General features: G+C 64.4%; 58 protein-coding genes (1 of these 58 cut by a window edge). 40 read left to right on the top strand and 18 right to left on the bottom strand.

Annotated elements, in window-relative coordinates:
* From LY622_RS18290 to hemH, 7 genes are all read left to right on the top strand, one after another.
* Positions 1-308 carry the final stretch of a YybS family protein gene (locus tag LY622_RS18290; protein WP_234282131.1) on the top strand. Its footprint begins 547 nt before the window's first position, so the window shows 308 of its 855 coding nt (coding positions 548-855); the start codon falls outside the window, past its left edge; its stop codon occupies positions 306-308.
* A 15-nt stretch (positions 309-323) separates the two neighbouring features.
* Positions 324-770, top strand: a complete 447-nt coding sequence (gene rplI, locus LY622_RS18285) for a 50S ribosomal protein L9 (protein WP_234282129.1) — start codon at positions 324-326, stop codon at positions 768-770.
* A 298-nt stretch (positions 771-1,068) separates the two neighbouring features.
* Positions 1,069-2,562 (top strand): carbohydrate porin, encoded by a 1,494-nt coding sequence (locus tag LY622_RS18280; RefSeq protein ID WP_234292188.1) that lies wholly within the window; start codon positions 1,069-1,071, stop codon positions 2,560-2,562.
* Between the two features lie 154 nt (positions 2,563-2,716).
* The gene (dnaB, locus tag LY622_RS18275; protein ID WP_234282127.1) at positions 2,717-4,105 is read left to right on the top strand and encodes a replicative DNA helicase; all 1,389 of its coding nucleotides are present in this window, start codon (positions 2,717-2,719) and stop codon (positions 4,103-4,105) included.
* Between the two features lie 75 nt (positions 4,106-4,180).
* A complete protein-coding gene (locus LY622_RS18270) occupies positions 4,181-4,474 on the top strand; it encodes a hypothetical protein (RefSeq protein ID WP_234292187.1) in 294 nt (97 codons plus the stop codon).
* 222 nt (positions 4,475-4,696) lie between these two features.
* Positions 4,697-4,999, top strand: coding sequence for a DUF6482 family protein (locus LY622_RS18265; protein WP_234292186.1), 303 nt, complete (start codon positions 4,697-4,699; stop codon positions 4,997-4,999).
* A gap of 195 nt (positions 5,000-5,194) precedes the next feature.
* Positions 5,195-6,268 carry a ferrochelatase gene (hemH, locus tag LY622_RS18260; protein WP_234292185.1) on the top strand — a complete coding sequence of 358 codons (1,074 nt, stop codon included), beginning with the start codon at positions 5,195-5,197 and terminating at the stop codon, positions 6,266-6,268.
* Between the two features lie 105 nt (positions 6,269-6,373).
* On the opposite strand, the gene LY622_RS18255 is transcribed toward hemH, so the two are convergent.
* Genes LY622_RS18255 through LY622_RS18230 form a run of 6 tightly spaced genes read right to left on the bottom strand, consistent with a single transcriptional unit; the run spans position 6,374 to position 12,268 of the window.
* Positions 6,374-6,808, bottom strand: coding sequence for a Na+/H+ antiporter subunit G (locus LY622_RS18255; RefSeq protein WP_234292184.1), 435 nt, complete (start codon positions 6,806-6,808; stop codon positions 6,374-6,376).
* Positions 6,809-6,818: 10 nt separating this feature from the next.
* On the bottom strand, positions 6,819-7,088 hold the full coding sequence (locus LY622_RS18250; RefSeq protein ID WP_114480071.1) for a K+/H+ antiporter subunit F: 270 nt from the start codon (positions 7,086-7,088) through the stop codon (positions 6,819-6,821).
* Positions 7,082-7,579, bottom strand: a complete 498-nt coding sequence (locus tag LY622_RS18245; protein WP_234282118.1) for a Na+/H+ antiporter subunit E — start codon at positions 7,577-7,579, stop codon at positions 7,082-7,084. The genes LY622_RS18250 and LY622_RS18245 overlap by 7 nt, the downstream gene beginning before the upstream one ends.
* A complete protein-coding gene (locus LY622_RS18240) occupies positions 7,576-9,117 on the bottom strand; it encodes a monovalent cation/H+ antiporter subunit D (RefSeq protein ID WP_234292183.1) in 1,542 nt (513 codons plus the stop codon). Before LY622_RS18240 ends, LY622_RS18245 begins: the two co-directional genes overlap by 4 nt.
* Positions 9,114-9,458 carry a Na+/H+ antiporter subunit C gene (locus LY622_RS18235; RefSeq protein ID WP_043512874.1) on the bottom strand — a complete coding sequence of 115 codons (345 nt, stop codon included), beginning with the start codon at positions 9,456-9,458 and terminating at the stop codon, positions 9,114-9,116. The genes LY622_RS18240 and LY622_RS18235 overlap by 4 nt, the downstream gene beginning before the upstream one ends.
* Positions 9,458-12,268, bottom strand: a complete 2,811-nt coding sequence (locus LY622_RS18230) for a monovalent cation/H+ antiporter subunit A (protein WP_234292182.1) — start codon at positions 12,266-12,268, stop codon at positions 9,458-9,460. The genes LY622_RS18235 and LY622_RS18230 overlap by 1 nt, the downstream gene beginning before the upstream one ends.
* 500 nt (positions 12,269-12,768) lie before the next feature.
* On the opposite strand from LY622_RS18230, the gene LY622_RS18225 reads away from it, so the two are divergent.
* From LY622_RS18225 to LY622_RS18190, 8 genes are all read left to right on the top strand, one after another.
* The gene (locus LY622_RS18225; protein WP_234292453.1) at positions 12,769-15,099 is read left to right on the top strand and encodes a putative monovalent cation/H+ antiporter subunit A; all 2,331 of its coding nucleotides are present in this window, start codon (positions 12,769-12,771) and stop codon (positions 15,097-15,099) included.
* On the top strand, positions 15,092-15,523 hold the full coding sequence (locus LY622_RS18220) for a Na+/H+ antiporter subunit B (RefSeq protein ID WP_114573663.1): 432 nt from the start codon (positions 15,092-15,094) through the stop codon (positions 15,521-15,523). The genes LY622_RS18225 and LY622_RS18220 overlap by 8 nt, the downstream gene beginning before the upstream one ends.
* A 51-nt stretch (positions 15,524-15,574) precedes the next feature.
* Complete coding sequence (locus tag LY622_RS18215) at positions 15,575-15,922, top strand: Na+/H+ antiporter subunit C (RefSeq protein WP_066448887.1); 348 nt, start codon at positions 15,575-15,577, stop codon at positions 15,920-15,922.
* Entirely contained in the window at positions 15,919-17,493 is a 1,575-nt protein-coding gene (locus LY622_RS18210; RefSeq protein ID WP_234292181.1) for a Na+/H+ antiporter subunit D, read from the top strand. The genes LY622_RS18215 and LY622_RS18210 overlap by 4 nt, the downstream gene beginning before the upstream one ends.
* Entirely contained in the window at positions 17,490-17,963 is a 474-nt protein-coding gene (locus LY622_RS18205; protein ID WP_234292180.1) for a Na+/H+ antiporter subunit E, read from the top strand. Before LY622_RS18210 ends, LY622_RS18205 begins: the two co-directional genes overlap by 4 nt.
* A gap of 24 nt (positions 17,964-17,987) precedes the next feature.
* Positions 17,988-18,257: an MrpF/PhaF family protein gene (locus LY622_RS18200; protein WP_234282108.1), complete on the top strand. Its 270-nt coding sequence runs from the start codon at positions 17,988-17,990 to the stop codon at positions 18,255-18,257.
* Positions 18,250-18,654 (top strand): monovalent cation/H(+) antiporter subunit G, encoded by a 405-nt coding sequence (gene mnhG, locus LY622_RS18195; RefSeq protein ID WP_234292179.1) that lies wholly within the window; start codon positions 18,250-18,252, stop codon positions 18,652-18,654. Before LY622_RS18200 ends, mnhG begins: the two co-directional genes overlap by 8 nt.
* A gap of 107 nt (positions 18,655-18,761) precedes the next feature.
* The gene (locus LY622_RS18190; protein ID WP_234292178.1) at positions 18,762-20,069 is read left to right on the top strand and encodes a lytic murein transglycosylase; all 1,308 of its coding nucleotides are present in this window, start codon (positions 18,762-18,764) and stop codon (positions 20,067-20,069) included.
* A 145-nt stretch (positions 20,070-20,214) separates the two neighbouring features.
* On the opposite strand, the gene LY622_RS18185 is transcribed toward LY622_RS18190, so the two are convergent.
* Positions 20,215-20,805, bottom strand: coding sequence for a PRC-barrel domain containing protein (locus LY622_RS18185; protein ID WP_234292177.1), 591 nt, complete (start codon positions 20,803-20,805; stop codon positions 20,215-20,217).
* Between the two features lie 152 nt (positions 20,806-20,957).
* Between LY622_RS18185 and rloA3 the strand changes: the two genes are divergently transcribed.
* The gene (rloA3, locus tag LY622_RS18180) at positions 20,958-21,548 is read left to right on the top strand and encodes a retropepsin-like aspartic peptidase RloA3 (RefSeq protein WP_234292176.1); all 591 of its coding nucleotides are present in this window, start codon (positions 20,958-20,960) and stop codon (positions 21,546-21,548) included.
* Between the two features lie 43 nt (positions 21,549-21,591).
* On the opposite strand, the gene LY622_RS18175 is transcribed toward rloA3, so the two are convergent.
* On the bottom strand, positions 21,592-22,305 hold the full coding sequence (locus LY622_RS18175) for a 16S rRNA (uracil(1498)-N(3))-methyltransferase (protein ID WP_234292175.1): 714 nt from the start codon (positions 22,303-22,305) through the stop codon (positions 21,592-21,594).
* A gap of 96 nt (positions 22,306-22,401) precedes the next feature.
* On the opposite strand from LY622_RS18175, the gene phaR reads away from it, so the two are divergent.
* The 6 genes from phaR to coq7 all read left to right on the top strand — a co-directional run bounded on the left by phaR (position 22,402) and on the right by coq7 (position 26,904).
* The gene (phaR, locus tag LY622_RS18170; RefSeq protein WP_234282096.1) at positions 22,402-22,896 is read left to right on the top strand and encodes a polyhydroxyalkanoate synthesis repressor PhaR; all 495 of its coding nucleotides are present in this window, start codon (positions 22,402-22,404) and stop codon (positions 22,894-22,896) included.
* A 126-nt stretch (positions 22,897-23,022) separates the two neighbouring features.
* Positions 23,023-24,318, top strand: a complete 1,296-nt coding sequence (gene purD, locus LY622_RS18165; protein WP_234292174.1) for a phosphoribosylamine--glycine ligase — start codon at positions 23,023-23,025, stop codon at positions 24,316-24,318.
* 37 nt (positions 24,319-24,355) lie between these two features.
* Positions 24,356-24,799, top strand: coding sequence for an acyl-CoA thioesterase (locus LY622_RS18160; RefSeq protein WP_234292173.1), 444 nt, complete (start codon positions 24,356-24,358; stop codon positions 24,797-24,799).
* Between the two features lie 13 nt (positions 24,800-24,812).
* Complete coding sequence (locus LY622_RS18155; RefSeq protein WP_066448865.1) at positions 24,813-25,685, top strand: phosphoribulokinase; 873 nt, start codon at positions 24,813-24,815, stop codon at positions 25,683-25,685.
* A gap of 59 nt (positions 25,686-25,744) precedes the next feature.
* On the top strand, positions 25,745-26,086 hold the full coding sequence (locus LY622_RS18150; RefSeq protein WP_234292172.1) for a histidine triad nucleotide-binding protein: 342 nt from the start codon (positions 25,745-25,747) through the stop codon (positions 26,084-26,086).
* Between the two features lie 173 nt (positions 26,087-26,259).
* The gene (coq7, locus tag LY622_RS18145) at positions 26,260-26,904 is read left to right on the top strand and encodes a 2-polyprenyl-3-methyl-6-methoxy-1,4-benzoquinone monooxygenase (protein ID WP_066448859.1); all 645 of its coding nucleotides are present in this window, start codon (positions 26,260-26,262) and stop codon (positions 26,902-26,904) included.
* Positions 26,905-26,963: 59 nt separating this feature from the next.
* On the opposite strand, the gene LY622_RS18140 is transcribed toward coq7, so the two are convergent.
* The 3 genes from LY622_RS18140 to LY622_RS18130 form a co-directional block, all read right to left on the bottom strand.
* Entirely contained in the window at positions 26,964-27,383 is a 420-nt protein-coding gene (locus tag LY622_RS18140) for an OsmC family protein (protein ID WP_234282086.1), read from the bottom strand.
* 65 nt (positions 27,384-27,448) lie between these two features.
* Positions 27,449-28,120 (bottom strand): N-acetylmuramate alpha-1-phosphate uridylyltransferase MurU, encoded by a 672-nt coding sequence (gene murU / locus LY622_RS18135; protein WP_234292171.1) that lies wholly within the window; start codon positions 28,118-28,120, stop codon positions 27,449-27,451.
* Entirely contained in the window at positions 28,117-29,166 is a 1,050-nt protein-coding gene (locus LY622_RS18130) for an aminoglycoside phosphotransferase family protein (protein ID WP_234292170.1), read from the bottom strand. The genes murU and LY622_RS18130 overlap by 4 nt, the downstream gene beginning before the upstream one ends.
* 134 nt (positions 29,167-29,300) lie before the next feature.
* Between LY622_RS18130 and LY622_RS18125 the strand changes: the two genes are divergently transcribed.
* Genes LY622_RS18125 through LY622_RS18090 form a run of 8 tightly spaced genes read left to right on the top strand, consistent with a single transcriptional unit; the run spans position 29,301 to position 37,134 of the window.
* Positions 29,301-31,736, top strand: a complete 2,436-nt coding sequence (locus tag LY622_RS18125; RefSeq protein ID WP_234292169.1) for an LPS-assembly protein LptD — start codon at positions 29,301-29,303, stop codon at positions 31,734-31,736.
* A 51-nt stretch (positions 31,737-31,787) separates the two neighbouring features.
* A complete protein-coding gene (locus LY622_RS18120; protein WP_234292168.1) occupies positions 31,788-32,453 on the top strand; it encodes a SurA N-terminal domain-containing protein in 666 nt (221 codons plus the stop codon).
* Positions 32,453-33,514, top strand: a complete 1,062-nt coding sequence (gene pdxA, locus LY622_RS18115) for a 4-hydroxythreonine-4-phosphate dehydrogenase PdxA (protein ID WP_234292167.1) — start codon at positions 32,453-32,455, stop codon at positions 33,512-33,514. The genes LY622_RS18120 and pdxA overlap by 1 nt, the downstream gene beginning before the upstream one ends.
* Positions 33,515-33,539: 25 nt before the next feature.
* A complete protein-coding gene (rsmA, locus tag LY622_RS18110; protein ID WP_234292166.1) occupies positions 33,540-34,352 on the top strand; it encodes a 16S rRNA (adenine(1518)-N(6)/adenine(1519)-N(6))-dimethyltransferase RsmA in 813 nt (270 codons plus the stop codon).
* Positions 34,349-34,747, top strand: a complete 399-nt coding sequence (gene apaG, locus LY622_RS18105) for a Co2+/Mg2+ efflux facilitator ApaG/CorD (protein ID WP_234282073.1) — start codon at positions 34,349-34,351, stop codon at positions 34,745-34,747. The genes rsmA and apaG overlap by 4 nt, the downstream gene beginning before the upstream one ends.
* A 35-nt stretch (positions 34,748-34,782) precedes the next feature.
* On the top strand, positions 34,783-35,610 hold the full coding sequence (locus tag LY622_RS18100; RefSeq protein ID WP_234292165.1) for a symmetrical bis(5'-nucleosyl)-tetraphosphatase: 828 nt from the start codon (positions 34,783-34,785) through the stop codon (positions 35,608-35,610).
* Between the two features lie 27 nt (positions 35,611-35,637).
* Positions 35,638-35,967 carry a thiosulfate sulfurtransferase GlpE gene (gene glpE, locus LY622_RS18095; RefSeq protein ID WP_234292164.1) on the top strand — a complete coding sequence of 110 codons (330 nt, stop codon included), beginning with the start codon at positions 35,638-35,640 and terminating at the stop codon, positions 35,965-35,967.
* A gap of 3 nt (positions 35,968-35,970) precedes the next feature.
* Entirely contained in the window at positions 35,971-37,134 is a 1,164-nt protein-coding gene (locus tag LY622_RS18090) for a tRNA nucleotidyltransferase/poly(A) polymerase-related protein (protein ID WP_234292163.1), read from the top strand.
* Here LY622_RS18090 and folK read toward each other — a convergent pair.
* Complete coding sequence (folK, locus tag LY622_RS18085; protein WP_234292162.1) at positions 37,127-37,636, bottom strand: 2-amino-4-hydroxy-6-hydroxymethyldihydropteridine diphosphokinase; 510 nt, start codon at positions 37,634-37,636, stop codon at positions 37,127-37,129. The genes LY622_RS18090 and folK overlap by 8 nt on opposite strands.
* Complete coding sequence (gene folB, locus LY622_RS18080; protein ID WP_234292161.1) at positions 37,636-38,001, bottom strand: dihydroneopterin aldolase; 366 nt, start codon at positions 37,999-38,001, stop codon at positions 37,636-37,638. Before folB ends, folK begins: the two co-directional genes overlap by 1 nt.
* A gap of 149 nt (positions 38,002-38,150) precedes the next feature.
* Between folB and plsY the strand changes: the two genes are divergently transcribed.
* On the top strand, positions 38,151-38,738 hold the full coding sequence (plsY, locus tag LY622_RS18075; RefSeq protein WP_234292452.1) for a glycerol-3-phosphate 1-O-acyltransferase PlsY: 588 nt from the start codon (positions 38,151-38,153) through the stop codon (positions 38,736-38,738).
* Positions 38,739-38,797: 59 nt separating this feature from the next.
* On the opposite strand, the gene tsaD is transcribed toward plsY, so the two are convergent.
* Complete coding sequence (gene tsaD / locus LY622_RS18070) at positions 38,798-39,835, bottom strand: tRNA (adenosine(37)-N6)-threonylcarbamoyltransferase complex transferase subunit TsaD (protein ID WP_234292160.1); 1,038 nt, start codon at positions 39,833-39,835, stop codon at positions 38,798-38,800.
* 324 nt (positions 39,836-40,159) lie between these two features.
* Between tsaD and rpsU the strand changes: the two genes are divergently transcribed.
* From rpsU to rpoD, 3 genes are all read left to right on the top strand, one after another.
* Complete coding sequence (rpsU, locus tag LY622_RS18065; protein ID WP_010629611.1) at positions 40,160-40,375, top strand: 30S ribosomal protein S21; 216 nt, start codon at positions 40,160-40,162, stop codon at positions 40,373-40,375.
* A 145-nt stretch (positions 40,376-40,520) separates the two neighbouring features.
* A complete protein-coding gene (dnaG, locus tag LY622_RS18060; RefSeq protein WP_234292159.1) occupies positions 40,521-42,344 on the top strand; it encodes a DNA primase in 1,824 nt (607 codons plus the stop codon).
* Positions 42,345-42,631: 287 nt separating this feature from the next.
* Positions 42,632-44,473, top strand: coding sequence for an RNA polymerase sigma factor RpoD (gene rpoD / locus LY622_RS18055; protein ID WP_114480110.1), 1,842 nt, complete (start codon positions 42,632-42,634; stop codon positions 44,471-44,473).
* Between the two features lie 129 nt (positions 44,474-44,602).
* Here rpoD and LY622_RS18050 read toward each other — a convergent pair whose 3' ends face one another.
* Positions 44,603-45,256, bottom strand: a complete 654-nt coding sequence (locus LY622_RS18050; RefSeq protein WP_234292158.1) for a hypothetical protein — start codon at positions 45,254-45,256, stop codon at positions 44,603-44,605.
* An 81-nt stretch (positions 45,257-45,337) separates the two neighbouring features.
* Entirely contained in the window at positions 45,338-46,258 is a 921-nt protein-coding gene (locus LY622_RS18045; RefSeq protein ID WP_234292157.1) for a LysR substrate-binding domain-containing protein, read from the bottom strand.
* 174 nt (positions 46,259-46,432) lie between these two features.
* Here LY622_RS18045 and LY622_RS18040 point away from each other — a divergent pair, with 174 nt between their 5' ends.
* The 6 genes from LY622_RS18040 to LY622_RS18015 all read left to right on the top strand — a co-directional run bounded on the left by LY622_RS18040 (position 46,433) and on the right by LY622_RS18015 (position 52,919).
* Positions 46,433-47,812, top strand: a complete 1,380-nt coding sequence (locus LY622_RS18040; protein WP_234292156.1) for an L-serine ammonia-lyase — start codon at positions 46,433-46,435, stop codon at positions 47,810-47,812.
* Positions 47,813-48,085: 273 nt separating this feature from the next.
* Positions 48,086-48,859, top strand: a complete 774-nt coding sequence (locus LY622_RS18035; RefSeq protein ID WP_234282049.1) for an ABC transporter ATP-binding protein — start codon at positions 48,086-48,088, stop codon at positions 48,857-48,859.
* Positions 48,856-49,608: an ABC transporter ATP-binding protein gene (locus tag LY622_RS18030; protein ID WP_234282047.1), complete on the top strand. Its 753-nt coding sequence runs from the start codon at positions 48,856-48,858 to the stop codon at positions 49,606-49,608. The genes LY622_RS18035 and LY622_RS18030 overlap by 4 nt, the downstream gene beginning before the upstream one ends.
* Before the next feature lie 149 nt (positions 49,609-49,757).
* The gene (locus tag LY622_RS18025; RefSeq protein WP_234292155.1) at positions 49,758-50,981 is read left to right on the top strand and encodes an ABC transporter substrate-binding protein; all 1,224 of its coding nucleotides are present in this window, start codon (positions 49,758-49,760) and stop codon (positions 50,979-50,981) included.
* A gap of 62 nt (positions 50,982-51,043) precedes the next feature.
* Positions 51,044-51,931 carry a branched-chain amino acid ABC transporter permease gene (locus LY622_RS18020; protein WP_234292154.1) on the top strand — a complete coding sequence of 296 codons (888 nt, stop codon included), beginning with the start codon at positions 51,044-51,046 and terminating at the stop codon, positions 51,929-51,931.
* A gap of 4 nt (positions 51,932-51,935) precedes the next feature.
* A complete protein-coding gene (locus tag LY622_RS18015) occupies positions 51,936-52,919 on the top strand; it encodes a branched-chain amino acid ABC transporter permease (protein WP_234282042.1) in 984 nt (327 codons plus the stop codon).
* Positions 52,920-53,002: 83 nt separating this feature from the next.
* On the opposite strand, the gene gfa is transcribed toward LY622_RS18015, so the two are convergent.
* Positions 53,003-53,710 (bottom strand): S-(hydroxymethyl)glutathione synthase, encoded by a 708-nt coding sequence (gene gfa, locus LY622_RS18010; RefSeq protein ID WP_234292153.1) that lies wholly within the window; start codon positions 53,708-53,710, stop codon positions 53,003-53,005.
* Positions 53,711-53,854: 144 nt separating this feature from the next.
* Positions 53,855-54,964 (bottom strand): S-(hydroxymethyl)glutathione dehydrogenase/class III alcohol dehydrogenase (locus tag LY622_RS18005; protein ID WP_234292152.1); only part of this gene is annotated, 1,110 nt, incomplete at its 5' end.

Below are 54,964 nucleotides of genomic sequence, written 5' to 3'. Positions count from 1 at the left end.
GTTTCCGGGAGGAGTTTCACGCCCTGCGGCTCACGCTGCGTGAGCTGGTCGTACTGGTCGTGCTGGGTGTGGTGGGCATGGTGCTGGGCATTCCGTCATTGAGCATGCTGGCCTGGGTGCCGCTGCTGGTGGCCGGTATCGCCCTGGTGCATGGTTTCATCGGTATGAAGGGCATGAACGGGCTGTGGCTGATCGCTTTCTATCTGCTGCTGATCACCACCTGGCCCATGATTCTGATCGTGCTGCTGGTGGCCTTTATCGATGTGTTCGCGGACTTCCGCGGCCGTCTGGCCCCCCGCAGCGACTGACAAGAGGTTGACGAGATGGAAGTCATTCTGCTCGATAATATTGGCAAGCTGGGCGGCCTGGGCGACAAGGTCGCCGTCAAGCCCGGCTATGGCCGCAACTACCTGGTTCCCTACGGCCTGGCCGTGCCGGCAACCAAGGACAATGTGGAAGCCTTCGAAGCGCAGCGCGCCGAGCTCGAGGCCCAGGCCGCCGAGCGCAAGGCCGAAGCCGAAGCCCGTGCCGCCCAGCTCAACGAGATCGAGCTGTCGCTGGTGTCCAAGGCCGGCGAAGAGGGCAAGCTGTTCGGTTCCATCGGTCCGCGTGACCTGGCCGAAGCGCTGGGCCAGGCCGGCATCGACGTCGCCAAGAGCGAAGTTCGCATGCCGGAGGGTCCGATCCGCCAGACCGGCGAGTACGACATCGACCTGCACCTGCATGCCGAAGTCGATGCGACCGTTCGTGTCGTGGTGGTAGCCGAGTAAGGCCCACCTCGTCACGTCGTACGCCAAGGGGCGCGGGGAAAATCTCCCCGCGCCCCTTGTTTTTGGTGACATCGAAGGGTGCGCCCATTTCGACTTTGGTAGCAAGATGGCTTTTTTTCTTTGCGTCGGCACGCTTAAACGATTAAGTTTTTCGCGACATGCCCGACGTAATACAACACGTCGGGCCTGCATGGCGAGGCCGGGTGGTGTTTTTTTGCCCGAAGACTTAAACGATTAAGATTCTTGGGCATGGCCTTGCCTGCTTTCTTGTTAAAACAACCATAAAAGGACTCACTGCATGAAGACTGCCATGCTCAGAACGCCTCTCGCTGCCGCCGTGGCTGTGGCCGGTATCGGTATCAGTGGCCTTGCCACCGCCGATAGCCTGGAACAGCGCCTGCTCGATCTGGAGAATCGCGTCGCGGCAGCGGAGCAGCGCGCCTCCGCCGCCGAACAGCGGGCCGAACTGGCCGAAGCACAGGCCGATGGCCGGCTCTCCACGGAAGAGGTGGAGGAGCGCCTCGCCAAGGTGGAGCGCCAGGCCAGCGGCGAAGAGGGCTTCTCCTTCAACGTCTACGCCCGCTCGGGCCTGCTGCTGGGCGAGGATCGCAAGAGTATCGAGGGTGGGCCCTACGTGACCCCGGCCGGCGGGCTGGGAGGGGCCGTGGGGAGACTGGGCAACGAGCCCGACACCTACGCCGAGGCGATCCTCAACTACCGCATGCAGTTCGACAACGGGGCCAAGGCCCTCTATCGCACGATGTTGGCCAGCGGCACCACGACCAGCAACGACTGGGACGGCGATTCCAACCTCAACGTGCGCCAGGTCTACGCCGAGTTCAGCGACCTGCCGAGCTTCACCGGCGCCTTCGAAAACGCCTCGATCTGGGCCGGCAAGCGCTTCGATCGCGACAACTTCGATATCCACTGGCTCGACAGCGACTTCGTGTTCCTGGCCGGTACCGGTGCCGGTATCTACGACATGCAGCTGGCCGACAACTGGCGCTCCAACGTCTCGCTCTATGGACGCAGCTTCAGCGACTTCCCGGTGCGTCCCGAGTTTCCGGGGGACGATGGCAGCACGGACAGCCTGATCCTGACTTCGAACAACTACTTCGGCAACTGGCAGTGGATGGTCAATGCCCTGTCGGCGGCCGATAACGACGAGCGCGACATCGGTGAAGGGCAGGCCGCCGCCGACAGTGGTTTCCAAACCATGGTGGCCTACCACGGTGACAGCTTCTTCGGCCTGGGCGAGGGCAACTTCAAGGTGGCGCTGCTCCACGGCCAGGGCCTGGGGGCCGAGGTCAAGGGGCTCGGCAGCGACGGCGATCTGACCGATGATGCCCAGGCCACCCGCCTCGGCATCTACGGCACCACCTACGTGGCGCCCAACTGGCGCTTCGCACCGGTGCTGTTCGGCGAGATGAGCAAGGACCGCTACGCCGATGGCGACGACTACAAGTGGCTGACCCTCAATGCGCGCCTGGTCAACGAGATCACCCAGAACTTCGAGATGCAGTACGAGGCCAGCTACCAGTACATGGACCTCGACCCCAATGGTCGCGGTGACCTCAATGCGGTGAGCGGCGACTTCGGCAAGTTCACCATCGCACCGACCTTCAAGCCCCAGGTAGGCGGCTTCTGGCAGCGCCCCGAGATCCGCCTGTTCGCTTCCTACACCGACTGGGATAGTGAACTCAACGATTACGATACGACGTCCGCCTTCGGCAGTGACGGTTTCACCGGCGGGCAGTGGAGCTTCGGCGTGCAGACGGAGGTGTGGTTCTGAGCTAGTCCCGGCAAAGCCGGGGGATAGGCTCGCGTGCTGTTTCGATCCTTGCCGCGACCGGAGACGGTCGCGGTTTTTGTATCGGTGAGAGGTGGGGCAGGCCACGCCCATCGGGTAGAATGGCACGGCCCGTTTCCATGTAGGTGGCCATGCCATGAACGACACCCTCGAGTTGGATCAGGAAACCGCTGCCCTGAAGATGCCGCCTCACTCGCTTGAGGCGGAACAGTCGGTGCTGGGTGGCCTGATGCTCGATAACCAGGCATGGGACACCGTTGCCGAGCGGCTGGTGGCGGATGATTTCTATCGCTACGAGCATCGCCTGATTTTCAATGCGATGACCGGCCTGTCCGAAGCCAGCCAGCCGCTGGATGTGGTAACGCTCTCCGAGGCGCTGGAAGGGCGTGATCAGCTCGGTACCATCGGTGGCCTCGCCTACCTGGCCGAACTGGCGCGCAATACGCCATCGGCCAGCAATATCCGCGCCTATGCGGATATCGTTCGTGAGCGAGCCACCCTGCGCAAGCTGATTCGGGCGGCCAGCCAGATCGCGGATGGCGCCTTCAGTCCCCAGGGGCGGCCGGCCGACGAGCTGCTCGACGAGGCCGAACGCCTGGTCTTCCAGATCAGCGAGGAGCGCCCCAAGTCCGGCGGGCCCATCGGCATGAGCGAGCTGCTGGCCAAGGCGGTGGATCGCATCGACGAGCTGTTCAACATGCAGGGCGAGATGACCGGGCTCTCCACCGGCTTTCGGGATCTCGACGAAATGACCTCCGGCCTGCAGCCATCCGACCTGGTGATCATTGCCGGGCGCCCCTCCATGGGCAAGACCACCTTCGCCATGAACCTGGTCGAGCACGCGGTGATCGCGAGCGACAAGCCGGTCATGGTGTTCTCCATGGAGATGCCCGCCGAATCGCTGATGCTGCGCATGCTCTCGTCGCTGGGGCGCATCGACCAGACCCGGGTACGTACCGGTCAACTGGAAGACGAGGATTGGCCGCGGCTGACTTCGGCGGTGAACCTGCTCAAGGACAAGCAGCTGTTCATCGACGACACGGCAGCGCTGTCACCCAATGAGATGCGCTCGCGGATTCGCCGGCTGGTGCGTGAGCACGGCAACATGGCGCTGGTCATGATCGACTACCTTCAGTTGATGCAGATTCCGGGCTTCTCCGAAAACCGGACCGGCGAGATCTCGGAAATTTCCCGCTCGCTGAAGGGCATGGCGAAAGAGTTTGGCTGCCCGGTGGTGGCGCTGTCGCAGCTCAACCGCTCGCTGGAGCAGCGTCCCAACAAGCGACCGGTGATGTCGGACCTGCGGGAATCCGGTGCCATCGAGCAGGACGCGGACGTCATCGCCTTCGTCTACCGTGACGAGGTCTATAATCCGGATAATCCCGATAATCAGGGGCTCGCCGAACTGATCATCGGCAAGCAGCGTAACGGCCCCATCGGTACGGTGCACATGGCCTTCATCGGGCGCTATACCCGCTTCGAGGACCTGGCGCCGGACACCTATGGTGAGTCGTTCGGAAACTGATCGTCTTCCCGGGCCTTGAGCCTGAGGGTGGGCACCGTATAATGCCGACCCCCCGACAGATCACCAGGAGGCAGCATGGCAAGCGGATTCAGACGCGGCAAACAGCAGCGCCCCCCGAAACTCGAGGCGCGTGGCGAGCTCCAGTCGCTGGAGCGGGAAGGGCCTTTCAAGGAGTGGCTGGGGATGCCTGACCTCTACCGTTTTCACCTGGTCGTGGAGGGTGAGGCGTACAGCTATCAGACCGAGGATCCCGAGCTCGCGGTGGCCGTTGGTGATCGCGTGGTGTTCCGCTACAAGGAGACCAAGGCGGGGAAATGGGTGGACCGCCGCTCGCTGGCCAAGGCCATCGATCCTTCCGACTACCAGTAGCCGTTTCTCCAACCGTCTGCTGAAAAAACTGCCTTATCGCGATTCCGCCGCAATACCCACTGCCTGGGCTCGGATCTCGGAACCCTCCCGCTGTCTGATAGTCATAGTTTCAATATGCTACTGTCATGCAAATGCTATCGGGCACAGTCATGCTGTGCCCGAGTTGCATCCGTTTCGCGCGACTTTTTCGCACTACGTTTTGTCTGTTACATGGAGGGAACCATGGACTTCAACGATCTCAAGGCCTTTGCAGCCAATCACGCTAACTACGAAATTCGCGTCATCACCCATTCCGGCAGCCACTGCTACCAGGTAGAGCTGGAGGATATGGATGGTGCCAGACACATGCTGACACGACGCGGCAAGCCCGTCGTTTTTCGCTCGCTGGAGGATGTCTATCTGGAACTGCAGCGAGCCGGTATCCATCGTGCCTTCCTGGTGCAGCACGTGCCTCAGGATGAGGTCATCGGCCGTGCGGCTCACTACCGGGATCCCCTGACCTCTCGGGTGCCATTGGTCTTCTGAGGCCCTGAAGCTTGCTTGAGAGCCGTGCTTATCCGGCCCGGGTCTTGGCCCCCTCCGGCTAGTCGGTTCTTCTCAAGCTGTACAAAGAAAAAATCAAGTACAGCTTTTGTCCCTTCCTGGGGGCTGGCCTGATAAACTGTCTCCTGTCGTCGATCACCGACCAGTACTCGTCATTGACCAGAAGGAGCAGCGTGCATGACCTCAGCGGTAGTTGAACAGGACCAGCCCGGCAAGGGGCGGCTGACCCATGCAGCAGCGGATCACCCGCCGGTGGCGAAGCGCAAGATCGGTATCCTGTTGGCGAATCTCGGTACGCCAGATGCCACCGACTACTGGTCGATGCGGCGCTATCTCAACGAATTCCTCTCCGACAAGCGGGTGGTGGACTACCCGGACTGGAAATGGCAGCCACTGCTTCAGCTCATCATTCTATCTCGACGTCCTTTCAGCTCCGGCAAGGCTTATCGTGGTATCTGGAATACCGAGAAGAACGAAAGCCCGCTCCTCACCATTACCCGCGATCAGACGCGCAAGCTCGCCGAGGGGCTAGAGGCGCTGTATGGCGATCAGGTGGTGGTCGATTTCTGCATGCGTTACGGCAATCCTTCTACCGACAGCGTGCTGCGGCGGATGCAGGCACAGGGCTGCGACCGCATCCTGTTCTTTCCGCTCTATCCCCAGTACGCCTCTCCGACCACCGCCACGGCCAACGACCAGGCGTTTCGTACGCTGATGAAGCTCAAGTGGCAGCCGGCGTTTCGTACCGTGCCGGCCTATTTCGATGAGCCGGCTTATCTCGACGCCCTGGCAGCCTCGGTGGAGGAGGGCTACGCTGCCGCCGAAACGCCGCCGGAGGTACTGGTGGCTTCCTATCATGGCGTGCCGAAGCGCTATCTGATGGAGGGTGACCCCTACCATTGCCAGTGCCAGAAGACGACGCGACTGCTCAAGGAGCGCCTGGGCTGGCCCGACGATGCCATCGTCACCGCATTCCAGTCGAAGTTTGGTCCGGAGGAGTGGGTGGGGCCGGCCACGGTAGAGCATGTGGCCGAACTGGCCCGCCGCGGCCACAAGCATATCGCAGTGGTATCGCCTGCCTTCTCCGCCGACTGCGTGGAGACCCTCGAGGAGATCGAGGAGGAGATCAAGGAGAGCTTCCTTGCCGCCGGTGGCGAACGGTTCACCTATATACCCTGCCTGAACGACCGCGACGACCATATCGCCGCGCTGCTTGCGGTCATTCGCCGCGAACTGTCTGGCTGGTGCTGAGAGCGCCTTTCTCCTGGCAACTCAGTCAACGAACGACGAAGCGGGCTGCCACGGCAGCCCGCTTCGTTGGTGTCTTGGGTCGTTGGTGTCTTGAGTGGCAGTGACTCAGCGGCGCATGCGCGAGCGCTTGGCCCTGCGATACTTCCACGGGTGCTTGGCTCGCGCCGGGCGCGCCACGCGGCTCTGGCCGACGTCCTCGTCGCGGAATTCAGGAACCGAACCGCGGGTACCGGTGATGAAGCGCAGGTGCATGTGCAGCCCGGTCTTGGCCAGCATGTGACCGGTCACCGGTGCAGTGATGAACAGGAACAGGGTGATCAGCAGCTCCTGGACGTGGAGTTCGCGCTGGGTCACGGTGAAATAGAGCATCGAGGCGATCAGGATGCAGCCGATCCCCAGGGTAGTGCCCTTGGTGGGGCCGTGCAGGCGCATGAAGAAGTCCTTGAACTGCAGCATGCCCAGTGAGCCGGTAAAGGCGAAGATGCCACCGGCCACCAGCAGGAAGGCGATCACGCCTTCGGTAATGACATAGAAGGTCATGGCGTCGTCCTCATTCGATGATATCGCCGCGCAGCAGGTAGCGACAGATGGCCATGGTGCTGACGAAGCCGAGCATGGCGATCAGTATCGCCGCCTCGAAGTAGGTCTTGGTGTTGAGCCAAAGCCCCAGCAGCACGATCAACGCGATGGAGTTCACGTACAGGGTGTCCAGTGCCAGCAGGCGGTCCGGGATGTCCGGGCCGATGGCGAGCCGATAGATATTCATCGCCATGGCCAGCACGATCAGCGTCAGGCTGATCAGCAGGGCGGTATCTAGCATTCGAAGATCTCCTTGAGCGGCCGCTCGTAGCGTTCGCGGATCTCGCGCACCAGTTCCTGCTCCTCGTCCATGTCCAGCACGTGAATCAGCAGGGAGGAGCCGTCCAGGCGGATATTGGTGGATACGGTGCCTGGTGTCATGGTGATCGTATTGGCCAGCAGCGTGATGACCAGCCGATCCTTGACCTCCAGCGGATATTCGACGAAGCCCGGGTGTGGCTCCCGCCGGGGCAACAATATCAGCAGGCTGACATGTGCGTTGGCCTTGACGATATCCCACATGACGTAGGTGACGAACCAGGCCAGCTTGAGCGGGTGCTTCACCCGGGGCAGGGGCTCCCAGAAGCCCTGGGTCAGCAGCGGTATCCCCACGGCCAGGAAGGTACCCAGCAATAGCTGGCCTGGCTCGATGCTGCGCACCATGAGCAGCCAAACCACCAGCAGGACAAGCGAGAGGGTGGGGGTGGGCAGGTAGCGTCCCATTGCTCTCATGGCGCGTCTCCGGTGGTGTCTTGAAACTGCACGATCTCCCGCACCGGGTCGTCACCCAGCAGCTGGCTAATCGGCTCTTGAGGGTTGGCCAATTGCTCGGCAGTTGCCTGAGTGTATGCGCTCACCGGCCCGCCGAAGACGACCAGCAGGGGGGCACTGGCCAGCAGCCATAGCACACCGGCCAGCTGGGCCCGACTCACCTTGCCGGTGGCAACCTCACCCTTGTAGCTGGCCCAGAAGAAGACCGAGCCCGCCCGGGACATGGCGATCAGGGCGCAAAGACCGGCCAGCAGCAGCAGCGGCCATAGCCAGAGTCGTGCGCTGCCATCCGCGGCCTGCATCAGCAGCAGCTTGCCCAGTGCACCGGCAAGCGGTGGCAGCCCGGCAACGGCCACGGCGGCAACCAGGAACAGGCCGCCAAGCAGGTGGCGCTGGTGCAGGCGTCGGGCACGCACCAGGCGGGTGCCTGCCTTGCCACGTTGCTGGCCGATCATTTCGGCGATCAGGAACAGGGCGCCGCAGATCAGGGTGGTATGTGGCAGGTAATAGAGCAGGGCGGTGGTCGCCGCTGGCGTGCCCAGGGCCGCCCCGGCCAGCAGGGTGCCTACCGAGACGAGGATCAGGTAGGCGATCAGGGGGCGCAGGTCGCGGGCGGCGAGGACCCCAATCGCGGCCAGTACGATGGTGGCCAGGCCCGACCACCAAAGCCAGGCGGTAATGCCGCCCGCCGCGGGGCTGTCGATGAAGATCATCGTCTGCACTCGCAGAATGGCGTACAGCCCCACCTTGGTCATGATGGCAAACAGCGCAGCAACCGCCGCTGGTGCCGCCGAGTAGGTGCGCGGCAGCCAGAAATAGAGCGGCAGCAGCGCCGCCTTGAGGCTGAATACCACCACCAGCAGCAGCGCCCCGGCGGTGACCAGGGCTGACTGGTCGCCCGTCATGGTAGCAACGCGGCGCGCCATGTCGGCCATGTTCAGGGTGCCCGTGGCGCCGTAGAGCACCCCCAAGGCAATGAGAAACAGGGCCGAGCCCGCCAGGTTCAGGATGACATAGTGGAGCCCGGCACCGACACGTGCCTTGCCGCCGCCATGCATCAGCAGCGCGTAGGAGGCGAGCAGCAGGATCTCGAAGAAGACGAAGAGGTTGAACAGGTCACCGGTGAGGAAGGCGCCATTGAGGCCCACCAGTTGGAGCTGGAAGAGGCCGTGAAAGTTGCTGCCCTTGGCATCGTCACCGGCGCTGGCGAAAAGAACACAGCCAAGGGCCAGCACGGCGGTGAGCGTCAACATCAGGGCCGAGAGCCGGTCGAGCATCAGCACGATGCCGTAGGGTGCCTGCCAGTTGCCCAGACCGTAGAAGGTCAGCTCGCCGCTGGCGGCTCGGTTCAGCAGCAGCAGGCTGATGAGGACCAGGGCCGCCGTGAGAGACACGCTGATGCGGCGATGGGTGGTGAAGCTAGCCTTGCCCATCAGCAGGAGTGCCAGGGCGCCCACCATCGGCAGCAGGATGGGCAGGATAATGAGATGCTGGTTCATCGGCCCACGTCTCCCTCTTCGCCCTGCTGGCCATCCACATGGTCGCTGCCCAGTTCACTACGGGCGCGAATGGCCAGGATCACCACGAAGGCGGTCATGGCAAAACCGATGACGATGGCGGTCAGCACCAGGGCCTGGGGCAGGGGGTCGGTGGGCGAGATCGACTCGCCGATGACGGCGGCCGCATGGGTGTTGAGGCCGCCGGTGGAAAACAGGAAGAGATTGACGGCGTAGCCGAGCAGGGCCAGGCCGACGATGACCGGAAAGGTCCGGCCGCGCAGCAGCAGGTAAAGGCCGCTGGCGGAGAGTACGCCGACCACCAGCGAGAAGAGGGCTTCCATCAGCGTTCCTCCAGCGTTGGGCGGTTCACGGTGGTGACGCGGCCCAGGTTGACCAGGATCATCAGGGTGGCGCCGACCACTGCCAGGTAGACCCCTAGATCGAAGAGCATGGCCGTGGCCAGTTCGATCTCGCCGATCAGCGGAATATGGAAATGGCCGAACGCCGAGGTCAGGAAGGGGTAGCCGAATAGCCAGCTGCCAAGGCCTGTGGCCGTGGCGATGGCAAGACCGGATACCGCCACTACCGGATAGGAGATCGGCAGGCGCTGCCGGGTCCAGTCATGACCACGGGCCAAGTATTGCAGGATCAGGGCCACGGCAGTGACCAGCCCGGCGATGAAGCCACCGCCGGGCTGGTTGTGACCGCGCAGGAAGATGTACACCGACACCAGCAATGCCAGCGGCAGCAGAATCTGCGCCACCACCGCCAGGATCATCGGATAGCGATGCCTTGACCAGCGTATGCCCTCCAGGTTGCCCGACGGCATGAACAGGCGCATGCGGTTGAGCAGCTTGAAGGTGGCAAGGCCTGCCAGGGTCAATACGGTGATCTCACCCAGGGTATCGAAGCCGCGGAAATCCACCAGGATGACGTTGACCACATTGGTGCCGCCACCGCCTGGCAGGCTTTCACGGAGGAAGTAGTCGGCGATGGTCAGTGTTTCACGGGTCAGCAGGGCGTAGGTGAGCATCGCCACCACCACGCCCAGGGAGGCGGCCAGGATCAGGTCGCGCAGGATTCGCCGTCCCGAGACCAGCAGGGGCGGGCGCTGGGGAAGGAAGAACAGCGCCAGGATCATCAGGATCATCGAGGCGACTTCCACCGACAGCTGGGTGAGCGCCAGGTCCGGGGCCGAAAACCGCACGAAGGTCAGCGAGACGGCGAGGCCAACCACCGAGAGCATGAGCAGCGACACCAGTCGCCAGCGATGGCTCAGGGCACTGCCGATGGCGCCGAAGATCATTAGCCCGGCCCCCAGGATCAACATGCCGTCCAGCGGCTGCAGGCTCCGTTCGCCGGTGAGGGAGCCGAGCTGGGTCAGGCCGATAGCGGTCATGATCAGGGCGGAAAGGATCAGCAGCGCCTGATAGCGCTGAAGTGAGCCGTTTTCCAGGCGCAGGGTCAGCCACAGCGTGATCTTGATTGCCCGCTGCATGGCCGCCTCGAAGACCAGCCCGGCGTCACGGGACGGAAAGAGTGCCGCGATGCCGGCGAAGTAACGCTGATGACGCAGCACCAGTATGCCGCCCGCCACCGCCGCCAGGCTCATCAACAGGGGGGCGTTGATGCCATGCCACAGCGCCAGGGTAAATAGCGGTGTGGTTTCGCCTTGTACCGCCAGGCTTGCTGCATTGACCAGGGGGGCGGCCAGCGTCATCGGGAAGAGACCTACCAGCAGGCTCATGGCTGCCAGGAAGAGCCCCGGGGCCAGCATGCCGCGCGACGGGTCGTGGACCTTCATCGGCGGCTGGGCCTTCTGCTCACGGGTCAGCTTGGGCTCGGCGAAGAAGAGGCTATAGATCAGTCGCAGCGAATAGGCGACCGAGAGCATGGCAGCCACCACCACCAGCATCGGGATGACCACGCTCAGGGCTCCCAGCAGGTTATTGATGAGGCTCTGCTCGAACAGCATCTCCTTGGAGAGAAAGCCGTTGAACGGGGGGAAACCGGCCATGGCGGATCCGGCGAGGATCGTCATGGTGCCGGTGAGTGGCATCATCGACCACAGGGCGCCCAGGCGATCGATATCCCGGGTGCCGGTCTCATGGTCGATGATGCCCACCATCATGAACAGCGCCGCCTTGAAGGTGGCGTGGTTGAGGATGTGAAACACGGCGGCTACGATGGCCAGCGGGCTGCCCAGCCCCAGCAGCAGGGTGATCAGACCCAGGTGGCTGACCGTGGAGAAGGCCAGGATACCCTTGAGGTCGCGCTCGAGCAGGGCGAACCAGGCGGCATAGAGCATGGTGGCGAGGCCCACCAGCGACAGTGCCACGGCCCAGAGTGCCGTATCCCCCAGCGCCGGATTGAGTCGCGCCATCAGGAAGACACCGGCCTTGACCATGGTCGCCGAATGGAGGAAAGCCGACACCGGCGTGGGGGCGGCCATGGCATGGGGCAGCCAGAAGTGAAACGGGAACTGGGCCGACTTGGTGAAGGCACCGAAGAGCACCAGCACCAGGATCAGCGGATAGTTGGCCGAGGCGCGTATCGTGTCGCCGGCGGCCAGCACATCACCCATGGCGAAGCTGCCGACCGCCTGGCCTATCAGCAGGATGCCGGCCAGCAGTGCCAGCCCACCGGCACCGGTGACCGTGAGCGCCATGCGCGCGCCGCGACGGGCGTCGCTGCGATGGCCCCAGAAGCCGATCAGCAGGAATGACGAGATGCTGGTCAGCTCCCAGAACAGCCACAGCAGCAGCAGGTTGTCGGCCATGGCAATCCCCAGCATGGCCGTCATGAACAGCATCATGTAGGAGAGGAAGCGGCCATCGTCCTCGGCGGCACTCAGGTAATGGCCGGCATACAGCAGGATCAGGCTACCGATACCCAGGATCAGCAGGGCGAACAGCAGCGTAAGGCCGTCGATTCGCAGCGCCAGGTCGAGTCCCAGCAGGGGCATCCAGGGTATCTGTAGGCTGACCACGTCGCCGGCGAACACGGCTGGGGCATGCATCAATACCAGGCTCAGCGCCACCAGGGGGGCGATCAAGGTGGCTGCGACGCAAGCCTTGCGGCCATAGCGGGAGGTCATGATCGGCACCAGGGTGCCAATAATGGTGAGAAGAGGAATCCACAGCAATGACATTGGTGGTTCATCCATTCTGGCGGCGGATCGGTGACATTGCGCCACGTTAAGGGAGAGTTAGGCGTGGCGTGAAATGTGCCGGTTACCAAGTGGCTCATCGGAGCGATCGAAGATCGCCTGACTGGCGCGTTGGGAGCGACGAATGAAGAAACGGAGGGAAATCGCTATACTACCAAGCCGTTTCGCCGAGCGGTCTGTGCCAATTGCTGCCAGCTGCGGCGCAGAGTCTAAAGCTTTTGCGGTGCAATATACAGTGTGGGAAGGTCGTATCTGGCTTATCCATTGGGCGTAATACCGTGCTTGGCCGTGGCGGTGGAAACCTATCAGGCGGCGTTCATTTGCACGTTCGATGAGCGCTTGTCAAAGTGGCAGCGGCGCGTGATGCACCTCGCCGTTCGTGACGAATCAGATCGCCTGCCGTCGATCGAGGCAGGCATCGGCAAGGCGGCGAATATGCCGGTACCCCCTGACGGAAGAACGACTATGAAGAGAGCTGCATGATGCAACTAGCCGTGCTATCGGGTTTCTTGCTGGCCGCCTTTGCCCCGCTGCTGCATCGCTGGTTCGGGGCGAATACAAGCTTCGTGCTGGCTGCCTTTCCGGCCGCCCTGGCGCTGGGGTTCCTGAACCTCATGCCCGCGGTGATGAGCGGGGAAACGCTGACTTTTGGCGTGGAGTGGGTGCCTTCGCTGGGCATGAGTCTGACCTTCGTCGTCGATGGGCTCTCGCTGCTGTTTTCCCTGTTGATCACGGTGATCGGCACCTTCGTGCTGATCTATGCCGGCGGTTATCTCAAGGGCCATCCCGACCTGGTGCGTTTCCATATCGCCCTTGTGGCTTTCATGGTGTCGATGCTTGGCCTGGTGCTGGCCGATGGCCTGATCACGCTGTTCGTCTTCTGGGAGCTGACCAGCGTCACCTCCTATCTGCTGATCGGCTTCAATCATGCCGACCTGGAGGCGCGCAAGTCGGCCCGTCAGGGGCTGTTCGTCACCTTCGGCGGTGGGCTGGCGCTGATGGCGGGGCTGGTGATGCTGGGCAATGCCGGCGGCAGCTGGTCCTTCGCCGAGCTGGGCACCATGGGTGACGTGCTGCGTGAGCACGATCTCTATGCGCCGCTGCTGATTTGCCTGCTGCTGGGCGCCTTCACCAAGTCGGCCCAGTTCCCGTTTCACTTCTGGCTGCCCAACGCCATGGCCGCCCCCACGCCGGTGTCGGCCTACCTGCACTCGGCGACCATGGTCAAGGCCGGGATCTACCTCATGGCACGACTGCAGCCGAGCCTTGGCGGCACCGATATGTGGGTCGGTATCCTCTCGGTGGTGGGGGCGATCACCATGTTCACCGGCGCCTTCCTGGCCATTCGCCACACCAATATCAAGAAGCTGCTGGCCTACTCCACGATCATGGCGCTGGGTACCCTGACCATGCTGCTGGGTATCGGCACCGAAGGTGCGCTCATCGCCTTCGTCACCTTCCTGCTGGCCCACTCCCTCTACAAGGGCGCGTTGTTCATGGTGGCGGGTATTCTCGATCACGAGACCGGCACCAAGGACGTGACCGCCATGGGGGGGCTGCGCTCGCTGATGCCGGTGACGGCGCTGGTCGCAATGCTCGCCGCCCTGTCGCTGGCCGGTGCGCCGCCGCTGTTTGGCTTCATCGCCAAGGAGCTGATGTTCGAGTCGGTTCTCGAGGCGGGCGCCTTTCGCGGGCTGATGCTGCTGCTGGCCTTCTCGGCGGCTTTTCTGACCATTGGCGTGGCCGCCATCGTGGCCCTGAGGCCCTTCTTCGGCGAGCGACGCGCCACCCCGCGGGTAGCCCACGAGGCGCCGGCCTCGATGTTGCTCGGCCCTGCCGTGCTGGCAGTGCTCTCACTGCTGCTAGGGCTCGTACCGGTGCTTGCCGGCATGGGGTTGCTGACGGCGGCCGCCTCGGCGGTGATGGGCGAGCCGGTCACCGTCTCGCTGGCGCTGTGGCACGGCATCAATCTGCCCCTGATCATGTCGCTGGTCAGCCTGGCCCTGGGCTACCTGCTGTTTCGGCACTGGGATCGGGTGCGTGCACGTCTGGCGAGGCTCGACCCCCTGATTGCGCGAGGCCCCGAGGCAGGGTATGAAGCCTTCATGCACTGGATCACCGTCGTCTCCGACTGGCAGACCCGTATCCTGCAGAACGGCTATATGCGCAACTACCTGATGGTGATGGTGCTGACCCTGATCGCGTTGATCGGTAACTCCCTGTTGCTTCGTCACTCCCCGGAGATCGCCTTCCATCTCGACGTCCGCTTCCACGAAGTGGTCGTGGTTTCGATGATGGTGATGGGGGCGCTGTTTGCCGCCATCACCCGGTCGCGACTGAGTGCGGTGGTGTCGGTGGGCATCATGGGCTTCTCCATTGCCCTGACCTTCATCCTGTTCAGCGCCCCCGACCTGGGTATCACCCAACTGCTGGTGGAAACGCTGACCGTGATCCTGCTGGTGCTTGTGCTCTTCCGCTTGCCTCGCTTCGCCAGCCTGTCGACCCCCCTGGAACGAGTGCGCGACTTTCTGGTGGCGGGCAGCGTGGGTGTGCTGATCACCCTGCTGGTGCTGACCGCCTGGGGGATCGACCAGTTCGTGCCCATCTCGGGCTACATGATCGAGAACAGCGTGCCGCTGGCCCATGGGCGCAATATCGTCAACGTGATCCTGGTGGACTATCGGGCTCTTGATACCCTGGGCGAGATCTTCGTGCTGGCTCTCGCGGCGATCGGGGTCATTGCCATGCTCAAGCTGCGGGCGGCCGAAAAGCCCAGGCTGGCGTCGAAGGAGAAGGAGTCCGCCGATGGTTAAGTCCGGTACCCTGATACTGCATACGGCGGCCCGGATCCTGATGCCGCTGCAGCTGCTGTTTTCCGTGTTCCTGCTGCTGCGAGGCCACGATGAGCCGGGTGGGGGCTTCATTGCCGGGCTGGTGGCCGCCGGCGCCTTCACGCTCTACCTGTTCGCCTTCGGGGTCAGCGCCACCCGGGAGGTGCTGCGCATGGTCGACCCCCGTGACCTGATCGGCATGGGCCTGTTGCTGGGCATGATCTCGGTGTTTCCCGCCTGGTTCATGGATCAGCCATTCCTGACCGCCCAGTGGTGGGAGATACCCGGTATCGACTTCAAGGCTTCGAGTCCGCTGATTTTCGACGTCGGCGTCTACCTGGCGGTGCTGGGGTCGGTGCTGGCCATGGTCATGACGCTGATGGAGGTGGACAAGGATGAACCCTGATCGTACCGGCGTTGCCGACGTCGCCCCGTCAACTCGCGCTGGAGGTTCGTTATGGAGCCGGTAATGGCCGTGGCCATTGGGCTGCTGTATGCATCGGCGATCTTTCTGATGCTGCGTCGCTCGATCGTCAAGCTGGTAATCGGGCTGATGCTGCTCTCCAATGCCGCCAACCTGTTGATCTTCACCTCGGCGGGCATGACCCGTGGGGCGCCGCCCCTGATTCCCGAGGGGCTGACGGCGCCACTCGGCCCGGTGGCAGACCCCTTGCCCCAGGCGGTGGTGCTCACCGCTATCGTGATCGCCTTCGGCGTGCTGGCCTTTGCCGTGGTATTGATCCGACGTGCCTACGAGATCGTCAAGGCCGATGACCTGGACAAGATGAAGGAAACCGATACGTGAGGCCTGAAGTTGCACTGCCCGTTCTCCTGCCCTTGCTGTCGGGTGCCTTGTCGCTGTTGTTCTGGCGCTCGCGATCCACGCAGCGTTTCATCGCCGTGGCCGGGAATATCGCGCTGCTGGGTGTGGCGCTCTGGCTGCTGGTATCGGTAAGCCTGGACGACTATGTGGTGATCCAGATGGGGGGCTGGGAGGCCCCCATCGGGATCACCCTGGTCGCCGATATGCTCAGCGCGGTGATGATCGTGCTGACCGGCATCATCGGGCTGGCGCTGGCGGTCTATTCGCTGGCCTCCACCGGCCCCGGCCACGAGAAGTTCGGCTACTATCCCCTGATGCACCTGCTGCTGGCCGGCGTTGCCGGAGCCTTTCTCACCGGTGATATCTTCAACCTCTATGTCTGGTTCGAGGTGATGCTGGTGGCCTCCTTTGCGCTGCTGATTCTGGGTGGCGAAAAGGCGCAGATGGAGGGGGCGATCAAGTACGTGACCCTCAACCTGCTGGCGTCGGTGATCTTCCTGACCGCCATCGGGCTGCTCTATGGAATGGTCGGCACGCTCAATATGGCCGATATTGCCCAGCGCCTGGCCGCGGCCGAGAACCAGGGCATGGTCGAGGTGCTGGCGGTCATGTTCATGATCGCCTTCGGCATCAAGGCGGCGGCCTTTCCGCTCTTCTTCTGGCTGCCGGCCTCCTATCACACGCCGCCGGTGGCGGTTTCGGCCCTGTTCGCAGGGCTGCTGACCAAGGTCGGGGTCTACTCCCTGTATCGTGTCTTCACGCTGATGTTCGACCAGACTCTGGGGTATACCCAGGATCTGCTGCTGTGGGGGGCGGCGCTGACCATGGTGACCGGCGTGCTCGGGGCCGCGGCGCAGTTCGAGTTCCGGCGTATCCTCTCCTTTCATATCGTCAGCCAGATCGGCTACATGATCCTCGGGCTTGCGCTGTTCACGCCGCTCGCCATTGCCGGCGGGATTTTCGCGGTGATGCACAACATCGTGGTCAAGACGAACCTGTTCCTGATCAGCGGTATCACCCGGCGGCTCCAGGGTACCTATGAGCTCAAGAAGATGGGAGGGCTCTACCGCGAGCGTCCCTGGCTGGCCGTGGCCTTCTTCCTGTCGGCTTTTTCCCTCGCCGGCATCCCGCCGCTTTCGGGCTTCTTCGCCAAGTTCGTCATCGTGCGCGCCGGTATCGAGGCCGGCGCCTACGTGGTCACCGGCGTCGCCCTGGCGGTCGGCCTGCTGACGCTCTACTCCATGGTCAAGATATGGAACGAGGTGTTCTGGAAGACCCTGCCCGAGGACAACCTGGTGCCGGTGGAGCAGACCGTGGTGGGTGACGACAGCCGCATGGTGCCGGCGAGCCTCTGGCTGATGTACCTGCCGGTGGCGGTGTTGGCACTCTTTGCCCTGTTGATTGGCCTGTTTGCCGAGCCGCTGATGGTCGCCATGAACCACATCGGCGACCAGCTGATGAATCCGCAGGGCTACATCGAGGCGGTGCTGGGAGCCGAGGTGGGCATCGAGGATGTTCTGGTCGAGGGGCCTGACGAGGAGATGACGCCATGACGGGGGCGATATGGAACCTGCTGCTGGCCCTGGCCTGGGTCATTCTCAGCGGCGACTTCTCGGGGCCGAACCTGGTGATCGGCCTGGTGTTCGGCTATATCACCCTGGTGCTGATCGAACCCCAGGTGCCGGCTCTCAAGGGCTATCCGGGCCGCATTCCACGCATCCTGCGTTTCCTCGGATTCTTCATCAAGGAGCTGGTCCAGGCCAACCTGCGTGTCGGTTTCGACATCCTGACGCCACCCTGGCACATGAAGCCGGGCGTGATCGCCATGCCGCTGGAGGCGCGGACCGAGCTGGAGATCACCATGGTCGCCAACCTGATCTCCCTGACCCCGGGCACGCTTAGCCTGGATGTCTCCGACGATCGCAAGGTGCTCTACATTCATGCCATGTTCCTCGACGACGAGGAGGAACTGCGCCGCAACCTCAAGGAAATGGAATGTCGTGCCCTGGAGCTGTTCCGTTGAGTTCGATGATGGTGAGGTGGTGATGTGGATACCGTAATCCTGATCAGCCAGGTGCTCATGAGCTTCGCCCTGATCCTGGCCTTCGTGAGGGTGGTTAGAGGCCCCAGTCTGCCCGACCGGGTAGTGGCGCTGGAGCTGTTCGCCAGCATCGTGGTGGGCATGGTGGGTGTCTATGCCATCAAGATGGATGTTTCCAGCTTTCTGGATGCCGCCATCGTTATCGCGCTGATGGGCTTTCTGGCCGCCATCGGCTTCGCGCGTTTCCTGGAGCGTGGAGGGCCGAGGGATGATTGAGATGATCAAGGGCTTCCTGATTCTCACCGGGGCACTGTTCATGTTGCTGGCGGCGCTGGGTATCCTGCGCCTGCCCGACCTGCTGACACGCATGCATGCCACGACCAAGGCGGCGGCGCTGGGGGTGATCCTGATCATGCTCTCGGTGGCCGTGCATTTCGGCGAGGTGGCGGTGGTGGCCCGTGCCTTCGCCATCATCGTCTTCGTGGTCATGACGGCGCCGGTGGCGGCACACGTGATCGGTCGAGCCGGCTATTTCGTGGGCTCGAAGCTCTGGTCCGGCACCGTGAAGGATGAGCTACGGCCCAACTACGACCCGCTGACACATGAGCTGAAGAGTGGCCTGGAGACCGAGGCCAATGCGGTGCACCAGCCCCGGGAGAGCGATCCTTCCTGACGAGGCGGGGGTTACAGAAATCGACGATCCGATGACCAATGAGGCTGGTTTCGCCTGCGCTTCTGGGCCATTATCGTGGGCATTCAACGCCAAGGAATGCCGATACCATGATGCGCCAGATTTTCCCCGCCACCCTGCTGGTTGCGCTTCTCGCCGGATGCCAGAGCGGTCCGGTTCAGGAGGCGTCAGCCGCCGACCGCTCGCCTGAGGTTGCCAACGGACAGGCTGCCGGCGGACAGGAGGCCGAGACCGCCCGGGAGCCCACGACCAGTGAGCGCTCGGAGCCCGCAGCCACCCCCGCCGACTTCAATGCGTGGCTGGCCCGCTTTCGCCGCGAGGCCCGCGCAGAGGGCATCGGCGAGGCGACCCTGGCCCGGGCGCTGGATGGGGTTCGCTATCGGCCACGGGTCATCGAGCTGGATCGTTCCCAGCCGGAGTTCGTACGCCCCATCTGGCAGTATCTGGACAGCGCCGTTTCATCAACGCGTATCCAGCAGGGGCAAGCCAAGCATGCCGAGCATCGCGATACCGCCCGTCGCATGGAGGAGCGCTATGGCGTGCCGGCGGAGATCATCGTCGCGATCTGGGGAATCGAGAGCAACTACGGCGGTAACTTCGGTGACTTCTCGACCCTGGAGGCACTGGCGACCCTGGCCTTCGAGGGGCGCCGCAGCGCCTTTGCCCGCGGCGAGCTGATGGCTGCGCTGCGTATCATCGAGGCCGGAGACATCCCCCCGGAACGCATGGTCGGCTCCTGGGCCGGGGCCATGGGCCATACCCAGTTCATTCCATCGAGCTTCGAAGCCTATGCCGTGGATGGCGATGGCGACGGGCGCCGCGATATCTGGGGCAGCATTCCCGATGTCATGGCCTCCACCGCCAACTACCTCGCCCGGGCCGGCTGGCAGACTGGCCAGCCCTGGGGGGTGGAGGTCCGGCTGCCGGATGACTTCGACTACGCCCAGACCGAACTGACCACCCGTCGTGCCAGCCGTGAATGGGCTGCCCAGGGGGTGCGCGGCGTCGCTGACGGTTCGCTGCCCGAGTTCGCCGAAGCCTCGGTCATTGCGCCCGCCGGCGCCGACGGGCCGGCCTTTCTGGTGGGCCCCAACTTCCGGGCCATCCTGCGCTACAACAATGCGACCAGCTATGCCCTGGCAGTGGGCACGCTGGCCAACGAGGTTGCCGGTCGTCAAGGTATCCGTTCCAGCTGGCCGCGAGATGAGCAGCCGCTGACACGCAGCCAGGTCCGCGAAATGCAGCAGGCGCTCAATGCCCGTGGCTTCGAAGTCGGCACCCCGGACGGCATCCTGGGGCCCAATACACGTAGCGGCCTGCGCAGCTATCAGCGTTCGATCGGTGTGATCCCGGATGGTTTCGCCACGGTCAGCCTGTTGCAGCGATTACAGCGCTGACAGCGAAAGACCCCGCCGTGAAGGGCGGGGTCCGGCGAGGTCTTCCTGTTACCCTTTCCAGAGATGGCTGCTCATGAATGGTTTTTCATGAATGGTTCCTCACGAATGGATTCGAGAGGGTTCCGCCGATCAGTGTTGGGGCAGGTCAGTCGTTGTTGGTCCAGTTGTTGAGCAGGTCGCTGACCGCTTGGCCGGCTCTGTGGGCGCCTTCCTGGGTGCGCTCCCAGGCGCGTTCGGCACCCTCGCCGATGCGGTCGGCGCCTTCGCGCGTCTGGTGCCAGGCGCTTTCGGCACCCTCGCCGGCGGTATGCCAGGCATCCCGCGCGCGCTGTCGTGCCATGTTCCACCAGTCCTGGTCGTAGCGTGGCATGGCCGTCAGGGCATCTTCGTTGGCGTCCACGAGCACGTCATGGGTGGTTTCGCCATCCTCTTCATGGGTCACCAGCCGGTAGTGGGCATTGGTGACCACGATATGGTCGCCATCCTGTCCCACATCGGCATGGGAGCGTATGACCAGGGCGTGAACCTGCATGTCGTCACCGAGCAGCATATCGACGACATCGCTGGGCTGGCTGTCCGGGGCGGCTTCGAAGTGTACCTCGGCATCGAGAATCGCCCTGGCCGAATAGAGCCCCTGGGGTTCGAACTGGGCGTGTGCCCCGGCAATGGTGAGGCCGGCGATCAGCAGGCCAGCCGAGGTGGCAAGTGTCGTCCTTGCAAAGCGTCTCTGGGTCATACAGTGTCCTCCTGTTCCTTGATGACACCTTCAGTGTAGTAGATATACCTAAAGTTTGTTGTCCGGTAACCGCATGCCGGGGGGGAGCAGCCTGGGCGACTGGCATTCTGGGGAGGCGGCGCCATTCTTGTGGCTTTCGATAGGGAGATATCATGAACGTGGATTTATTGCTGCGCCGGCGGCTGGTCGCTCTGGCGCTCGGGGCATGGCTGCTGGTCGCTATTGCGCCTGCTTCGATGGCTGAACAGGAGGTCTTCGGCTGGGTCGAGAAGGCCACCCTGGAGCCTTGGGGGGTGGAGGTAAAGGCCAAGCTCGATAGCGGTGCGCTAACCTCGTCGCTCGATGCCCGCGATATCGAACGCTTCGAGAAGGAGGGCGAGGAGTGGGTGCGTTTTCGCCTGGAGCTCCTGGACGAGGCAAGCGGCGAGACGTTCTCCGAAACGCTGGAGCGGCCGCTCTATCGCGACATCCGCGTGCGTGGTGCGGGTGGCCGCGACGAGCGCCTGGTGGTGCTGATGAACGTCTGCATGGGCAGCACCATCTATGAGGAGCAGGTCGGTCTGCGCAACCGCGAGGAGATGCACTATCCACTGCTTCTGGGGCGGCGCACCATCGGCCACCTGGGCCTGCTCGACGTGACCCGCACCTTCCTCAACGGGCCCGACTGTGACGAGGACACCGAGGTGATGCGCTACGATAGCGATGACGAAGACGGTGAAGAGGACGGCGACGAGAGGGAGTGACACCCTCCGGCGGCTTCAGGACCATCGGGTTTTTATCGGCCCCTCAGAACAACCGGGCCAGCAGGGCGGTCACTGCGGTCTCTACCCGCAGGATGCGCGGCCCCAGGTGTATCCCCTCGCAGCCGGCCTCGATGAGTCTCTCCACCTCGAAGGGTATGAAGCCACCTTCGGGGCCCACCAGCAGTGCGACGGGCTCTTCGATGCCCCGTGGGCAGGGCTGTGGCATTCCGGGGTGTGCCAGCAGGCCTCGCCGTGTCTCGAGTAGCCCCGGCAGCACGTCCTCGACGAAGGGGCGAAAACCCTTGGCCAGATTCACCCTGGGCATCACGGTATCCCGGGCCTGCTCCAGTCCCAGCACGAGATGGGCGTGAATCTTCTCGGGGGCGAGTTCCGGCGACTGCCAGTAGCTCTTTTCCACCCTTCGCGAATGCAGCAGCGTGATCGTCTTCACCCCGAGAGCCGTGACGTGCTCGAGGCTCCTGGCCAGCATCCGTGGGCGCGGCAGCGCGAGGACGAGGTGTGCCGGTAGCGGCGGCGGCGGCGGGGTGTCCAGTGCGCCGAGGGCGAAGCGCGCCTCGTGCTCGTCGAGCGCCAGCAGCTCGCCGCGGCCGATGCCTCCACCCGCCACGCCCAGTGTCATCGCATCGCCGATGCGGGCGCGGTGCACCTCCTTGAGATGGCGCAGGCGGCGAGGGTCGCGAATGCACGCCAGCTGGTCGTGTTCGATGTCGTCGGGGGCGAGCAGGATCAGGTTCATCGGGTCTCGTTAATTCGGTTCGATTTGCAAGGGCGGTGGCGCGGTGCACAATAGCAGCAAAGGGCAAGCCTGCCTTTCATGACAAGGAGTGCCACCGTGCGCGTGATTCGCAAGTATGCCAACCGTAGGCTCTATGATACCCAACAGAGCCGCTATGTGACGCTAGAGGACCTGCGTCGCCTGATCCTCGACGAGGAGCCTTTCCGGGTCGAGGACGCCAAGAGCGGCGAGGACCTTACCCGCACCATCCTGCTGTCGATCATCATCGAGCAGGAGCAGGCCGACGGGGACTCCGAAGTCTTCTCCAATGACCTGCTGGCCCAGTTCATCCGCGTCTACGACATGGCCCAGCCGCTTCCCCTGGCGCGCTATCTGGAGCAGGGCACGCAGCTGATGCTCGAGCAGCAGAAGCGCATGCAGGACCAGTGGCAACAGGCCATGCGCCATTCGCCCATGGACCTGATGCGCGAGATGGCAGAAGAGAACATGCGTTTCTGGCAGAAGACCATCGGTCAGGGTCAGGCTAATAACGGTGACAAGCACGATGATGACAAGCGCGACGGGAAGGACGACGAGACCAAGGAGTCCTGAGCGGGGCGCGTCGACGGCGGCTTTCTGACATAATGCCGCGACGTTTTTCATGCCCGTTTTTCACGAGGCCCGGCCAGGCGTCGTCCAAGCCCGGTTTCACCCAGTCAGAGATAGGTAGTGTAGCGGATGAAGGTACTGATCATCGGCGGCGGTGGCCGCGAACATGCCCTGGCCTGGAAGGTCGCCCAGTCGCCTCGCGTCGTACGCGTTTTCGTGGCCCCCGGCAATGCCGGTACCGCCCGGGAGGCGGGCGTGGCCAATGTCGCCATCGACGTAGCCGACCTGGATGGGCTGGTGACGTTTGCGAAGGAGGAGGCCATCGACCTGACCATCGTTGGCCCGGAGGCGCCGCTGGTCGCGGGCATCGTCGATCGCTTTCGCGAGGCGGGCCTGGCCATTTTTGGCCCCACCGCCGGGGCGGCCCAGCTCGAAGGATCGAAGTCCTTCACCAAGGACTTCCTGGCGCGTCATGCCATCCCCACCGCTGCCTACCGCACCTTTACCGAGGTCGAGCCGGCACTGGCCTATCTGGCTGAGCAGGGCGCACCCATCGTGATCAAGGCCGACGGCCTGGCGGCCGGCAAGGGTGTCATCGTCGCCATGACCCTGGGCGAGGCCGAGGCGGCCGTGCGTGACATGCTGGAGGCCAACGCCTTCGGCGACGCCGGGGCACGGGTGGTGATCGAAGAGTTTCTCGAGGGCGAGGAAGCGAGCTTCATCGTCATGGTCGATGGCGAGAGCGTACTGCCCATGGCCACCAGCCAGGATCACAAGCGGGCGCTTGACGGCGACGAAGGGCCCAATACCGGCGGCATGGGCGCCTACTCGCCGGCGCCGGTGGTGACCGAGGCGGTCCACGAGCGGATCATGCAGGATGTGATCATGCCTACGGTGCACGGCATGGCGGCGGAGGGGCATCCGTACAGCGGTTTTCTCTATGCCGGGCTGATGATCGACGCCGAGGGCAATCCCCGGGTGATCGAATACAACTGTCGCTTTGGCGACCCGGAAACCCAGCCGATCATGCTGCGCCTGCGGTCCGACCTGGCCGAGCTCTGCCTGGCAGGAGCGAACGGGGAGCTGGCGGGCCATACCTGCGACTGGGATGGACGAGCCTCGGTGGGCGTGGTGCTGGCGGCCGGTGGCTACCCGGGCGACTACCGCAAGGGCGACATCATCGACGGGATCGAAGCGGCGGAGCGTACCGGCTGCAAGGTCTTCCATGCCGGTACGGCCGACAATGACCAAGGGCAGGTGGTCACCGCCGGTGGGCGTGTGCTCTGTGTCACGGCCCTGGGCGAGGGCGTATCCCGGGCGCGAGACCTGGCCTATGAAGGCGTTGACGCCATTCGCTGGAGCGACAGCCACTTCCGCCGCGATATCGCACACCGGGCGATCGCCCGGGAGCGGCAGGACGGCTGATTGCCGCTGGCGTACAGAACACGACCTGGGAGCGAGAATGGAGCGTATCAAGCTGGAATTTCCCGAGCACGCCTGGCGTCATGTGCACACCTTGAGCGTGCGCGTGGGGGACATGAACTACGCCCAGCACCTCGGCCACGATACGTTGATTTCACTGCTGCACGAGGCGCGGGCGGCAGCACTCGCCACGCTGGGTGCCAGCGAGCGGAATGTCGGTGGGTTCCCCGGTGTGGTGGGCGAGCTTGCCGTGCAGTATCAGGCCGAGGCCTACTGGCCGGATGTGCTCGAGGTGACCACCGCGATCCCGGTTCCGGAAGGCAAGGGACTCAAGGTGTTTCATCGCATGGTGCGCCGTAGTGATCGGCGCCAGGTGGCGACGGCCATGTTGACCATGCTGCTGGTCGACCCGTCCCGGGGTGGTAAGGTGGTTTCTCTACCGGAGTCTTTTCTGAGTCAGCTGGGCTCGGGAGAATTCGCTTGAGAGAGGGTAACTGATGTCGCGAGAATACCCCATTATCGCCGTGACCGGCTCCTCCGGGGCCGGCACGACGACGGTGAAGCGAACCTTCGAGCGGATGTTCGCCAGGGAGGACGTGCATGCCGCCATCGTCGATGGCGACGCCTTCCATCGTTACACCCGGGACGAGCTGGCGCGCATCTTCCGCGAGGAGCCCGAGCGCAAGGATGAGCTGTCCCACTTCGCCGTGGAGGCCAACCTGCTGGACCGGCTCGAGACGCTCTTCCTGGAGTATGGCGAGCACGGTACCGGGACCTTCCGGCACTATATCCACGCCGAAGACAAGCAGATGATCGAGGCCGGCTACCGGGTCGGCACCTTCACCGAGTGGCAGCCGCTGCCCTGCGGTACCGACCTGCTCTTCTACGAGGGGCTGCACGGCGGCCTGGTGACCGCCGAGCACGATATCGCCCGGCACGTGGACCTGCTGGTGGGTGTCGCACCGACCATGAACCTGGAGTGGATCCAGAAGATCGATCGCGACATCAAGATGCGTGGCTACTCCCAGGAGGCGGTGATCGATACCATCCTGGGCCGCATGGGCGACTATGTGCGCTACATCCAGCCGCAGTTCTCCCGTACCCACATCAACTTCCAGCGCGTGCCCACGGTGGATACCTCCAACCCCTTCGAGGTGCAGGACATCCCCAACGACGCCGAATCCTTCGTGGTCATTCGTTTTCGCGACCCTTCCACCGTGGATTTTCCGTGGCTGCTGGCGATGATCCAGGACTCCTTCATGAGCCGCCCGCACACCCTGGTGGTGCCCGGCGCCAGGATGTCGCTGGCCATCGAACTGATCCTGGCGCCGCTGGTGCGCCATCTGCTCGCCCAGCGGCGCTTTCGCTGAGCGCAGGGCCACTTTCTCTCTTTCACGACGACATCGCGACGACAGGAGCATGACATCGAATGGACTGCCTGTTCTGCAAGATCATCAAGCGTGAGATTCCCGCGGATATCGTCTTCGAAGACGAGCATGTCCTGGCGTTCAACGACATCAACCCCCAGGCACCGACCCACATCCTGATCATTCCCAAGCAGCACATCGCCACCTTGAACGATATCGAGGAAGCTGACCTGGCCTTGATCGGCCGGCTGCAGTACACCGCGGCACGGCTGGCGAAGGAGCGAGGCTTCGCCGACGATGGCTACCGCGTGGTGATGAACTGCAATGACCAGGGGGGGCAAACGGTCTATCATATTCATATGCACCTGATGGGCGGTCGACGCTTTACTTGGCCGGCTGGCTAGCCGGCGCCCTGCGGTGTAAACCGCGCGCGTCGAGGCGTGCGACGCATCAGGTGCATACCCGCAAACGCCACCCGCCAGGGTGGCGTTTGCGGTATTCGACAAGCGGCACTTCCGGGCGATGGCGGTTCGGTTGGGCCGGTGGTTTGATTCGTCTGTGCTGAAACGAGGGTGCCATGAGCCGCAAGCTGACCCATGCCGATACGCTGATCCACCAGTTCGATACCGTGCTGCGCACCCTGGTGCCCCATGCCGCACGCTCGTCGCGTCCCTCCCCGGTCACCGCGGATATCGACGATGACCCCATGACGCTGGACGAGCGCCGCCACGCCGCTGGGCTGATGCGCGTCAATCATACCGGGGAGGTGTGTGCCCAGGCGCTCTACCAGGGGCAGGGGTGCACCGCCAAGCTGCCCGAGGTGCGTGAGCAGATGGAGCACTCGGCCCAGGAGGAGATCGATCACCTGGCCTGGTGCGACGAGCGGCTGCAGGAGCTGGGTGGCCGTACCAGCCTGCTCAATCCGCTGTTCTATGCCGCTTCCTTCGGGCTAGGCGCCGTGGCCGGCGCGGTGGGCGATCGTGTCAGTCTCGGCTTCGTGGCAGCGACCGAAGAGCAGGTGGGCAAGCATCTGAACGAGCATCTGGAGACCCTGCCGCCGGGCGATCACCGCTCCCGGGCCGTGCTGCGCCAGATGGCCATCGACGAGGCACACCATGCCCAGCTGGCGCTGGAGGCCGGCGGTGCGCGTTTTCCCGCACCGGTGAAGTTCGGCATGTCGTTGATGTCCAAGGTGATGACCAAGAGCGTCTATCGGATCTGAGTGCTGCCACAAGCGGTTGGCCATGTCGCTTGTGGCCATGCATGGTTCGGATGGGATTTTCAGGCATCCACGATGGTGTAGGAGTGGGTGAGCGCGACGCCACCCTTGGCCAGCATGATGGATGCACTGCAGTACTTCTCGGCGGAGAGTTCCACGGCGCGCTTCACCTGGCTCTCCTTCAGGCTGTGGCCTGCCACGGTGAAGTGAATGTGGATCTTGGTGAAGACCGCCGGCACGGCATCGGCGCGTTCGGCCTCCACCTGGGCGACGCAGTCGGTCACGGCGGCACGCGACTTGTCGAGGATCTCCAGTACGTCGAAGGAGGCGCAGGCACCCATGCCCATCAGCAGCATCTCCATGGGACGGGGGCCGGTGTTGCGGCCGCCATGGTCGGGGGGGCCATCGATGACCACGCTGTGGCCGCTGCCGGATTCGGTCACGAACTGGCGACCGTCGGTCCATTTGACGCTGGCTTTCATGGCAAGGGTTCCTGTCGAGAAATGGGGTGACGATGGGAGCAGCATATCATTCGATGACGCTCGGCTCAGCCCGGCAGGCAGCGCAGCCGCTGGTCCAGCCTGGCGAGCCGCTCCGGGGTGCCTACATCGACCCAGGCGCCGCGATGATGGCTGCCGCCTACGCGGTCGCTGTCCATCGCCTGGCGCAACAGCGGGGCCAGGGCGAAGGCGCCCGGCTCATGGTCGGCCACCAGGGCCGGGTCGAGCAGGCTGATCCCGGCGAAGGTCAGTCGGGGGATGCCCTGGTCGAGCACGCGCCCGCCGGGGGTCAGGTGGAAATCGCCTCGCGGATGATGATCGGGGTTGTCGACCAGCACCAGGTGAGCGAGGTCGTCATCGAGGGTGGGCAGGCTGGCCGGGTCGAGATCGCACCAGATGTCGCCGTTGACCAGCAAAAAAGGCGACTCGCCCAGCAGCGGCAGCGCCCGGTGAATGCCGCCACCGGTCTCGAGCGGGGTCTCCTCACGGCTCCAGGCGATGGCGACGCCGAAGGCCGACCCATCGCCCAGGGCCTCGATGATCTGCTCGGCCCGGTAGCTGACGTTGATCACTGCCTCGCGAATGCCCGCCGCCGCCAGGCGTTCCAGGTGATGGGCGAGAAGCGGCTTGCCGGCCACCGGTAGCAGTGGCTTGGGGCAACGGTCGGTGAGCGGCCGCATGCGCGTGCCGAGCCCGGCGGCCAGGATCATTGCCTTCATGGCCGGGCTCCGGGATCGATGCCCTCGGCCGCGAGCCTTGCCGCGAGCGCAGGGCGGAGAGTGGTGGCGAGCCAGTCGCGAAATGCCTCGTGGCCGGGCAGGCCGGCCAGGCTCTCCTCCAGGTGGCAAAGGAAGTGAGGCAGGCGCTGAAGGTAGCCCTCGCGCCCGTCGCGCAGCGTCAGGCGGCAGAATATGCCCAGTACCTTGAGCGCCCGCTGGGCCGCCATGGCCTGCGCCTGGTGCAGGAATGTCTCGCGGGTGCTGGCACTGGAAAGGCGCCCGTCGGCGATGGCCCGCAGGCGGAAGGCCTCGATCCAGGCGTCGAAGCGCTCCGGCGGGAAACGGCAGTAGCGGCCGCGCAGCAGCGAGATCGGGTCGTAGCTGATGGGGCCGGCCACCGCATCCTGGAAGTCGATCAGGTAGAGTCGCTCGTCCTGCACCATCAGGTTCATGGCATCGAAGTCGCGATGTACCGTGACCACCGGCTGGGCCAGGGCCGAATCGATCAGCGTCTCGCGCAGCGTGGCCCAGCCCGGCGGTAACTCCGGCATGCCGAGCCACTCCCTCAGGCACCAGTCGGGGAAGAGCGCCAGTTCTCGCCCCAGCAGGGCGGCATCATAGGGCGGCAGGTCGTGGGGCCCGGCACGGTTCTGCAGCTCGTGGATCAGGTCGAGGGCGCGGTCGTGCCAGGCCAGGGTGCCGGGCTCGGCGTCACCCTGGAAGCGTACCTGAAGCGGCTCGTCTCCCAGGTCATCGAGTTCGATGAAGCCTTCGTCCAGGTCGAGTGCATGCAGGCTCGGCACCGGCAGGCCCGCGGCTCGCCAGCGTCGGGCGATGATGGCAAAGGGTCGGCTGTCCTCCTGCGGGGTCGGGGCATCCATCAGCATCCGCGTGGTACCGTCGGGCAGGCGCAGCCGGAAGTAGCGTCGAAAACTGGCATCGCCTGCGGCCAGCTGCAGATCGAAAGCATCGCTGGGGAGGTTGTGGTTCTCGGCCGCCCAGCGGCGCAGGGCGTCGAATCGCTTCGCGGTGTCGGCCTGGGGCATGCGGGCTCCTTGCTGATGTCGGGCGGTGCCGGTTGACGCCCGTTGGGCTCCGCCGCATGCTCGCTCAATGACATACGACAGGCCGGGTACGGTCTGTATAATACCGATTCTCTCCGGCAAGGACATCGTGGATCATGGGCAAGGGACAAGCAGGGGCAGCGCTCGCTGGCCTGATCACTTACGGCCTGACCTGCGGCGCACTGTCGGCGGTGGCGCTGGAGCCTCTCCCGGCCGCTCAGCTCGACTGGCACGCCTGGGGCGACGACCGTCCGGTGGGGGCGCTGTGCCGTGGCACCTACGTGATGCCCGAGTATCGCCTGCCGGCGACAGATGACCCGCAGCAGGTCCGCACCGAGTCCGACAGCGCCTTCTATGGCGAAGAGGGCGAGACGATCCTGGGCGGTGAAGTCATCCTGCGGCGAGGCGATAGTCAGCTGGAGTCCCCGAGGGTGAGCGTGCCGGCATCGCGGGAACAGGCGTTTGCCGAGGGGCCGCTGGCATTGCGCGATCAGAGCCTGCTGGTGCGGGGCCAGGCGGCCGAGGTGTCGCTGGTCAGCGATGCCGCCCATATCGACTCGGCCCACTACGTGATTCACGATCAGCGCCTGCGGGGCAATGCGCTGCAGCTCGCGCGTCAGGAAGATGGGCGCTATCGCCTGACCACGGCGAACTTCACGACCTGTGACCCGGGGGACGAGATGTGGCGCCTGGTGACCGGCGACCTGGTGCTCGACCGCGAGAGTGGTTTTGGCACGGCGCGTCACGCCCGGCTGGAGATGGGGCAGGTGCCGGTCTTCTATTGGCCCTGGGTGCGTTTTCCCATCGACGATCGCCGCCATACCGGCTTCCTGTGGCCAGAGATCGGCGCTTCGGGTGGCGCCCTGGACTATGCCCAGCCGTTCTACTGGAATATCGCGCCCAATCACGACGCCACCATCACGCCACGCCTGATCACCGACCGGGGCCTGCTGTTGGGGGGCGAGTATCGCTACCTCTTTCCCACCGATGCCGGCCAGGTCGAAGGCGCCTTTCTTTCCAGCGACGGTGGCGGCTCCAGCGACGATCCCAACGCGGCCTCGCGGCGCTTCGAGGGCGAGGATCGCTGGTATATCGACTATCGGCACTCCGGATACTTCGACCGGCGCAATCGCTATGACCTGCGCTATGGCGGTGCCAGTGACGGCCGCTACTTCGACGACTATGGCAGCATCTTCGGCGATGACCCCTCCAACATGCACCGCCTGGCCCGTCTGCAGCATCTCGGCGACGTCTGGCAATTCGATGCCCGGGCCGAAGGTTTCCAGCGGCTGGACGATCCGCTGCGGGATCGTGACAAGCCGTTCTATCGGCTTCCCAGCCTGACGGCGAACGCAGGCTTCACTCAGGAGGGGGGCTTCTATCAGCAGTGGCGCTCCAACCTCACCTATTTCTGGCGTGACGTGAACGAAGTGGCCATTCCGCGGGAGCGGGAAGCGGCCGTGGGCAGCCGACTTCATCTCTCCCCGGCCACGGGCTGGCGCTTCGATGAGAGCTGGGGCCATCTCGAGCCCAGGGTCGAGTGGCTCTATACCGCCTATGCCCTCGACTACGGACAGCGCGATACCGATCGGGACACCTCGCTGCAGCGGGCCGTGCCGGTGTCGTCGATCGATAGTGGGCTGGTCTTCGAGCGGGAACTGGATCTCGGTGGTCGCGACTACCGCCATACCCTGGAGCCAAGGTTCAACTATGCCTATGTACCGGCCAGGGACCAGCGTGAGTTCCCCGACTTCGATACCAGCGAGCGCGCCTTCTCCTGGAACCAGCTCTGGTCGCCCCATCGGTTTTCCGGCTCCGACCGGGTGGGTGACCTCAATCGGTTGTCGATGGGCCTCGAGTCACGCCTGCTCGAGGATGCCAGTGGGCGTGAGCGTCTTTCGCTCGGCGTGGGCCAGGCGTTCTACTTCGATGATCGCAACATCGACCTCGATGGCGATCCCGACACGCTGCCACCGGAGTCGGACGTCGAGCGCTTCTACAATGCCACCCGTGATCGGTCGTCGCTGATCACGCGGCTTGACTGGCAGATCGACGATCATTGGCGCAGCCGCCTGGAGTGGATCTATGACGACCGGCAGCAGCGTACCGAGCGAAGCTCGGCCTATCTGCAGTATCGAGCCGATGCCGGGCACGTGTTGAACCTTGGCTATCGCTGGGAACTCCAAGGCTTCGACCCTTCGGTGGAGCCCGATGATGACGAGTTCCGCGACTTCGACCGTGAGGAGTTCGATCTGTCGTTTGCCTGGAAGACATCGCCGCGGGTGGACCTGATCGGGCGGGCACTGTACGACTACACCAACGACCGCTTTCTGGACCAGCTGGCGGGTGTGCAGTGGAACGACTGCTGCTATGGTCTGCAGCTGGTCTGGCGCCGATGGATCGATGACAGTGGTACCGCCCGGATCGATAATGACGTCACCGAGCACGGGATCTTCCTGCGCTTCGTGTTCAAGGGGCTCGGTGGTGTCGGCGGTGACGCCGGCGACTATTTCGAGCAGGCCGTTCCGGGTTATCGCGCCACCGCTTTTTGAGGTGGCCCCAGCAGGTCTTTTATCAGAGATACCATGAGAGGAAAGAACGTTATGCGCATCCCGCGAATCGCCACCCTGGGCGCGACCCTGGCGCTGGCCCTGTGCCTCGGCGCCGTGTCGCTTATCGCCCAGGCCCAGAGTTTCCAGCCGGTGGAGCGCCAGTCGCTGGACCGGATCGTGGCAGTGGTCAACCAGCACGCCATCATGGAGAGCGAGCTGGCCGAGCGAGTGGAGATGATTCGTAGCCAGGTGGCTGGCCAGGGGCAGGGGCTGCCTCCCGAGTCGGTGCTGCGTGAGCAGGTGCTCGAGAGCATCATCGTCGAGGAGATCCAGCTGCAGATGGCGAGGAATGCCGGCCTCAGCATCGACGACACCGAACTCAACCGCCAGGTGCGGGCCATCGCCGAAAGCAACGGCATGACGCTCGAGCAGTTCGCCGATGCCCTGGAGGCCGACGGCCTGACGATGGCCACCGTGCGAGAGGAGATCCGCCGCGAGATGCTGTTGCGCGAACTGCACCAGCGCCAGGTGGGCTCGAGTGTCAACGTCAGTGAGCGCGAAGTGGAGCGTTTCATCGAGCAGCGGGGCGGTGGTGTGAGCCGTGACCAGGCGCGCCAGATGGTCTTCCAGCAGAAGGCCGAAGAGGCCTTGGATGCCTGGATCCAGGAGATCCGTGCCGAGGCCTTCGTCGACAATCGCCTGTCCAACTCCCGCTGATGGCAGTGGCGGTTCAGGCGCCTGTCCTGGCACTGACCACCGGCGAGCCCGCCGGTATCGGGCCCGAACTGGTGCTGCAGTTGGCGGCCGGTCTGTCGTTGCCGGCACGGGTCGTGGCGGTGGGCGATCCGCAGCTGCTGGCCGAGCGCGCCGCCATGGTAGACGCCCGGGTCGAGCTGGTGACGTTGGCACCGGATGAACCGGTGCCGGCGCCGAAGGCCGGTGTGCTGCCGGTCTGGCCGGTGGCGCTGCGGGAGCCGAGCCTGCCGGGCCGGCTGGCGGTCGCCAATGCCGACTATGTGCTGGAAGTCCTGGACCTGGCGGTGCGGGCGTGTCTTGCCGGTGACGCTGCCGGCATGGTCACCGCCCCCCTGCACAAGGGGGTGATACTCGATGCCGGCCATGCGGGGTTCAGCGGCCATACCGAATACCTTCGCGATGCCTGCGGCGTCGAGGAGGTGGTGATGCTGCTGGCCACCGACCAGGCGCTGCATGCCAGCGAAGCGAGCTGGCAGGGTGGGGCGGCACTGAGGGTGGCGCTGGCCACCACTCACCTGCCACTGAAGGACGTGGCCGGCGCCATTACCGACGCGCGCCTGGCGCGAATCCTGCGTATCCTGCAGGCCGACCTCAAGCGCTGGTTCGGTGTGACCGAGCCACGCATCGCCGTCTGTGGCCTCAACCCCCATGCCGGTGAAGGAGGCCACCTGGGTCGCGAGGAGATCGAGGTCATCGTGCCCTGCCTCGAGCGGCTGCGCGGCGAGGGCCTGCGCCTCGATGGGCCGCTGCCGGCCGACACCCTGTTCACGCCGCGACACCTGGCAGGCGTGGATGCCGTGTTGGCGATGTATCATGACCAGGGGCTGCCGGTGCTCAAGTATGCCGGCTTCGGCCGTGCCGCCAATATCACCCTGGGGCTGCCGCTGGTGCGGACCTCGGTGGATCACGGCACGGCGCTGGACCTGGCAGGCCGCGGCGTTGCCGACCCGGGCAGCCTGCGCGTGGCCATCGCGCTAGCCGCCGACATGGCCCGCCGTGGCGCGGCCGCTTCACTATCCTGACGAACGACAAGACAAGGACTTTTTCATGGCATCGCGCCCGCCGGTCCACCGCGCTCGCAAGCGCTTCGGCCAGAATTTCCTGCGTGACCCCGGCATCATCTCGCGCATCGTGCGGGCCATAGCCCCCCGCCCCGGCGATCGCCTGGTGGAGATCGGCCCCGGTCAGGGCGCCCTGACCGAACCCCTGGTCGAGGCAGCCGATGGACGGCTCGAGGTGATCGAGCTGGACCGTGACCTGATACCCGGGCTGCGGGTGCAGTTCTTCAACTCTCCCGATTTCATCATCCACGAGGGTGATGCGCTCAAGTTCGACTTTCGCGCCCTGCGCGGTGAGGGCGAGCCGCTGCGGGTGGTCGGTAACCTGCCCTATAACATCTCCACGCCTCTCATCAGTCACCTGCTCGAGGCGGGAGACGCGATAGCCGACATGCACTTCATGCTGCAGAAGGAGGTGGTCGAACGCCTGGCCGCCGAACCGGGCGGCCCCGACTGGGGGCGGCTGTCGGTCATGGCCCAATACCGCTGCCGGGTCGATGCGCTGTTCACCGTGCCCCCGGAAGCCTTCGTGCCTCGCCCCAAGGTGGAGTCGGCCATCGTCCGGCTGACGCCCCATGCGAGCCTGCCGTATCCGGCAAGCGACGAGGCGCTGCTCTTCCATGTGGTGCGCCAGGCCTTCGGCCAGCGTCGCAAGACGCTGCGCAACAATCTCAAGGGGCGCATCGAGGCCGATGCCCTCGAAGCCCTGGGTATCGAGCCGTCGCGCCGGCCCCAGACACTTACGATCGAAGAGTTCGTTCGTATCGCCAACCATCTGGCCGCTTTGGAGGCGACGACATGAATCGGGGAACGGAAACACCACAGAAGAGTGAAGTGCTCGTTGACGTCGAGCCCGCCTTTCGCGACGACGAATCCTCCAGTGACGAAGCACGCTATGTCTTCAGCTACACGGTGACCATCCACAATCATTCCGAACGCAGCATGCAATTGCTGGCCCGGCACTGGAAGATCACCCAGGGCAGTGGCAAGGTGCAGGAGGTGCGCGGCAAGGGGGTAGTCGGGCAGCAGCCGATGATCGGGCCGGGGCAGACCTTTCGCTATACCAGTCGCGCCATCCTCGATGGGCCGGTAGGGGTCATGGAAGGCGCCTACACCTGCGTCGACACCGCCAGCCAGCGGCCCTTCGAAGTGGAAATTCCCCCCTTCCGGCTGGCCGGTCCCAACCAGATACACTGAAGCGACGGCGAACGGCAGGGTGACAAGGAGAGGACATGACGACCTACGCCATCGGTGATCTGCAGGGCTGCCACGCCGAATTCGTCGAACTGCTCGAGCGGCTCGCCTTCGATCCCCGTCATGACCGGCTGTGGCTGGTCGGCGACCTGGTCAACCGCGGGCCGGCGTCGCTGGCCTGCCTGCGCGAAGTGCGGGCACTCGGCGAGGCCGCCGTTACGGTGCTGGGCAACCACGATCTGCACCTCTTGGCGGTGGCGCGTGGCGGGGCATCGCTTAACCGCAAGGATACCCTCGGGAGCATTCTCGCCGCGCCGGATCGTGAGGCACTGCTCGACTGGCTGCAGTCTCGCCCCTTGCTGGTTCGCCGGGCGGTGGCGGAGCAGGGCGACACGGTGATGAGTCATGCGGGAGTGCTGCCGCAGTGGTCACCGGCGCTGGCCGAGGGGCTGGCCGGCGAAGTGGCCGGCGAGCTGCGCAGCGAGCGCAGCGGTGCCTTTCTCAAGCAGATGTACGGCAATGAGCCCGCCTGCTGGCATGACTCGCTCGATGGAATCGAGCGGCTGCGCGCCATCGTCAATGTGCTGACCCGGATGCGCTTCATCGATGCGGAGGGCTGTCTCGACTTCTCTGCCAAGGAGGGTCTGGACAGCGCGCCATCCGGCTTCGCTCCCTGGTTCTGCTATCCTCGCCAGGATGATGCCCGGCTGGTGTTCGGTCACTGGGCGGCCCTGGAGGGGAAGGCTCCCGGTGCGTGCACCCGGGTCGAGGCACTGGATACCGGCTGCGTCTGGGGCGGCAGGCTGACGGCATTGAATCTCTCCACCGGCGAGCGCATTGGCGTACCCAGCCATCAGCGCCGCTGACCTTTTCCTTCGACCCGGGAGCTAGCCATGACGCCCCCCTCGTTCCAGCACCTGACGCCCGAGGCCCTCGATGAGTGGCTCACGGCCGATGCGCCCCTCACCCTGGTGGATATCCGTGATCCGATGAGCTTTGCCAATGGCCACATTCTCGGCAGCCGTCATCTGGACAACGACAGCGTGCCGGCGCTGCTCGAGGCTGCCCCCCGTGCGCAGCCAATGGTGGTGGTCTGCTACCACGGGCACTCGAGCCAGCAGGCGGCAGACTGGCTGGCGGGCCAGGGTTTTTCCCGGGTCTACAGCCTCGATGGCGGCTTCACCGAATGGCAGCATCGTCACCCGGACCGGGTGGAGCGCTGAAGGATGGAGGGACGGCGCGACCGCTATCTCGACGGGCTCGAGGCCTATCGGGTAGGCGGGGCGGTGCGTGATGCCCGGCTGGGCTGGCCGGTCACGGACACCGACTGGGTGGTGGTGGGGGCCACGCCTGCGCAGATGCGACGGCGGGGGTTTCGGCCGGTAGGTCGCGATTTCCCCGTGTTCCTGCACCCCGAAACCCATGAGGAGTATGCCCTGGCCCGAACCGAGCGCAAGTCCGGCCATGGCTACACCGGTTTCGTCGTGCATGCCAGCCCCGAGGTGACCCTGGAGGAGGACCTGGCCCGCCGCGACCTGACCATCAATGCCATGGCGGAGACGCCTGACGGTGCCCTCGTCGACCCTTACGGCGGCCTCGACGACCTCGAGGCCCGGGTGCTGCGCCACGTGTCGCCGGCCTTCGTCGAGGATCCGCTTCGGGTGCTGCGTACCGCCCGCTTTCTGGCCCGCTATGCCGGGCTCGGCTTCACCATCGCCGACGAAACCCTGGCACTGATGCGGGAGCTGTCGGAGAGTGGCGAGCTGGCCCACCTGGTGGCCGAGCGGATCTGGACCGAGACCGAGAAGGCGCTGGGCGAGCCCCGGCCGGCGGTCTATTTTCGGGTATTGGATGAGTGCGGCGCCCTGGCCGTGCTGTTGCCGGAACTGACACGGGATGCCGAAGCGCTGAGGGCGGCGCTGGTGCGGCTGGATCGACTGCCGGAAGGGCTCGCGAGCGACGAGCGACGCCGCTGGCGCTGGGCGCGGCTGATGGAGCATCTCGATGCCGACTGCCGTGACGCCATTGCCGAGCGGCTGCGGTTGCCGCGGGCCTATCGCGACCTGATGCGTCAGGCGGCATTGACGCGGTGGCTGCGGGCTCAGCCCGGTCCGACGCCGGCGGCGGTGAACGATTGGCTGGATGGCATCGACGCCTGGCGTCGCGGCGATCGGGTCGCGCCGTTGCTGGCACTGCTCGAACTGGAGGCGCCAGGGCTTGCCGATACACTGGAGCGCGCCTGGCGAGAGGTCTCTCGGCTGTCGCCCCGAGCGCTGGTCGATGAGGGCTTCAAGGGAGGAGCGCTCGGCAAGGAGCTGGCCCGACGGCGTCGAGCCATCCTCGAGCAGGTGCTCGGCCGGGGTGAGCGCTCGGACCCCTCGGTTACCTGACTGCCCGAGGCTGCCAACTGAATCCGACCGGCCAGAGCCGCTGGTCGGGCGCATCGAAGTCGGCCCAGAGCTCGCGGTAGGTACGTCCATCGCGGGGGTGGCGAGCCTCCGGCAGCAGCTCTGCCAGCGGCTGCAGTACGAAAGCGTGCTGCAGGATCTCTGCCCGCGGCAGTTCGACCCCATCATGCTCCCCGACCAGGTCGCCCACCGTCAGCAGGTCGATGTCCAGGGTGCGGGGGCTGAACTTGGGACTCTCCTTGCGCCGGCCATTGGCGAACTCCAGGCGCTTGCACCAGGCCTGAAGCTCCCCGACCGGCCAGTCGCTCTCGAAGGCGACGACAAGATTGAAGAAGTTGCGCCCATCCTCGAATCCCACCGGCTCGCTTTCGAAGACACGGGAGACCGCCAGGCTACCGAAGGTGCCCGTCAAGGCGTCCAGGCAGGTGCGAACGTGATGCTCACGATCAATGTTGCTGCCGATGCTGGCGCTGACCAGGGCCATCAGGTTTCCTCCGGCCGGGTGCCGCGCTCGATGCACACACCGACAGCGGCGGCGGTGGGCACGGCACCGGGTTTGCGCACCGTCAGGCGCAGCCAGGGGATGGCGAACTCGTCCCGCAGCGTGGCCGCGAGACGCTCACTGAAGGTCTCCACCAGGGCGAAATCGTGATCGCTGGCAAAGCGGGCGATCCGCTGGCTGATGGCGGCATAGTCGAGGGTAAGGGTGATATCGTCACTGGCGGCGGCGGGGCGGATGTCGGTTGCCAGCTCCAGATCGAGCAGCAGGCGCTGGGTTATGGTGCGTTCCCAGTCGTAGACGCCGATCACGGTTTCCACTGCGAGCGACTCGATCAATACACGGTCCATTGTGTCTCCCCGTAGGCGGAGGATGCGGCAGGCATCCGGTTTGGCGCACGATTGTACGTGAGCCGATGGGGGGATGACAGGGACCCCGCGCTGTCTTAACAGCATCGGGGCTGGCAGAATCCATTCATGAGCATGACAGGAGACAAACGCTGGTGACATCGGTCGAGTGGCTGCTGCCGCTGCTGGGATTGGGCTATCTCAGCGGCTCCTGGCTGGGTGCCCTGAGCGTGTGTCGAATGGCGGGCGTGGAGGACCCGCGGCTGGCGGGTTCCTGCAACCCGGGATTCTCCAACGTGCTGCGGTTGCATGGCCGTCGGCTGGCGTTGGCGACCCTGCTGCTGGACGCGACCAAGGGCATGCCGGCACTCTGGCTGGCCCTGTGGCTTGGGCTGGCGCCCTGGGCTCAGGGCATGGTCGGCCTGGCGGTGCTGCTGGGGCATAGCTACCCCCTCTGGCACCGTTTCCGTGGTGGCAAGGCCGTGGCCAGTGCCTTCGGCGTGATGCTTGTCCTGACGCCCTGGGTGGCGCTGTGCTGTGCCCTGCTCTGGGCGGTCCTGGCCTGGCGCGTGCGCACCGCTGCGGTGGCTTCCCTGGCCAGTGCCGGCCTGGCGCCGCTGGTCAGCGTCTGGCTGGCGCCGGACTATGTCATCGTGGTGGTGGCCTTTACCGCGCTGGTGCTGGCACGGCATATGCTCAATATCCGGCGCCTGGGGCGTGGCGACGAACAGGGGCTCTAGGACAGGCTCCTAGGACAGGTTGCCAGGGCAAGCGGCGCCGAGGGGGACGTCGCCAGCCATCAGTTGCCGGTTGGTGCTTGCAGGGTATCCATCGGCCAGCGTGGCACGGCCTTCATGATACCGATCTCGTCGCGCTCACCTGCCGCTAGCCGCTGAGCGCCCACATAGGCGATCATCGCGCCGTTATCGGTACAGAAGCGACCCCGGGGGTAATAGGCGCGGGCGCTGCGCTTGTCGGTCTCCCGTTCCAGCCGCTCCCGCAGGCGCACATTGGCACTGACCCCGCCTGCCACCACCAGCCGCTTGAGGCCGGTGACGTCCAGCGCACGGCGACACTTGATCACCAGCGTATCCACCACCGCCTCCTCGAAGGCCCGGGCCACGTCGGCGCGAGCCTGGTCGTCGAGTGCGTCATCCTGCTCCAGCCGTTTCAGGGCGGTCAGGGTATGGGTCTTGAGTCCCGAGAAGCTGAAGTCGAGCCCCGGACGGTCGGTCATGGGGCGCGGGAAACGAAAACGACCGGGGTCGCCCAGTTCGGCGAGCTTCGCCACCTGCGGGCCGCCAGGATAGGCGAGCCCCAGCATCTTGGCCGCCTTGTCGAAGGCCTCTCCGGCGGCGTCGTCCACCGACTCGCCCAGCAGCCGATAGTTGCCCAGCCCCTGGACCTCGACCAGCTGGGTGTGACCACCCGACACCAGCAGCGCCACGAAGGGAAAGGCCGGCGGTGACGTCTCCAGCATCGGTGCCAGCAGGTGCCCCTCCATGTGATGAACCCCGAGCACCGGGATGTCCAGCGCGCGTGCCATGCCATGGGCGGTGCTGGCGCCCACCATCAAGGCACCGACCAACCCCGGCCCCGCGGTATAGGCAATGGCATCCAGCGCTGTGCGCGTGGCGCCGGCCTCGTCGAGCACCTGCTGGATCAGTGGCAGCAGCCGGCGGGTGTGGTCCCGGGAGGCGAGCTCGGGCACGACGCCACCGTATTCGGCGTGCATGGCGACCTGGCTGTAGAGCGCGTCGGCCACCAGGCCCCGCTCGGTGTCGTAGAGCGCAACGCCGGTTTCGTCGCAGGAGGTTTCGATGCCGAGTACTAGCATGGGTTGGGCTCGCGGAAGAGGTAAAGCGGCATTCTAGCAAATCGGGCGCCTGTTGAGCGCTGCCGGCATGATGCGGAAATGTCGAGCCCCGCGCGGTCAGGCAAGCAATGGGGCTGTCGTGAATTTGCAAAGACCCGTTCCGGCGACTAGAATACTGTGCGCTGTAGGACTGGGTCGTGCATCCAGCAGGAGATCTTCCGCTTCTTCATGCAGTCCGGGCATTGGTGGCTTGCTGCCGGCCTGGGTTTCGTGATGACGGAAGTCGTCCAGAGAGGGTGTGCGTACAAACCGAACTCAAGAAATTTTAAGGTAGGTGAGTGCTTAATGCCTTCTGTAAAAGTACGTGATAATGAGCCGTTTGACGTAGCGCTGCGTCGTTTCAAGCGTTCCTGCGAAAAAGCCGGCATTCTGTCCGAGGTTCGCCGTCGCGAGCACTACGAGAAGCCGACTGCAGAGCGCAAGCGCAAGGCAGCCGCTGCGGTGAAGCGTCACGCCAAGAAGCTCCAGCGTGAGCGGAAGCGTTTCGAAAGGCTCTATTGATCCGTACGATGGGGTAGTCGACGCGCTCTGCATCGGCTGTTCCGGGAGGATGACCAAGCGGCCGCCGGCGGGTGGCCGTTTGTTTTTCCGCTGAGCCCGCCACGCCCTTCATCCGCCTGTCCAGTCTGGAGGAGGCGATACCTGCATGGCCGGTCAGATACCGCAGCGTTTCATCGATGACCTGCTGGCTCGCGTCGACGTGGTCGACATTGTGGGCGAGCGGGTGCAGTTGAAGAAGGCCGGGCGCAATCATGCCGGGCTCTGTCCCTTTCATCAGGAAAAGACGCCGTCGTTTACCGTCAGTGCCGACAAGCAGTTCTACCACTGTTTCGGCTGCGGCGCTCACGGCAACGCCCTGCGCTTCCTGATGGAGTACGACAACCTGCCCTTTCCCGAAGCGGTTGAGCAGCTGGCTTCCCGGCTTGGCCTGGAGGTGCCGCGAGAAGGCGCCGACGATCCTCGTGCCCAGGCGCGGGAGCGCAAGCGTCAAGAGGGCGTCAACCTGCTGGAGCTGTCGGCAAGCTTCTTTCGGGAACGCTTGAAGATGCCGGAAGGGCAGGGCGCTCGCCATTATCTGGCCGAGCGCGGCCTTTCGCCGGAGATTCAGGCGGCGTTCGGGATCGGCTATGCGCCGGACGAATGGGAGTCGCTCAAGCGCCACCTGTCGGCGCGGGACATTCCCGAGGCCGTTCAGATCGAGTACGGGCTGCTGGTTCACCGCGAAGAGAGTGGGCGAACCTACGATCGCTTCCGCGACCGGGTGATATTCCCGATTCGCGACGTTCGGGGGCGGACCATCGCCTTCGGCGGGCGAGTGCTGGGCGATGCCAAGCCCAAGTATCTCAACTCGCCCGAGACGCCGGTGTTTCACAAGGGGCGTGAGCTCTACGGGCTATTCGAGGCGCGCCAGGCCAATACGCGCCTTGAGCGGCTGGTGATCGTCGAAGGCTACATGGACGTGGTGGCCCTGGCCCAGTTCGGGATTCGCAACGCGGTGGCCACCCTGGGCACCTCGACCAGCGAGGATCACCTGTCGCGGCTGTTCCGCATGGTCGACGAGGTGGTGTTCTGCTTCGACGGGGACCGGGCTGGCCGCCAGGCGGCCAACCGGGCGCTGGAGGTCGTCCTGCCGCTGATGATCGACGGCCGGCAGGCCCGCTTCCTGTTCCTGCCCGAGGGTGAGGATCCGGATACCCTGGTGCGCAGAGAGGGGCCGGAGGCCTTTGTCGATCGGATCACCTGCGCCAGTCCGCTGTCGGAGTTTCTCTTCGACCAGGCGGCGCGGGGGCGTGACCTGGCGCGCATCGAGGATCGCGAGCGCTATGCCAGCCAGGTACTGGCGGCCATCGGCGAGCTGCCCGAAGGGCTGCTGAAATCGCTGATGCTCAATGAGCTATCGCGGCGAACGGGTGTCGAACGATTACGCTTCGAGGCGTTGATGGCACGGGCCGAGGGTGGGGCGGGGCAGCCTGCCGAGGCGGAGGCGGCCTCTGTCGTCTCGGCGATGCCGTCGGCCGTGAAGGCGGCAGGCACGCGCCCCGACCGGATGCCGCTGGGGCTGGTGGCGCGAATACTTCAGTTGTTGGTACATGAGCCGATATTGGTAGAACGGCTGCCCGAGGCGGATGACTGGTACCCCGAGGGGGACCCGGATGTCCCGCTCTGCCGCGAAGTGGTGCGCCTGTTGCGGGCCGGGCGATACCGCAGCGGCCAGGTCTTGCTGGCGCACTTCCACGGCAGCGACCAGGGACAGCGGCTGGCGGCGCTGGTGAAGCGCGAGATGCTGATTCCTCGCGATGCCAGGGCCCAGGAGCTCGATGGCCTGGTCGAGCATTTTCGTCGGCATCAGAGGCGCCCCTCGTGCCAGGAGCGGATCGATGCGCTGCTGGCAAAGCAGCACTCGGGAGAGCGGCTTTCGCCCGAGGAGCGGCAGCGGCTCATGACGTTGCTGGCCGAGCTGGGAAGCTGAGGGCCCGCTGCGAGAGACACGAACATGAACACGAAAGAGACAAGCGTCACGGATGACGAAGGATGTTGGCGGTGGGGGTTGAAATTGTTTCTACCATCACCACATAGGGAGCATGGATTCGCCCCCCCCGCGACAGCACAACCGGATAAACTAACACACCTGAGTGACCGAGCAAATGGGTTGAACTGGCGGTAAGGCGTGATTAGCCGCTATACTGTTCGGCTTCATGAGTTTTCTCCACCCAGCGCTTCAGGTGCTTCATTCTTCTTCGTCGAGATAGGGTTTCTATGGCTGGAAATGCGCAGCAGCAGTCACGTCTGAAGGAGTTGATCGCGCGCGGCAAGGAACAGGGTTACCTGACCTATGCCGAGGTCAACGACCACCTTCCCGAAGATATCGCCGACCCCGATCAGGTGGAAGATATCATCGGCATGATCAATGACATGGGCATCAGTGTCGTCGAGGAAGCCCCCGATGAAGATACCCTGATGATGTCTGATCACTCCACCGACGAGTCGGCCGCCGAAGAGGCAGTGGCCGCGCTGGCCGCGGTGGAGAGCGACGTAGGCCGCACCACTGATCCGGTGCGCATGTACATGCGCGAGATGGGCACCGTCGAATTGCTGACCCGCGAGGGCGAGATCGAGATCGCCAAGCGCATCGAGGAGGGCACCCGCGAAGTCATGTCGGCGTTGGCCTGGCTGCCCGGTGCCGTGGAGTCGATTCTCGACGCCTACGACGCTACCCAGGACGAGGAAGCGCCTGGCCGTCTGTCGGACCTGTTCTCCGGCTTCATCGACCCCGACGAGGGTATCCCTGGTGTCGCCGAGGCCGAAGTGCCCGAGGAGGAGCCGAGGGACGAAGAGGCGAGCGAGGACGACGACGAGGATGGCGAGGCCGAGGAAGAGACCACCGGCGGCCCCGACCCCGAGGAAGCCAAGGCGCGCTTCGAGCAGATTCGCCAGCAGAACGAGCTGGTGCGTGCCGCCATCGAGGCGCACGGCCGTCACTCGCCGGAAGCCCGGGTCGAAATGAATCGGCTGGCCGAGCTGTTTTCGCCGATCAAGCTGGTGCCGAAGCACTTCGAACGCCTGGTCAATCAGGTGCGGATCAGCGTCGAGCAGGTGAGGGCCCAGGAAAAGGCGGTCATGCAGCTGTTCGTCAAGAAGGCGCGGGTACCGCGCAAGACGTTCATCAAGGCATTTCCGGGCAACGAGTCGCGCCAGGACTGGCTCGACGACTTCATCGGCAACCACGGCAAGTATGCCGATCGTCTCGAGGCCATGCGTGGTGACATTCAGCGCTCACAGCGCCGAATCGCCTTCGAGGAGGACATGGTCCAGCTGGCGGTGCCCGAGCTCAAGGAGATCAATCGCCGGCTCTCCATCGGCGAGGCCAAGGCGCGTCGGGCCAAGAAGGAGATGGTCGAGGCCAACCTGCGTCTGGTCATCTCGATCGCCAAGAAGTACACCAATCGCGGGCTGCAGTTCCTGGACCTGATCCAGGAGGGCAACATCGGCCTGATGAAGGCGGTGGACAAGTTCGAGTACCGGCGTGGCTACAAGTTCTCCACCTACGCCACCTGGTGGATTCGCCAGGCGATCACTCGCTCCATCGCCGATCAGGCGCGCACCATCCGTATCCCGGTGCACATGATCGAGACCATCAACAAGCTCAACCGCGTGTCGCGGCAGATGCTCCAGGAGATGGGTCGCGAGCCCACCCCCGAGGAGCTCGGCGAGCGTCTCGAGATGCCCGAGGACAAGGTACGCAAGGTGCTCAAGATCGCCAAGGAGCCGATCTCCATGGAGACGCCCATCGGTGACGACGACGACTCGCACCTCGGCGATTTCATCGAGGACGGCACCATGCTGTTGCCGGTCGACCTGGCCACCGGCGAGGGGTTGATCGAGGCTACCCGCAACGTGCTGGGCGGGCTCACCGCCCGCGAGGCCAAGGTGCTGCGCATGCGTTTCGGCATCGACATGAACACCGACCATACCCTCGAGGAGGTCGGCAAGCAGTTCGATGTCACCCGTGAGCGGATTCGCCAGATCGAGGCCAAGGCATTGCGCAAGCTGCGTCACCCGAGCCGCTCGGAGCCGCTGCGCTCGTTCCTCGACGAATAAGCTCTCTTACCGGTTTGCAATGATCGGTATGCAATGAGTGTGCAATGACAAAACGCCCGCTGCCTTGGCAGCGGGCGTTGTCGTTGGGATGTGCCCCGCAGCTTGCGGGGCCTGGGCAGGCAAGGGCGTTCAGTCGCTTCGTGCGCTGCGCCAGCGCCGCGCCAGCAGCGTAAGCTCGATCACGGCGATCAGGATCAGCGCATAGCCCAGCAGCTCCACCACCTCCTCGGCGGCATCCTTGAAGGTGCGCACGTAGTGCTCCTGCAGGACCGCCTCCCAGAACACGCTGCGTCCGTAGAGTCGCGAGAAGACGTAGGTAGTCAGCACGCCGGCGGCGAACAGGCCGAAGGAGAAGCTGTTGGCATAGCCGGCAAACTCCTCGACGAAGCGCTGTCGTTCGCGAATGATCCAGTACAGGATGGGGACGATGACCAGCGTGACCAGTACCTTCCAGGTGTGATCGGCCACCCACAGGTCCAGCCAGTAATCCTGTTCGCGAATCAGTGAGCTGAACACGAAGGCAAAGATCAGCAGTGTCACGTTGGGCATCACCCTCAGCACCTGGCGCGTGTAGAGCAGCAGCGCCGAGGCGGTGGCCAGCAGTGCGCTCTGGGCCAGTTCGGTGAAGCCATGCTCAGAGAAGCGTACCTCGTGAAAGTAGAGGGCCTCGTAGTAGGCTCCCTGGGCCAGGGCGGCGATGAGCAGGATGTACAGGGTGGCGCGAACACAGGTGGCGCGAAAGCCGATGGGCCAGGGGTGGCCGGGAGGTGCGTCTTGGGGCATCGGGAACGTCCGGGGCAAGGGTGACAGGGCTGCGCGTCATTCTATCGTCACCCTTTCGTGCTGACTATGCTGGGGTCGGCATCAAGGGGTTGCCCGGTTTGCTTCCTCGACAATCCAGTCGTGTACCGCCGCCACGCGGCGATCGTCCAGGGCGCCGCTGGTGTGCACGATACCGTAGCGCTTGCCGGTAGGGATGCGCTGGGGGAAAGGCGCGATCAGTGTCCCTGTGCTGAGTTCGTTGGTGAGCAGCGCCTGGCGGGCGATGGCGACACCCATGCCGGCAACCGCCGCCTCCATGGTCAGGCGGTGCCGATTGAAGGTATAGCCGCGGCGGGCATTGAGCGGTGGGGCTTCCACTGCCTCAAGGTAGTGCTCCCATTCGGCGTAGGGGTGCCCGCCACGCCAGGCGGTGACGTCGTGCAGCAGCGGGTACCAGGCCAGTTCCTCGGGGCGCGACAGGGGTGGTCGGTGGCGCAACAGGGCCGGGGCGCAGACCGGGAAGATCACTTCCTCCATCAGCGGCGTGATGGCCAGGCCAGGGTAGTGGCCATCATTGAGGTCGATGGCCAGATCGAACTCGCCCTCTCGAAGCGACAGGCTGCTGTCCTCGGCAATGATCTGCAGCTCGATGTCGGGAAAGCGCGCCTGAAGGCGGGGCAGGCGTGGCATCAGCCACTTGCTGAGGAAGGCGGGTACGCTGCGTACCCGGATGATGCCGCTCATCACCCCGCTACGCAGGCGTTTCACTTCGAGGCCGACCGACTGGTAGGCCTCTTCCACCACATCGGCCAGGCGGCGTCCCTCCTCGGTCAGCTCCAGGCGACGCGGCAGGCGGCGGAACAGCTTGAAGCCCAGGCGCTCTTCCAGCTGCTTGATCTGCTGGCTGACGGCCCCGGTGGTCACGTGCAGCTCTTCTGCGGCGCGTGTGAAGGAGAGGTGTCGGGCGCTGATGGCGAACACCTTGAGCCAGGCGTGGGTCTGAGCGTGGAGTAGGCGGCTCATGCTTTAGTCATTCTATACTCAGTAGGGAGATATTCTCGTTTGTCTGACGGCGCTTGCCGTACCACCATAGAATCCAACGTGGTTGGATGGCAATAGCGTTTAGTCAGGCTCATCCATTCTTGACCACTCCGGAACGGATACGATCGGCAATCGCCGACCAGAAAAGGTGATCACATGGCACTCAGCGTCTTCGACCTGTTCAAGATCGGCATCGGCCCCTCCAGCTCCCATACCGTTGGTCCGATGCGCGCCGCCTTCGACTTCGTCCAGGCGCTGCGTGAGCAGGATATGCTGGAGCGGGTCGCACGAATCGAGGTGCGGCTGTTTGGCTCGCTTTGCGCCACCGGCAAGGGGCACGGTACCGACAGGGCAGTGATCATGGGCCTGATGGGGGAGCGTCCCGACCAGATCGACCCCGCCATCGTGGGCCCTTGTCTCGAGGAGCTCTTCGAGTCCAATACGCTGCAGCTTGACGGCCGTCTGTCGATCCCCTTCCTCTGGGCCCGCGACATGCAGTGGCACGAGGAGTGCCTGGAGTATCACCCCAATGCCATGACCCTGGTCGCCCACGGCCATAGCGATGAGCTGTGGCGCAACACCTACTACTCGGTGGGCGGCGGCTTCGTGGTCGACGAGGCCCAGGCCGCTTGCGGCGAACTGGACGGGGATAACACGACGCTGCCCTACGACTTCAATTCCGCCGCCGAGCTCATGGCGCTGTGTCGCATGCACAACCTGCGCATCAGCGAACTGATGCTGGAGAACGAGAAGGCCTGGCGCAGCGAGGCGGAAGTGCGCGCCGAGCTGTGGACAGTGTGGGAGGCGATGCAGGCCTGCGTCGAGACCGGCCTGAAGAACGAGGGGGTGCTGCCAGGCGGGCTGAACGTACGCCGTCGCGCAGCGACGCTGCATCGCCACCTGCTGGCGGCGGAAGATGACGCCTGCGTGATCGCCTCGACGTTTTCGGCCATGGACTGGGTCAATGTCTTTGCCTTGGCGGTCAACGAGGAGAATGCCGCCGGTGGGCGCATGGTGACCGCCCCCACCAACGGTGCGGCGGGCATCATTCCCGCGGTGCTGCACTACTATATGAAGTTCAAGGCCGGTGCCAGCGAGCGGGACGTGGTGGATTTCCTGCTGGCTGCCGGCGCCGTGGGCATGCTGTGCAAGAAGAACGCCTCCATCTCCGGCGCCGAAGTCGGCTGCCAGGGCGAAGTGGGTTCGGCCTGCGCCATGGCGGCTGCCGGGCTTGCCGAGGTGATGGGAGGGACCGTGGCCCAGGTGGAAAACGCCGCCGAGATCGGCCTGGAGCACAACCTCGGGCTGACCTGCGACCCTGTTGGTGGCCTGGTGCAGGTGCCGTGCATCGAGCGCAACGCCATCGCCTCGGTCAAGGCGATCAATGCCGCCCAGATGGCGCTGCGTGGCGATGGAGAGCACTTCATCTCGCTGGACAAGGTGATTCGTACCATGCGCGATACCGGCCGCGACATGCAGGAAAAGTACAAGGAAACATCCCGCGGCGGTCTGGCGGTCAATGCCATCGAGTGCTGAGCGCTAAAGACGCTTTCGTATCAACCGACTATGCTGAATCCACGCGATGCCCCATGCGGCATCGCGTTTTTGTTTGCAAGCTATTGAACTCTCGATCTTCTACGCCATTGGTCGAGTTCGACGTTTCAGGAGTTGCCCTGCGGGATTCTCTCCTCTAGCTTACGTTAACGTAAAGGTTAGAAAGTCCCCGGCTGATACACCGCAGCCACTGCTTTCATGACAAAGACAACAAATCAGCGCGTATCGCCAGCGGCGATTCAGAGAGGACGTCACATGACCCAGGAGTTCATACTGGAGACTCGCGGGTTGACCAAGGAGTTTCGCGGCTTCACCGCCGTGGACGATGTCAACCTGCAGGTCCGGGAAGGACATATCCACGCCTTGATCGGGCCCAATGGCGCCGGCAAGACGACCGTCTTCAACCTCCTCACCAAATTCCTGCCGCCGACCCGCGGCGAGATTCTCTATCGCGACAAGTCGATCACGAAGATGAAGGCCAACGAGATCGCCCGGCTGGGCCTCGTGCGCTCCTTCCAGATATCCGCCGTGTTCGCCCATATGACAGCGCTGGAGAACGTCCGTGTGGCCCTGCAGCGGCCGATCGGTACCTCGTTCCACTTCTGGAAGTCCGAACGCACCCTCGACCATCTCAATGACCGCGCCATGGAGCTGCTGGAGCAGGTGGGGCTTGCTGAATACGCCGATGTGCTCACCGTGGAGATGCCCTATGGCCGCAAGCGGGCGCTCGAGGTGGCCACCACGCTGGCCATGGACCCGACCCTGATGCTGCTCGACGAGCCCACTCAGGGCATGGGGGCCGAGGACGTCGACCGCATCGTCGAGCTGATACGCGAGGTGGCCAAGGGCCGTACCGTGCTGATGGTGGAACACAATCTCAGCGTGGTGAGCCGGCTGTGCGACCGCATTACCGTGCTGGCTCGCGGTGCCGTGCTGGCTGAGGGTGACTACAAGGCGGTTTCGGCAAATCCGTTGGTCAAGGAAGCCTATATGGGCACCGAGACAGAGGAAGAGGAGACCAGCGCATGAACCAGCTAGCCGAGCAGCCCGGCAAGACAGCGTATCGGGATCATGACGGTGCCGAGATGCTGCGGGTCAGCGACCTGCACGCCTTCTATGGCGAATCCCACATTCTTCACGGGGTCGATTTCGACGTGAAGCGTGGCGAACTGGTCACGCTTCTCGGTCGTAACGGTGCCGGACGCAGCACGACGCTCAAGGCGATCATGAACATGGTCGGCCGGCGTACCGGCTCGATCATGATCAACGGCACCGAGACCCTCGACATGAAGCCGCACCGCATTCCCCGGCTGGGGGTGGGCTACTGTCCGGAAGAGCGTGGCATCTTCGCCAGCCTCGACGTCGAGGAGAACCTGCTGCTGCCGCCCACGGTACGCTCCGGCGGCATGAGTCTCGATGAAATCTACGAGATGTTTCCCAACCTCTACGAGCGTCGTCGCAGCCAGGGCACCCGGCTTTCCGGTGGTGAGCAGCAGATGCTGGCCATGGCACGCATCCTGCGAACCGGCGCGCGCATGCTGCTTCTCGATGAAATCACCGAAGGCCTGGCGCCGGTCATCGTGCAGACGCTGGGTGAGGTACTGGTCAAGCTCAGGGACCGGGGCATGACCATCGTGCTGGTGGAGCAGAACTTCCGCTTCGCCGCACCGCTGGCCGATCGCCACTACGTGATGGAGCACGGGCGCATCATCGAGGAGATCTCGGCGGCCGAGCTGCCTTCGAAACGTGATCACCTCCACACCCTGCTGGGGGTCTGAGCGCCCCGCGCCCAACCGCCAGCTGACCAAAACGATAAATGGCAACTTGCGTAAACCGGAACAGCGACGCCTGCAGCTGCAGCGTTTGCCACAACAAGCCACAACAAGCCACAACAACAAGCAGTCCCCATGGGACTACGGAGACGTAAATGACCTTCATCAAGAAGACCCTCGCCAGCAGCATCGCCATTGCCGCCGCCGCCGCACTGGCAGCAACCACCGCCCAGGCGGAAATCAGCGATGGTGAAGTCCGCATTGGGTACCTGGCCGACATGTCCGGCACCTACCGCGACCTGGCCGGGCCGGGCGGCCTGGAAGCCCTGCGCATGGCCATCGAGGATTTCGGTGGTAGCGTCAATGGGGCGCCGATCGAAGTCTTCAGCGCCGACGACCGCAACAGTGCCGACGTGGGTGCCAACACCGTGCGCGAATGGGTCGATACCCGTAACGTCGACATGGTGGCCGGGATGGTCGCATCATCGGTCACCATCGCGGTAACCAATGTGCTCAAGGAGAACGACAAGCTGGGCATCATTTCGGGATCGGCAGCGTCCAGCATCACTAACGAGCACTGTTCTCCCAACCACATCCACTGGGTCTATGACACCTATCCGCTGGCCAACGGTACCGCCAAGGCCATCGTCGATCAGGGTGGCGACAGCTGGTTCATGCTGACCGCCGACTACGCCTTCGGTCACGCTCTTGAAGGCGACGTGACGCGGGTGGTAGAAGAGAGCGGCGGTGAAGTGGTCGGTGGCGTGCGCCACCCGTTCCCGACCGATGACTTCTCCTCCTATATCCTTCAGGCTCAGGGTTCCGGTGCCAAGATCATCGGCCTGGCCAACGCCGGGGCCGACACTGTCAACGCCATCAGTACTGCCGCCCAGTTCGGTGTCGTGGAAGCAGGCCAGCAACTCGCCGGCCTGCTGGTCTTCCTGAATGACGTCCATGCCATGGGCCTCGATACCACCCAGGGGCTGCTGCTGACCACCGGCTGGTACTGGGACATGGATGATGAGGCGCGCGAGTGGTCCGAGCGTTACTACGAGCGTATGGACCGTATGCCGACCATGGTTCAGGCGGGCGTCTATTCCAGTACCATGCACTACCTCCAGGCCGTCGAGGCGACCGGCAGCGATGATGCAGCCACCGTGCGCGAGTACATGATGGAGCAGCCGATCAACGACTTCTTCGCCCGCAACGGCCGTCTGCGCGAGGATGGCCGCATGATTCACGACATGTACCTGGCCCAGGTGAAGTCGCCGGCCGACTCCACCGGCGAGTGGGACCTCTATGAGATCCTCGCCACCATTCCTGCCGAAGAAGCCTACCGTCCGCTGTCCGAAAGCCAGTGCAATCTGGTCCAGAACTGAGCGGTGCAAGACACGGCGGCGGCCCCTGGCCGCCGTCCCTCTGACGGCGAGGAGAACCTAACATGACGATGATATTCGGGGTGCCGTTGGCAGTGTTCATGGGCCAGCTGCTGCTGGGCCTGATCAACGGTGCCTTTTATGCCTTGCTGAGCCTGGGCCTGGCGGTGATCTTCGGCCTGCTGAAGATCGTCAACTTCGCCCACGGGGCGATGTACATGCTGGGTGCCTTCGCCACCCTGCTGGGGATGCGCTACCTGGGCATCAATTACTGGGCGGCGCTGCTGCTGACACCGCTGGTGGTGGGCTTGTTCGGCATGGTGATCGAGCGACTGCTGCTGCGGCGTATCGGCCATCTGGACCACCTCTATGGCCTGCTGCTGACCTTCGGCCTGGCACTGATCTTCGAAGGCACGCTGGTCAATTTCTTCGGGGTGTCGGGCGCGCGTTATCCCACGCCGGAAGCCCTGCAGGGCGGTTTCCAGTTGGGCTTCATGTTCCTGCCCGTCTATCGGGCCTGGGTGCTGTTGGCGGCGCTAGTCGTCTGCCTGGGTACCTGGTTCATCATCGAGCGTACGCGGCTCGGTGCCTACCTGCGGGCCGGGACCGAGAACCCCGCGCTGATGCAGTCGTTCGGCGTCAATGTCCCGTTGCTGATCACCCTGACCTACGGCTTCGGCGTGGCACTGGCGGCCTTCGCCGGCGTGCTGGCGGCACCGCTCTACCCGGTCTCACCCACCATGGGCTCCAACCTGCTGATCGTGGTCTTTGCCGTGGTTGTCATCGGCGGCATGGGCTCGATTCTGGGTGCCATCCTGACCGGCCTGGGCATGGGCCTGATCGAGGGCCTGACCAAGGTGTACTATCCCGAGGCAGCCAACACCGTGATCTTCCTGGTCATGATCCTGGTGTTGATGCTCAGACCCGCCGGACTCTTCGGCAAGGAGGCATGACATCATGGCCACGACTCAAACCCTGACCCCCGTCATGGAGCGTCAGCGTCGAGCCAACATGCGACGCAATGCCTTCTACCTGGCGCTGATCGTGGTGGGGCTGCTGGCACCCTTCGTCGCCTATCCGGTGTTCCTGATGAAGGTGTTGACCTTCGCGCTGTTCGCCTGTGCCTTCAACCTGCTGCTCGGCTACGCTGGCCTGCTCTCCTTCGGCCATGCCGCCTTCCTGGCCACCGGAGGGTACGTTACCGGCTACCTGCTCTCGAGCTATCCGGGACTGACGCCGGAGCTGGGCATCCTCATCGGTACCGGTGCCGCGGTGCTGCTGGGTGTCGCCTTTGGCGCTCTGGCGATTCGTCGGCAGGGCATCTACTTCGCCATGGTGACACTGGCGCTGGCGCAGCTGATGTTCTTCTTCTACATCCAGGCGCCGTTCACCGGCGGCGAGGATGGCCTGCACGGTGTGCCGCGGGGTCACCTGTTTGGCTTCATCAGCCTGCGCAGCAACCTGGCGATGTACTATTTCGTCTTCGCGATCTTCCTGATCGGCTTTGCCATCGTACAGCGAGCCGTGCACTCGCCCTTCGGCCAGGTGCTCAAGGCGATTCGCGAGAACGAGCCGCGGGCGGTATCGCTGGGCTACAACGTCGATGCCTACAAGCTGCTGGCCTTCGTGATCTCCGCCGGCCTGGCCGGCCTGGCCGGCTCCACCAAGACCATCGTCTTCCAGCTGGCCTCGCTGACCGATGCCCACTGGCACATGTCGGGCGAAGTCATCCTGATGACCCTGCTCGGCGGTGTCGGCACGCTGTTCGGCCCGGTGGTCGGTGCCGGCCTGGTGGTCAGCCTGCAGCACATGCTGGCGCAGTCGCCGCTGGGCAACTGGGTCAACGTCATCCTGGGCCTGATCTTCGTGATCTGTGTGCTCAGCTTCCGTAGCGGTATCGTCGGTGAGATCACCAAGATGTATCGCAAGAACTTCAAGTAGCCGAGCCGAACGGGGCTTGAAACGCCATCGGGCGCCTCAAGGGGCGCCCGATGGCGTTTCAGAATGCAATACGCCCGGTCCCGTCAGAGTACTCCTTTGGCCTTGGCGGTATGAATGGCAATGGCATCCATGAGGGGCGGTGAGAGGCAGTCGTAGGGTGGCAGGCCCAGATCCGTGAGACGGGCACGCACGTCGCTCATCTTCTCCGGGTCGGCGCCCGACTCGATGATGGACGAGACGAAGGCCGCAAACTCCGGGGCCGCCCAGCCGGAGTCATCGGAGAGCTCGGTGTGAATGAAGTCCAGCCCGTGGAAGGGGTGGCCGGTGTTCTCGATGCGGCCGTACATGTGTACGCCACAGCCCCTGCAGGCATGGCGCTGGATGGCGGCGGAGGAATCGACCACGTCGAGCTTTTCCTCATGGGCGGTGACACTGACGCTGTCGCGGGGCACCACGGCCACCATCGAGAAGGTGGCGCCGGCCGGTTTCCAGCACTTGGTACAGCCGCAGACGTGGTTGTGGGCGCACTGCGCCTTGACGGCGACTTCGACCCTGTCGCTGTCGCAGTGACAGTGCAGGGTGCCGCCGGTGAAGCTGTCGCTGCCGGGCTTGACGCCGTCGTCCACGGCGGGATGGATGTGAACGTTGTGATGGCTCATGGTGGCTTGGCTCCCCTGTGTTGTCGTTTTTGCGGGGTTTCTCGCCGCGGGTGGCGGCGTACGGGGCGTGCTCTGTGGCGTGGCGGCGGGCTTGCCGCCGAACCAGCGCTGGATGATGTCCATCAGGCTCATGGTGCCTCCTTGTCCCTTGGACGCGGATCACTCGTTGTTGCGCTTTTCGTGCGGCTTCGGGCGCGTGTTAGTCATTCGCGCGTCACGTAGCATCGGACGTGAGTAAAAAGCGGCGCGTATCACCCGCGCGGCTTCGGGCGCGTATCAATAGCGAAGCACGGTACGAATGCTCTTGCCCTCGTGCAGCAGCTCGAACGCCTCGTTGATCTTCTCGAACGGCATCTCGTGGGTGATGAACTCGTCGATCTTGAGCTCGCCATCCATGTAGCGCTGCACGTAGCCGGGCAGCTCGCTGCGGCCCTTCACCCCGCCGAAGGCAGAGCCCTTCCACACCCGGCCTGTCACCAGCTGGAACGGCCGCGTCGAGATCTCCTCGCCGGCCCCGGCCACGCCGATGATCACCGACTCGCCCCAGCCCTTGTGGCAGCACTCCAGCGCCTGGCGCATCACGTTGACGTTGCCGATGCACTCGAAGGAGTAGTCGACCCCACCGTCGGTCAGGTCGACGATCACCTGCTGGATCGGATCGCTGTGCTCCTTGGGATTGACGAAGTCGGTGGCACCGAACTGGCGCGCCAGCTCGAACTTGTCCGGGTTGACGTCGATGGCGATGATGCGGCTGGCCTTGGCCATCTGCGCCCCCTGGATCACCGCCAGGCCGATGGCACCGAGGCCGAACACGGCAACGGTGGAGCCCGGCTCCACCTTGGCGGTGTTGAGTACCGCGCCGATGCCGGTGGTCACGCCGCAGCCGAGCAGGCAGATCTTGTCCAGCGGCGCTTCCTTGGACACCTTGGCCAGCGACACCTCGGGCAGCACGGTGTATTCGCTGAAGGTGGAGCAGCCCATGTAGTGGTGCAGCATCTTGCCGTCCAGTGAGAAGCGCGAGGTGCCGTCGGGCATCAGCCCCTGGCCCTGGGTGGCGCGTACCGCCTGGCACAGGTTGGTCTTGCCGGAAAGGCAGAACTTGCACTTGCCGCACTCGGCGGTATAGAGGGGGATGACATGATCGCCGGGCTTGAGGCTGGTGACGCCGGGGCCGACTTCCTCGACGACCCCGGCGCCCTCGTGGCCCAGCACCGAGGGGAAGAGGCCTTCGGGGTCGGCGCCGGAGAGGGTGAAGGCGTCGGTATGACAGACGCTGGTGGCAGCGATACGCACCAGCACCTCGCCGGCCTTCGGTCCCTCGACGTCGATCTCGACCAGCTCCAGCGGCTTGCCGGCGGCCAGGGCGATGGCAGCGCGTGATTTCAT

The sequence above is a fragment of the Halomonas alkalisoli genome (genome assembly GCF_021412585.1).
Classification (GTDB): Bacteria; Pseudomonadota; Gammaproteobacteria; order Pseudomonadales; family Halomonadaceae; genus Halomonas; species Halomonas alkalisoli.
The sequence above is the reverse complement of the archived record's forward strand: the minus strand, read 5'-3'. Positions and strand labels throughout refer to the sequence as shown.

Bases quoted from the DNA above. Each gene is read 5' to 3' on its own strand.
- rplI (WP_234282129.1), top strand. From the start codon at position 324: ATGGAAGTCATTCTGCTCGATAATATTGGCAAGCTGGGCGGCCTGGGC.
- LY622_RS18280 (WP_234292188.1), top strand. From the start codon at position 1,069: ATGAAGACTGCCATGCTCAGAACGCCTCTCGCTGCCGCCGTGGCTGTG.
- dnaB (WP_234282127.1), top strand. From the start codon at position 2,717: ATGAACGACACCCTCGAGTTGGATCAGGAAACCGCTGCCCTGAAGATG.
- LY622_RS18270 (WP_234292187.1), top strand. From the start codon at position 4,181: ATGGCAAGCGGATTCAGACGCGGCAAACAGCAGCGCCCCCCGAAACTC.
- LY622_RS18265 (WP_234292186.1), top strand. From the start codon at position 4,697: ATGGACTTCAACGATCTCAAGGCCTTTGCAGCCAATCACGCTAACTAC.
- hemH (WP_234292185.1), top strand. From the start codon at position 5,195: ATGACCTCAGCGGTAGTTGAACAGGACCAGCCCGGCAAGGGGCGGCTG.
- LY622_RS18255 (WP_234292184.1), bottom strand. From the start codon at position 6,808: ATGACCTTCTATGTCATTACCGAAGGCGTGATCGCCTTCCTGCTGGTG.
- LY622_RS18250 (WP_114480071.1), bottom strand. From the start codon at position 7,088: ATGCTAGATACCGCCCTGCTGATCAGCCTGACGCTGATCGTGCTGGCC.
- LY622_RS18245 (WP_234282118.1), bottom strand. From the start codon at position 7,579: ATGAGAGCAATGGGACGCTACCTGCCCACCCCCACCCTCTCGCTTGTC.
- LY622_RS18240 (WP_234292183.1), bottom strand. From the start codon at position 9,117: ATGAACCAGCATCTCATTATCCTGCCCATCCTGCTGCCGATGGTGGGC.
- LY622_RS18235 (WP_043512874.1), bottom strand. From the start codon at position 9,458: ATGGAAGCCCTCTTCTCGCTGGTGGTCGGCGTACTCTCCGCCAGCGGC.
- LY622_RS18230 (WP_234292182.1), bottom strand. From the start codon at position 12,268: ATGTCATTGCTGTGGATTCCTCTTCTCACCATTATTGGCACCCTGGTG.
- LY622_RS18225 (WP_234292453.1), top strand. From the start codon at position 12,769: ATGCAACTAGCCGTGCTATCGGGTTTCTTGCTGGCCGCCTTTGCCCCG.
- LY622_RS18220 (WP_114573663.1), top strand. From the start codon at position 15,092: ATGGTTAAGTCCGGTACCCTGATACTGCATACGGCGGCCCGGATCCTG.
- LY622_RS18215 (WP_066448887.1), top strand. From the start codon at position 15,575: ATGGAGCCGGTAATGGCCGTGGCCATTGGGCTGCTGTATGCATCGGCG.
- LY622_RS18205 (WP_234292180.1), top strand. From the start codon at position 17,490: ATGACGGGGGCGATATGGAACCTGCTGCTGGCCCTGGCCTGGGTCATT.
- mnhG (WP_234292179.1), top strand. From the start codon at position 18,250: ATGATTGAGATGATCAAGGGCTTCCTGATTCTCACCGGGGCACTGTTC.
- LY622_RS18190 (WP_234292178.1), top strand. From the start codon at position 18,762: ATGATGCGCCAGATTTTCCCCGCCACCCTGCTGGTTGCGCTTCTCGCC.
- LY622_RS18185 (WP_234292177.1), bottom strand. From the start codon at position 20,805: ATGACCCAGAGACGCTTTGCAAGGACGACACTTGCCACCTCGGCTGGC.
- rloA3 (WP_234292176.1), top strand. From the start codon at position 20,958: ATGAACGTGGATTTATTGCTGCGCCGGCGGCTGGTCGCTCTGGCGCTC.
- LY622_RS18175 (WP_234292175.1), bottom strand. From the start codon at position 22,305: ATGAACCTGATCCTGCTCGCCCCCGACGACATCGAACACGACCAGCTG.
- purD (WP_234292174.1), top strand. From the start codon at position 23,023: ATGAAGGTACTGATCATCGGCGGCGGTGGCCGCGAACATGCCCTGGCC.
- LY622_RS18160 (WP_234292173.1), top strand. From the start codon at position 24,356: ATGGAGCGTATCAAGCTGGAATTTCCCGAGCACGCCTGGCGTCATGTG.
- LY622_RS18155 (WP_066448865.1), top strand. From the start codon at position 24,813: ATGTCGCGAGAATACCCCATTATCGCCGTGACCGGCTCCTCCGGGGCC.
- LY622_RS18150 (WP_234292172.1), top strand. From the start codon at position 25,745: ATGGACTGCCTGTTCTGCAAGATCATCAAGCGTGAGATTCCCGCGGAT.
- coq7 (WP_066448859.1), top strand. From the start codon at position 26,260: ATGAGCCGCAAGCTGACCCATGCCGATACGCTGATCCACCAGTTCGAT.
- LY622_RS18140 (WP_234282086.1), bottom strand. From the start codon at position 27,383: ATGAAAGCCAGCGTCAAATGGACCGACGGTCGCCAGTTCGTGACCGAA.
- murU (WP_234292171.1), bottom strand. From the start codon at position 28,120: ATGAAGGCAATGATCCTGGCCGCCGGGCTCGGCACGCGCATGCGGCCG.
- LY622_RS18130 (WP_234292170.1), bottom strand. From the start codon at position 29,166: ATGCCCCAGGCCGACACCGCGAAGCGATTCGACGCCCTGCGCCGCTGG.
- LY622_RS18125 (WP_234292169.1), top strand. From the start codon at position 29,301: ATGGGCAAGGGACAAGCAGGGGCAGCGCTCGCTGGCCTGATCACTTAC.
- LY622_RS18120 (WP_234292168.1), top strand. From the start codon at position 31,788: ATGCGCATCCCGCGAATCGCCACCCTGGGCGCGACCCTGGCGCTGGCC.
- pdxA (WP_234292167.1), top strand. From the start codon at position 32,453: ATGGCAGTGGCGGTTCAGGCGCCTGTCCTGGCACTGACCACCGGCGAG.
- rsmA (WP_234292166.1), top strand. From the start codon at position 33,540: ATGGCATCGCGCCCGCCGGTCCACCGCGCTCGCAAGCGCTTCGGCCAG.
- apaG (WP_234282073.1), top strand. From the start codon at position 34,349: ATGAATCGGGGAACGGAAACACCACAGAAGAGTGAAGTGCTCGTTGAC.
- LY622_RS18100 (WP_234292165.1), top strand. From the start codon at position 34,783: ATGACGACCTACGCCATCGGTGATCTGCAGGGCTGCCACGCCGAATTC.
- glpE (WP_234292164.1), top strand. From the start codon at position 35,638: ATGACGCCCCCCTCGTTCCAGCACCTGACGCCCGAGGCCCTCGATGAG.
- LY622_RS18090 (WP_234292163.1), top strand. From the start codon at position 35,971: ATGGAGGGACGGCGCGACCGCTATCTCGACGGGCTCGAGGCCTATCGG.
- folK (WP_234292162.1), bottom strand. From the start codon at position 37,636: ATGGCCCTGGTCAGCGCCAGCATCGGCAGCAACATTGATCGTGAGCAT.
- folB (WP_234292161.1), bottom strand. From the start codon at position 38,001: ATGGACCGTGTATTGATCGAGTCGCTCGCAGTGGAAACCGTGATCGGC.
- tsaD (WP_234292160.1), bottom strand. From the start codon at position 39,835: ATGCTAGTACTCGGCATCGAAACCTCCTGCGACGAAACCGGCGTTGCG.
- rpsU (WP_010629611.1), top strand. From the start codon at position 40,160: ATGCCTTCTGTAAAAGTACGTGATAATGAGCCGTTTGACGTAGCGCTG.
- dnaG (WP_234292159.1), top strand. From the start codon at position 40,521: ATGGCCGGTCAGATACCGCAGCGTTTCATCGATGACCTGCTGGCTCGC.
- rpoD (WP_114480110.1), top strand. From the start codon at position 42,632: ATGGCTGGAAATGCGCAGCAGCAGTCACGTCTGAAGGAGTTGATCGCG.
- LY622_RS18050 (WP_234292158.1), bottom strand. From the start codon at position 45,256: ATGCCCCAAGACGCACCTCCCGGCCACCCCTGGCCCATCGGCTTTCGC.
- LY622_RS18045 (WP_234292157.1), bottom strand. From the start codon at position 46,258: ATGAGCCGCCTACTCCACGCTCAGACCCACGCCTGGCTCAAGGTGTTC.
- LY622_RS18040 (WP_234292156.1), top strand. From the start codon at position 46,433: ATGGCACTCAGCGTCTTCGACCTGTTCAAGATCGGCATCGGCCCCTCC.
- LY622_RS18035 (WP_234282049.1), top strand. From the start codon at position 48,086: ATGACCCAGGAGTTCATACTGGAGACTCGCGGGTTGACCAAGGAGTTT.
- LY622_RS18030 (WP_234282047.1), top strand. From the start codon at position 48,856: ATGAACCAGCTAGCCGAGCAGCCCGGCAAGACAGCGTATCGGGATCAT.
- LY622_RS18025 (WP_234292155.1), top strand. From the start codon at position 49,758: ATGACCTTCATCAAGAAGACCCTCGCCAGCAGCATCGCCATTGCCGCC.
- LY622_RS18020 (WP_234292154.1), top strand. From the start codon at position 51,044: ATGACGATGATATTCGGGGTGCCGTTGGCAGTGTTCATGGGCCAGCTG.
- LY622_RS18015 (WP_234282042.1), top strand. From the start codon at position 51,936: ATGGCCACGACTCAAACCCTGACCCCCGTCATGGAGCGTCAGCGTCGA.
- gfa (WP_234292153.1), bottom strand. From the start codon at position 53,710: ATGAGCCTGATGGACATCATCCAGCGCTGGTTCGGCGGCAAGCCCGCC.